We start from the raw sequence: 57,671 nt of genomic DNA, 5'->3' as shown, positions 1-57,671 counted from the left end.
CTTCGTCGGCCGGATAGATCCGCGTCAGGGCCAGCGCCAGCGCGACGGTGGCAAAGATCTTCCACCGCCCCGCATTGAACGCCAGTGCCAGAAGCGCGGCGAGTACGCCAACCGCGCAGGCGACCCAGACGCGGTGATCCTCGAACCAGGTCGAGATATCTCCCGTCATGTAAGACGGCGCAACGAGCGCTACCGCGACCACGGCCAGCGCCAGCCAGTACCATCTCACAATGCCCGCAAGACGCTCGTTCGCCGTCGGCCGGCACAGCGCCGCGAGCGCGACCAGGATCGGATATTCGGCGATCCAGGAGAAGGTGAAGGGCGCGACAAGGCCGGCAAAGAGACCGCCGACCATGCCGCCGAACGACAGCGCGACATAGAAGCCGGTGAGATATTTGGCCGCGGGGCGGGTCCGCGCCAATTCGCCGTGACAGGCCATGGCGATGATGAAGAAGCACAATTGGTGGCCACCGAGCGTCAGCAGCAAATTCTGCTCGCCGCCGAAGGCGAGCAGGAAGATGACGCCCGCGATCGCGACCGGCTGCAGCATCAGCATCCATTTGTGCGGCAGCAAGGGACGCTTCTGGAACACGACCACCCAGGTCAGCAAGTACAGCGACAGCGGCAACACCCAGAGCAGCGGCGCTGCCGCGACATCGGTCGAGATATGCGCGGTGACTGCGATCAGGAGTCCCGACGGCACCGCTGCAAGGAAGATCCAGCGCAGCCGCGTCACGACATCAGGCGCAGGCGCATTGGCCCCTTCCGTCCGCACGTCGGCCACCGCAATCTTCGGCGAGCGCAACAGCAATACGCCGCAAGCGGCGATCAGCAGGATCAGCAGGCCATAGCCGCCGGTCCAGAGCCGGTTCTGCGTATGCAGCGTGAATATCGGCTCCAGCAGGAAGGGATAGGACAGCAGCGCGAGGAAGCTGCCGATGTTGGACGACGCGTAGAGGAAGTACGGATCGTGGCCATCAGGGTGGCCGGTGCGGACGAACCAGGCCTGCAGCAGCGGATTGTTGGCCGCGAGCGCGAAGAACGGCAGCCCAATCGACATCACGAACAGGCCGAGCAGCCAGAACGCGTAACCCGACGCCGGCGGCTCGCCATAGGCGCTGGCAATGCCGAGCGGCAACGTGATGAAGGCCGCGATCAGCAGCACCAGATGCACCACGACCGGCACGACGCGGCTTTTGACCTGCATCAGCAGATGCGCATAGGCGTAGCCGGCCAGCAGCAGCGACTGGAAAAACACCATCGCCACCGACCACACCGCCGGCGAGCCGCCGAGCCGCGGCAGCACCATTTTCGTGAACAGCGGCTGCACCGAGAACAGCAGGAGCGCGCTGACGAAGATCGCGGCGGTGTAGACCGCCAGCAGCAGCCGGTTGCGCGAGGCGGACGGCTGCTCCGTGACGGCGGGTTGCACGATCGAATCCATGGGAGCTCCGGCCAAAGCGTTTTCCAGCGAAGTGGACACCGGTTCGCGCGAGAAAACGCGTCGAACAAAGGCCCGGCGGGCACCGGGCGCGCGCAATGGAGCACACCGCGCCTGAACGGGCAATAAATGGTGTCGTGATGTTGCTTCGGGAAATGCTTGATATTGACGGTCGTTCCGGGGCGATGCAAAGCATCGAACCCGGAACCTCTAGTCCGGGTTCGCGCTTCGCGCGCCCCTGAATGACGGCAGACTGAGCCTTGAACCCCTCATGACCGAAACTGACGTCGTCATCATCGGCGCTGGCCATAACGGCCTCACCTGCGCGGCCTATCTCGCCAAGGCGGGCCTGCGTGTGCATGTCGTCGAGCGCCGCACGGTGGTCGGCGGGGCCGCGGTCACGGAGGAGTTTCATCCGGGCTTCCGCAACTCGGTCGCGGCCTACACCGTGAGCCTGCTCAATCCGCAGGTGATCCGCGACCTCGGACTTGCAGAACAAGGCCTGCGCGTGGTCGAACGGCGTGCGCAGAATTTTCTCCCCGCGCCCGACGGCAGCTATCTCCTCACCGGCGAGGGGCGGACCAAGGCGTCGGTGGCACGGCTCAGTGCGCGCGATGCCGATGCACTCGACGGATTTTCGCGTGAGCTCGAGGACATCGCCGACGTGCTCAGGCAGTTCGTGCTGCGCGCGCCGCCGAACCTGCTCGCCAGTTTTGGCATTGGCGCGATCCGCGAGGCCGCGAACGCGCTGACCACGGCCAACATCCTGCGCGGCCTGACACTGGAGCAGAGCCGCAGCCTGCTCGATCTCTTCACCCGCTCCGCCGGCGAGATGCTGGACGAACGCTTCGAGCACGATCTGGTCAAGGCGCTGTTCGGCTTCGATGCCATCGTCGGCAATTATGCGAGCCCTTACGCCGCCGGCTCGGCCTATGTGATGCTGCATCACGCCTTCGGCGAGGTGAACGGCAAGAAGGGGGTCTGGGGCCATGCCATCGGCGGCATGGGCGCGATCACGCAGGCGATGGCGCGGGCCGCACGCGCGCGTGGCGTCACGATCGAGCTTGATGCCGGCGTGCGCGAGGTGATCGTCGAGCGCGACCGCGCTGTCGGCGTGGTGCTTGAGAACGGCACGGCGATCCGTGCGAAATACGTCGCGGCCAACGTCAATCCCAAACTGCTCTACACGCGGCTCGTCGCGGCCGACGCCCTGCCCCAGGATTTCCTCGCCCGCATCCGCCACTGGAAGAACGGCTCCGGCACCTTCCGCATGAACGTGGCGCTGGATCGCCTGCCCTCCTTCACCGCGTTGCCTGGCGAGGGCGACCACCTCACCTCCGGCATCATCCTGGCGCCAAGCCTCGACTACATGGACCGCGCCTGGCTCGATGCGCGGGCGCAGGGCTGGAGCAAACAGCCTGTTGTCGAGATGCTGATCCCCTCGACGCTCGACGACACGCTCGCACCTTCCGGACAACACGTCGCGAGCCTGTTCTGCCAGCACGTCGCGCCGGAGCTGCCCGATGGACAATCCTGGGACGATCATCGCGAGGAGGTTGCCGATCTCATGATCGCGACGGTGGACAGCTACGCGCCGGGCTTTGCCGCAAGCGTGCTCGGCCGCCAGATCCTCTCGCCGCTCGATCTCGAGCGGCAGTTCGGGCTGTTAGGTGGCGACATCTTCCACGGCGCGCTGAGCCTGAACCAGCTGTTCTCGGCGCGGCCGATGCTGGGCCATGCCGATTATCGCGGACCGCTGAAGGGCCTCTATCATTGCGGCTCCGGCGCTCATCCCGGCGGCGGCGTCACCGGCGCCCCCGGCCACAACGCGGCACAGGCGATCTTGCGAGATCACCGCGGCTTGTTCGCAAGCCGTGGATAGGTCTGTGGACCGGCTGTGGACAGGTCTGTTGGCAAGTCTGTTGCTAAGTCTGTCGGCAAGGCTGTGGTGAAGCGGTGGGGTTGTCCCGTGACCACCGGGGACAACCCGGGGATCAAGCTGTGCGGAAGGGACCGGATTGATCGCGGACAAGCCTGTGGAAGGCTGCACAATCGCGGGTGGGAAACCTGTGGGCACGGGCGGTGTCAACCTCGCCTGCACCCCAACACGACAACGCCCACCGGGGGGCAACTCCCCAGCGGGCGGTCGTCGAAAAAGCCGTCTATGAAGAAAGTAGCCCCCGCTGGGAAATGGGAGGCAGAAATTACTTCAAGGAGCTGCTAATCGAACCGAACTTGTCGTTCAACGTGGTGCCCAGGCTGTTCACCACGGTGATGATCGCCAGCGCGATACCAGCCGCGATCAGGCCGTATTCGATCGCAGTCGCGCCAGACTCATCAGACCAGAACTTCGCAATCATGTGCTTCAAGACTCGCCTCCAATTCATTCCAGGGTGGCCGGTTGTTTCCAACATCAGGAAATCTACGGAGCACAACCTACGGTCCAGTTAACCCGGGAACCGCAAGTTATGCGGAAAATTGGGAACAAAAGTTCCACTAATTGAAAGCAACGGAACCTTCGCATGCAGCCCTTGCCCACCCATCGCGCCAGCTTTTCCATCGGCAACGAGGCTGCTGCCAAGCGTGTCGTCGACGTGCTCACGGAGGTCTTTTTCGAGGGCGATGCCGCGGTCGCCGCCTTCGAACGGCCGGATGGAGAATGGGACGTCACGCTGCATTTTGCCGAGCCGCCGGATCAGGAATTGCTCCGCGAAATCGTTGCAACTTCAGCAGGAAATGACATCGCCGCCACGCTTGCCTTCGACACAATCGAGGCCAAGGACTGGGTCAAGGCGAGTCTGGAGGACCTCGTGCCGGTCCCGGCCGGACGCTTCGTCGTCCATGGCAGTCACGACCGCGACCGTGTGGCGCCCAACAAGCTCGCCATCGAGATCGAGGCAGCGCTCGCCTTCGGCACCGGACACCATGGTACCACGCGTGGCTGTTTACTTCTGCTTGACCATGTCCTGAAACATGCGCGGCCCAAGCGGGTGCTGGACCTCGGCACCGGGACCGGCGTGCTGGGGATCGCGGCCGCCAAAGCGCTGCACCGGAGGGTGCTGGCCTCCGACATCGACCCGCCGTCAGTGCATGTCGCAGCCGAGAACGCGGCCCTGAATGAAACCGGTCAATATGTGCGGGTGATCCGCGCCACAGGCTTTGCCGCGCCGGACTTTGCCAAAAGGGGCCCGTTCGACCTGGTGCTGGCCAACATCCTTGCCAATCCGCTGCGGCAATTGGCGGGGCCGATGGCCCGGCATCTGGCTCCCGGCGCCCGCGTCATCCTCTCGGGCCTGTTGACCCACCAGGCGCCCGCCGTGATCGCCGCCTACCGCGCGCGCGGCCTGGTGCCGCTGCGGCATCTGCGAATCGAGGGCTGGAGCAGTCTGTTGCTGCGGAAAGTGGTTTGAATAAACCGCATCGCGATGGCGGCGCGCTCCCTCGCCCCGTTCTTACGGGGAGTGGTAAAGAGAGCCCTACTCCGCCGGCTTGTCGTCCGGAGGCACCGCGCGATCGCCCTTCAAGGCCCGCTTGGCACGGCGCTCAGAGACGCGATCGATCATCTGGCTGATGAGGCCGCGCGGCTTCTTCGGTGTCGTTGCTGCAGGCGCGCGGCGCACCGGCGGCGAAATCTTCTCAAAGGTGAACGCTGGCATCGTGTGTCCCCTCGCCGTTGAGATGAACCACTTGCTCGAACTTCCCTGTTATCCGGACGAAGCGCAACTGCCGCATCCACTACTCCACTCAATTCGAATGGAACATTTTCAAGCACAGTCCATGCCAGATGAGAGGGCAATTGCGTCTACATTGCGGACTGATCCCCATGATCCTAAACTGAGCCATGTTCGAAGCACACTTCCAGACATTCGAGGAGCCCGAGGCCGGCGTCGCACTGACGGCGCGTCTGGCTGCGCTCCGTGAAGAACTCGCCCGCCGCAAGCTGACCGGCTTCGTCGTTCCGCGCGCCGATCAGCAGCAAAATGAGTATGTGGCGCCCTCGGAAGAGCGGCTCGCCTGGTTGACCGGCTTCACCGGCTCGGCGGGGCTTGCCGTGGTGCTGGCCCAGGAAGCCGCCTTGTTCGTCGACGGCCGCTACACGATCCAGGCCGCCAAGCAGGTCGACGCCAAGGCATGGGTGGTGGAATCGCTGATCGATCCGCCGCCGGAAAGCTGGGTCTCGGCGCATCTCAAACCCGGTGATCGCCTAGGATTTGACCCGTGGCTGCACACTTTTGCAGCAGCCGAGCGCCTCGGCGCCGCCTGCACCAAGGCCGGCGCCGAGCTTGTGGCGGTCGACAGCAATCCCATCGACGCGGTCTGGCAGGACCGGCCGCAGCCGCCGATCGCACCGGTCGCGATCCATGGCCTGCAACATGCCGGCATTGCCGAGGCCGAGAAGGTGGCGCAGATCAAGAGCGAGATCGACAGACTGGGCGCCGACGCGCTGGTGCTGTCCGATAGCCACGCAGTCGCCTGGACCTTCAATATCCGTGGCGCCGACGTCGCCCATACGCCGCTGCCGCTGTCCTACGCGCTGGTGCCCAAGGTCGGCCGTCCCACGGTGTTCATCGACCACCGCAAGCTCTCCAATTTGACGCGCGACCATCTCGAGCAGTCCGCCGACGTGCGCGAGCCCGATGCGCTGACGCCGACGCTGATGGCACTCGCGAAAAGCGGCGCTGCGATCGCGCTCGACGGCGCCACGGCGGCCGACGCCCTGAGTCGGTTGATCGCGGGCGGCGGCGGCAAGCCGCTGCGCGGCAGCGATCCGATCGCGCTGCTCAAGGCGGTGAAGAACGCGACCGAGATCAAGGGGACGCAGACGGCACACCGGCGTGACGCCATCGCGCTGGCGCGCTTCCTCGCCTTCATCGACCGCGAGGCACCAAGCGGCAAGCTCACCGAGATCGACGCCGTCGAGGCGCTGGAGACGTTCCGCCGCGACACCGGCGCCTTGAGGGACGTGTCGTTCCCGACCATCTCGGGCACGGGGCCGAACGGCGCCATCGTGCACTACCGCGTCACCCGCAAGAGCAACCGGCGGATCGCACTAGGTGATCTCCTGCTGATCGATTCCGGCGCGCAATATGAAGACGGCACCACCGACGTCACCCGCACCATGGCTGTGGGCGAGCCGACCGACGAGATGCGCGACCGCTTCACGCGCGTGCTGCGCGGCCATATGGCGATCGCCCGCGCGGTGTTTCCCGACGGCACCACCGGCGCGCAGCTCGACACGCTGGCGCGGCAATATCTCTGGGCGGCCGGCGTCGATTTCGAGCACGGCACCGGCCACGGCGTCGGCAGCTATCTCAGCGTCCACGAAGGCCCGGCCCGGATCTCGAAGCTCGGCACCACGCCGCTGAAGCGCGGTATGATCCTCTCCAACGAGCCCGGCTATTATAAGACCGACGGCTTTGGCATCCGCATCGAGAACCTCGAGCTGGTGATCGCGGCCGACATCAAGGGCGCCGAGAAATCGATGAACGCGTTCGAGACCCTGACCCTGGCGCCGATCGACCGCCGGCTGATCGACACAGCGATGCTGAACCGCGACGAGCTCGCCTGGCTCAACGCCTACCACGCGCGCGTGCGGGCCGAAGTGGGTCCGGCGCTGGACGAGACGACGAAGACCTGGCTCGATCAGGCCACGGCGGAGCTGAAGGCTTAGACCGTACCCGCATAGCGCTACGCGGTTTGCGCAAGGCTCGGCATCACGCATAGCCGCATACCGAAACGACCATGTTCGCTGCCTTCGCGATGCGGCTAGTGTCGATCCATGCACGGTATGATCAGCCAACCGCCTGATACGGCAACCAACATCGCGACGTCGCGCGTGGTGTTGCTGCTGCTGGTCGTCATGACCGGGATCGCGCCGATCTCGCTCTACATCCTGGTTCCCGCGCTCCCCGTGCTGGCGACGAGTTTCGGCAGCGACATCTCGATCGCGCAGATGACGGTGTCGCTCTACATGGTCGGCATCGCGCTGTCGCAGCTCACCATGGGGCCGCTGTCGGACAAGTTCGGCCGCCGTCCGGTGCTGCTGGGCGGCCTTGCGCTGATGGTCGCGGCGAGCGTCGCCTGCATCTTCGCCGAGACGCTGCCGCAGCTGATCGCGGCGCGCTTCTTCCAGGCACTGGGCGGCGCCTCCGGCATGGTGATCAGCCGCGCCATCATCCGCGACATCTACGCGCGCGACCGCGTCGCCTCCATGATCAGCCTCGTGGTCGCAGCGCTGATGATCGGCCAGATGGTCTCGCCGCTCACCGGCGGTTTAATCGAGACCGCATTCGGCTGGCGGGCGATCTTCTACGCCGTGACGTTCGGCGCAGTGGCCGTTGCCGTCGGCATCGCGCTCGCATTGCCGGAGACACGCCGCGACCGCGCGGCCGGGGGCGGCGGGTTTCGCAGTGACGTCGGCAGCCTGATCAAGAGCCGCGCCTTCATGGGCTATGTGATGTGCCAGGTGCTGGCCTCGCAAATCATCTTCACCTTCGCCGGCGGCGGCCCCTACATCGTCGTGACCCAGATGGGCCGGACCAGCGCCGAATACGGCGCGTGGTTCGCAACGACAGGCTTTGCGTATCTGGTCGGCAATCTGCTCTGCGTGCGCTTTGCGCCGCGACACTCGCTGGAGAAGCTGATCTGGTTCGGCCTGGCCTTGCAACTCTGCGGCAGCCTCTTGAACCTGCTGTGGAGTTTCACCGGCTGGAACGAAGCGCCGAGCTGGCTGTTCGGCACGCAGATGATCGTGATGGTCGGCAACGCCTTCGTGATGGCCAATTCCGCGGCCGGCGCCATCAGCATCCGCCCCGAGGCCGCCGGCACCGCGTCGGGCGCCATGGGCTTCCTCCAGCAGGGCATCGGCGCGCTGATGTCGCAATTCGGCGCCTATCTCGGCGGCCACTCCGCAACGACGCTGCCGCTGACCTCGGCGGTCCTCGCAATCTCGCTGCTCTGCGCCTGCATGATGACCTTCGTCGTGCCGCGCCGCGAGCTGGTGGTGAGCGAGGAATTGATCGAGCAGGCGGAAGAGGAAGAAGGCGGGATCATGTGATCCGTCGCTACGCGACGGCAGTCATCCCACGCTCGGTGTCATCCCCCGCGAAGGCGGGGGATCCAGTACGCCGCGGCCTATCGATTCTATCAGTGCCGTCCCGGGGGTACTGGATCGCCCGGTCAAGCCGGGCGATGACAGCGGAGTAGGTGGAGGGCGCAATGCCTCACTCCCCGATCAGCTTCAGCCACTCGTCCTCGGTCAGCACCTTGACGCCGTGCTTGTTGGCGTCCGCGAGCTTCGAACCGGCGCCGGGGCCGGCGACGACGAGATCGGTCTTCTTCGACACCGAGCCCGAGACCTTGGCGCCCAGCCGTTCCGCGGTCGCCTTGGCCTCATCCCGCGTCATCTTCTCCAGCGAGCCCGTGAACACCACCGTCTTCCCGGCGACCGCCGAATTGCTCTTCGGCTTCTCGGCGTCGACGATCTCGACCTCTTTGGTCAGCCGCTCGACGATGCCGCGGTTGTGGCTCTCGCCGAAATAATCGGCGATGCTCTTGATCACGGTGTCGCCGATCTGGTCGAGCGCGTCCATTTCCGCCATCGCCTCCTCGTCGCCCTTGGCGACCTTGAGGCAGGCGTCGTGGAAGGCATCCCAGGAGCCGTAGCCCCGCGCCAGCGCGAGCGCCGTGGTCTCGCCGACGTGGCGCATGCCGAGCGCAAAGACGAAGCGCTCCAGCGCGATTCTGCGCCGGCTCTCGATGGCGCCGAACAGATTGCGCACCGAGGTCGCGCCATAGCCCTCGATGTCCTCGAGCTTGAGCTTCGAATTACGCTTCTCCAGCGTGAAGATGTCGGCGGGCTCCTTCACCCACCCTTCGTCGAAGAAATACTGGAGCTGCTTCTCGCCCAAACCGTCGATGTCGAAGGCGCGCCGCGACACGAACAATTTCAAGTGCTCGATCTTCTGATAGGGGCAGGCGAACTCGCCGGTGCAGCGCGCGCGCGACCCCTCTTCGCCCGTCGCGGTCTCCTCGCGCGTCACATCGGTATGCAGCGGGCACGGGCACTTCTTCGGGAACTGGAATTCCTTGGCACCGCGTGGCCGCTTGTCTATGACGACATCGACGATCTGCGGGATCACGTCGCCGGCGCGCTGGATCACGACGGTGTCGCCGATCCTGATGTCACGCCCCTCGCGCAACACTTCGCCCTTGTTGCCGATGCCCTTGATGTAGTCCTCATTGTGAAGCGTGACGTTCTGCACGATCACGCCGCCGACACCGACGGGCTCGAGCTTGCCGACCGGCGTGAACGAGCCGGTGCGACCGACCTGGATTTCGATGTCCCGCAGCACCGTCATGGCGCGCTCGGCCGGAAATTTATGCGCAATGCCCCAGCGCGGCGTGCGCGACACGAAGCCGAGCCGTTCCTGCCAGTCCAGCCGGTCGACCTTGTAGACGACGCCGTCGATGTCGTAGTCGAGCCCGGCGCGCTCCTCCTCGATCTTCTGGTGGAACGCGACCAGCTCCTCGACGGAGTGACACAGCTTGGTCAACGGATTGGTCTTGAAGCCGCAGCGCTCGAACCAGTGGATCATGCCGCTCTGCGTCTCCTCCGGCATCGCGCTCATCTCGCCCCAGGCATAGGCGAAGAAGCCGAGCGGACGCGAGGCGGTGATACCAGGGTCCTTCTGCCGCAACGAGCCTGCGGCCGAATTGCGCGGGTTGGCAAAGATGGTGTCGCCCGCCGCCTTCTGCCGCTCGTTGAGCGCGAGGAAGGCCTTCTTGGTCATGTAGACCTCGCCGCGCACCTCGCAGATATCAGGGACGTTGCGACCCCTCAGCTTCTGCGGCACGTCCTCGAGCGTGCGGATGTTGGCGGTGACGTCCTCGCCCTCTGCGCCGTCGCCGCGCGTCGCGGCCGTGACGAGTTCGCCGCCCTCATAGCGCAGCGACATCGACAGGCCGTCGATCTTCGGTTCGGCGGAAAAGTCGATCTTGTCGTCGTCGAGCTTGAGGAAGCGCACGATGCGGCCGACGAAGTCGCGCACGTCCTCGTCGGCGAAAGCGTTGTCGAGCGACAGCATCGGAACCGAATGCCGCACCTTCTTGAAACGTCCCGATGGCGCAGCGCCGATCTTCTGGGACGGCGAGTCCGCGCTGACGAATTCCGGAAAGCGTTTTTCGATCGCGTTGAGGCGCTGGCGGAGCGCATCGTACTCCGCGTCGGTCACGGTCGGCGCGTCGTCCTGATAATAGCGCTTGTCGTGCTCTTCCAGTTCAAGCGTCAGCCGCATGTGCTCGACCTTGGCCTGCGCCTTGGTGAGATCGGCGACGTCACGAAGTGGTTTTGATTTTGCTGCTCTGGCCATGGTGCTTGGATACGACGGAGCGGGCGGGAGGGTAAAGGCGGGTTAGTATCTTGTTCCCCGGATACAGCGCAACGCGCCGCGTCCGGGATACGCAACTAAGCCGTCGCCGCCTTGAGCAGCCGGTCCGCGGCGGCCCGCGCCTCGGCCGTGATCTCGGCGCCGGCGAGCATGCGGGCGATTTCCTCGCGCCGGTGGTCGGCGGCGAGTGCGTTGACGCGGGTGGCGACGCGCTTGCCCTTGTCCAGCGCATCCTTGGAAATCAACAGATGCTGGTCGGCTCGGGCCGCGACCTGCGGGGCGTGGGTCACGGCCATCACCTGCACCTTGCCGGCGAGCCGTGCCAGCCGGGCACCGATGGCGTCTGCCACCGCACCGCCGACGCCGGTGTCGATTTCGTCGAACACGAGGGTCGGCGCCGAGCCACGGTCGGACAGCACGACCTTGAGCGCCAGCAGGAAGCGCGAGAGCTCGCCGCCGGAGGCGACCTTCATCATCGGACCCGGCTTGGTGCCCGGATTGGTCTGCACCCAGAACTCGACGCGGTCGAAGCCTTGCGGCCCCGGCGCGGCCTCGTCGGTCGTCACCTGGGTGATGAATTTCGCGCGTTCCAACTTGAGCGGCGCAAGCTCGGCGTTGACGGCTTTGTTGAGCTTCTCGGCCGATTTCTGCCTGCTAGCGGAGAGCTTTTTCGCGGCCGCCGCGTAGCGGCTATCTGCCTCGATCGCGGCCTGCTCCAGCTTCTTCAGGCGCGAGGCGCCGGCGTCGATCAGCACGACATCGGCGGCATATTTGGCCGCGAGCGCCGCGAGGCCATCGACCGGCGTCGAATATTTGCGCGAGGCCGCGCGCAGAGCGAACAATCGCTCCTCGATGCGTTCGAGCTCGGCCGGATCGAAATCGGTCGCGGCGAGCGCCGCCAGAAGATGCTGGTCCGCCTCCTCCAGCGCATTGATCGCGATGTCGATCGCCTTCACCGCGGGCTCGACCAGCGCCGGCGAATTGACGCCGCGACGCTCCAGCCGGCGCACCGCGGCCGACAGTGCTGCAACCGGCGAGTTGTGGCCGCCGACGACCTCCTGCGCCTCGCGCAGATCGGAGGCGATCTTCTCGCCCTGCATCATGGTGGTGCGGCGATGGGCGAGCGAGGTCTCCTCGCCATCCTTGGGCGCGAGCTGCTTCAGCTCGCCCGAGGCATGGCGCAGATAGTCGGCCTCGCGCGCGGCACGCTCCATGCTGGCGCGATGATCTTCCAGCTCGGTGTTGGCGCTGCGGCGCGCGTCCCAGAGGGTTTCGACGCCGGCGACGTCCTTTTCGAGGCCTGAGAAGGCATCGAGCAGGCGGCGATGGGTGGCGGCATCGACCAGCGCGCGCTCGTCGTGCTGGCCATGGATCTCGACCAGCGCGGCGCCGACTGCCTTCAGCGTCTGCACGCTGATCGCCTGGTCGTTGATGAAGGCGCGGGTGCGACCGTCGGCGAACTGGACCCGGCGCAGGATCATCTCGCCTGTGTCCTCGAGGCCGTTCTCGGCGAGGATTTTCGCAGCAGGGTGATTCTTCGGGATATCGAAGACGGCAGTCACCTGTCCCTGCTCCGCGCCATGGCGCACAAGGCCCGCGTCACCGCGGCCGCCGAGGGCCAACGCGAAGGCATCGAGCAGGATGGATTTGCCTGCACCGGTCTCGCCGGTCAAAACCGCGAGGCCAGTGGCGAATTCGATATCGAGCCGTTCGATCAGGACGATGTCACGGATCGACAGACGCGCCAGCATGGAACCAGATTTCCTAGCCGAGGCTTAGAGGCCAATCTTCTTGAAGGTCTGGCTGATCCAGGACCCCTGATTCTCGCTCGGCTCGAGACCGCCGGATTTTACAAGATTATAGGCGTCCTTGTACCAGCGGCTGTCAGGAAAATTGTGGCCGAGCACGGCGGCCGCCGTCTGGGCCTCGCCGACGATACCGATCGACATATAGGCCTCGGTGAGGCGGTAGAGCGCCTCCTCGACGTGACGCGTGGTCTGGTACTGCGTCACCACGGCCTTGTAGCGGTTGATCGCGGCCGTGTAGTCGCGCTTCTGCATGTAGTAGCGGCCGACGGCCATTTCCTTGCCGGCGAGCTGGTCGCGCGCCCCCTCGATCTTGGCCTTGGCGGAGGTCGCATATTCGGAGTTCGGATATTTGCGCACCACCTCTTCCAGCGAGGCGATTGCCTTCTCGGTGCGGCCCTGGTCACGGTTGATGTCCGGGATCTGGTCGTAATGCGAGGCGGCGATCAGATATTGCGCGTAGGCGGCGTCCGGGCTGCCGGGATGCAGGGTGATGTAGCGGGTCGCGGCGCCGATGCAGCTGTCATAGTCGCCGCCCTGGTAGGATGCATAGGCCGACATCAGCAGCGATTTGCGCGCCCAGTCGGAATAAGGATGTTGGCGGTCGACCTCCTCGAACTTCTTGTTCGCCGCCTTCATGTCCTTCTTTTCGTTCATGAGGTACAAGCCCTCATTGTAGATCTTGTCGGCAGGCTCCTCGGTGAAGGTGTCGTCCTTGTTGAGGAACTTGTCCCAGAGCGCGCCGGTGCCGCAACCGGCCAGCGGCAGTGCGAGCAGGAAGAGGGTCGCGGCTTGAAGCAGCCCACGGGCTCGCGGTGAGACCAAGAAAAATCCGCGCGTCATACGCTGTGCCGACATGAATTTAAGACCTGACGCCCTGTGATGCGGTGCCCGCAAGCCCATGATCTCCGCCATGGGCGCGAAATGTGTCCGTGGTGCCTGCCATACGACCACGTCGGTGTAACCGAAAAACGTTTGTTAACCCATCGGATAGGCAGGCATTCCGCCCGGATTAAGGCGAAAACGCCGCAATCCTAGTCGATCATGGTTACCAGGAGTTTCCCGGAGACATTGTCGCTGGCCGCCTGGCGCAACTGCCCTTCAGGACACGTCCGGCCCGTAGGCCGCGGCGATCCGGCCGCCAACGATACCGCTGCCGACCTCGACCACGGGACGGGTGGTGCGGCGGGCCGCCTCGCCCTCGACAACCCGCCAAGCGGCACGGTCGGCGAGCAACGCGGTGAGGACGGCGTGGTTGAGCTTGTGGCCACCACGCACCGAACGGTAGGCGCCGAGCAGCGGAAGGCCGGCCAGCGCAAGATCGCCGATCACGTCCAGCACCTTGTGACGGGCGCATTCGTCGGCGTAGCGCAGGCCCTCGGTGTTGAGCAGCCGCTCCTCGTCGAACACGACGGTATTTTCGAAGGAGGCGCCGAGCGCATAGCCCGCGCTCCAGAGCTTCGCGACATCGCCCATCAGACCGAAGGTCCGGGCGCGGCCGACTTCACGGCGGAAGCGCTCGGGGCTCACGTCGAAGCCGTAGCTCTGCTGGCCGATGACGGGATTGGCGAAGTCGATTTCGACCTCGGCACGGAAGCCGTGGGCGTAGGGCCGGATCTCGCCGAAGGAGTCGCCCATCTTGATCGAAACAGGCTTCAAAACCTGGATGAAGCGGCGCTGTGCCGGCTGGGTCACGATGCCGGCCTGATCAATCGCAGCAATGAAAGCCGCAGCGCTGCCATCCATGATCGGCACTTCGGGACCGTCGACTTCGATGATGGCGTTGTCGACACCCATCCCCCGCAGCGCAGCAAGCACGTGCTCGGCAGTGGAGATCAGCGGACCACTGCGATCACCGAGGACCGTTGCGAGATCGGTCGCCACCACCTGCTCGGCGGTCGCCTGAATCTCGCGGTCACTTCCCTCAAGTCCGGTGCGGACAAAAATAAGACCTGCATCGACAGGTGCAGGTCCGAGCGTGAGCGTGACGGGAAGACCGGAATGAACGCCGACGCCGGCCACGGTGGCTTGCGCACGAAGCGTTGTTTGCCGGCTAAATTTCATCAGGAACCCGCCCCACTACGACCCACTGCGACTTATACTGAACCCGACTGATCGATCGAGATCGACCTTTCGAATCTCCGTATCCCCAAGTCACGGGCAAACCATAGTCACTGCCTCAAACAGCGCCAACTCACGCTTTTTTACCGATTGTTACCCCAAACCCGCCGTATTCGCGCCAAGGCTTAACCAAATTGCACCTCGGTTTGGGGCCGTTGCCGGCAGTTTTACTGAAGCACCCAACAGGTAATTAATGATTTAAAATCAGTTGCTTGAAGGTGCAATCCGGATATGCACGGGAGCAAAGGAAAGGCCCCGGCGAGTATCCCGCCGGGGCCTTTCTGCGTCTGCCTTATTGTAACAATCCTCAGGTCGCCTGCCGCCGCAGGAAGGCCGGGATATCAAGATGGTCGTCTCCCTGTGGCGCCGGCGCAACAGGTGCCGGGCGGCCATGGGCGTCGAGTCCCTGCGGTGCGGGCCGGCGGGCGTACTCCGAGACCGGCTCGTTGGCAGCGATCTGCTGCGCCACCGACCGCTGCGGCTTGCGCTCGGGCAGCGCCGGCATTGCCGGGCCAGCGGTGCGGGCGGCGATCGGGGCCTCGGTCTCCTCGTCGCGGCGGCCGAGGCCGACATTGGCGAGGCGCTGGAGCAGCGACAGGCGGGTCTTCTGGGGTGTCTCTTCTTCCACCTCGCCACGGGCCTGACGAAGCTCGGCCTGGGCCGGCATCGGCAGCTCGTCGAGGCGCGGCATCCGGGGCGCGCGAGCCGGAGCACGCTCGGCCTGCGGCGGGATGAAGGTTTCCGGCGTCATCGGCTCCTGGATGGCAAGCGGTGCCTGCTCAGGTTCCGGAAACAGCGTTGGCTTCTGGGCGATCGGACGCACGGTGACGTCGCCATAGGTCTGCGGCGCGGGCGGGACTTCGGACACGGCCGCCGCGATCGCGGCGAGCGCCGCACGCTCGACATTGGGACGCGGGGCGACGGGCGCGGCCGCAACCGGTGCGGCGGCCGGGATCTGCGCTTCCATCTTCTGGGCACGCTCGGCCATGCGCTGATTGTCGGCGCGAAGGCGCGCGGTGAGATCGGCGAGACGGCTCTCGGCAGCAGCGGCCGGAGCCGCGGGAGCCTGCTGCACCTGCTGCGGCGCGGCGTTTGCGACCGGAGCAGAGGTCGCCTGGCTGTTGCGGGCGATCGCGGCCTGCTCGATGCCGGTGGCAACGACCGAGACGCGGATCAGACCATCGAGCGCTTCGTCGAAGGTCGCGCCGACGATGATGTTGGCGTCCTGATCGACTTCCTCGCGGATGCGGGTCGCGGCTTCGTCGACCTCGAACAGGGTCAGGTCCTTGCCGCCGGTGATCGAGATCAGGAGGCCCTTGGCGCCCTTCATCGAGGAATCGTCGATCAGCGGGTTGGCGATCGCGGCTTCAGCAGCGGTCAGCGCGCGCTTGTCGCCGGAAGCTTCGCCGGTGCCCATCATCGCCTTGCCCATCTCGCGCATGACGGCGCGGACGTCGGCGAAGTCGAGATTGATCAGGCCTTCCTTGACCATCAGGTCGGTGATGCAGGCAACGCCCGAGTAGAGCACCTGGTCGGCCATCGCGAAGGCGTCGGCAAAGGTGGTCTTCTCGTTGGCGACCCGGAACAGGTTCTGGTTCGGGATGATCAGAAGCGTGTCGACGACCTTGTGAAGCTCATTGATGCCGGCCTCGGCGGTGCGCATGCGGCGACCGCCTTCGAAGTGGAACGGCTTGGTCACGACGCCGACGGTGAGGATGCCCATGTCGCGCGCGGTCTTGGCGATAACAGGGGCTGCGCCGGTGCCGGTGCCGCCGCCCATGCCGGCGGTGACGAACACCATGTTGGCGCCCGAGAGATGATCGCGCAGCTCGTCGATGACTTCTTCGGCGGCCGCAGCGCCGACATTCGGCTGCGAACCCGCGCCGAGGCCTTGCGTCACCGCGGTGCCCATCTGCACGATGCGCTGCGCCTTCGACATCGTCAGCGCCTGCGCGTCGGTGTTGGCGACCACGAAGTCGACGCCCTGCAGGCCCGCCGTGATCATGTTGTTGACGGCGTTGCCTCCGGCGCCGCCGACGCCGAACACGGTGATGCGGGGCTTCAACTCGTGAATATCAGGAACATTGATGCTGATGGTCATGTTTGCCTCTCGATCACGCGCGCGTGGGTTCGCCCCGGCCTGCGGCCGCGGGAGTTGGTGAAAATGAGAAATTGCGGAAATCGGTCATCAAAAGCCCTCGCGTAGCCATCGTCCGACCTTTCCGAAATAACCGCCGGTCCCTGTCCTGACCTGCTGCCGCGTATGCCGCGGTTCGACATGTTCGAGGTGAACATATTGCGGGTAGACGAGAAGTCCGGCCGGCACCGCGAACGCGGCGTTCTTCGCCTCGTTGGGCAGCCGGCCAAATCCGAGCGGACGTCCGACCCGCACGGGCCGGCCGAGAATTTGCGTTCCAAGCTCGACGAGGCCGGTGAGCTGCGAGGCGCCGCCCGAAAGCACGACGCGGCCCTTGGGCTCTGCCGCGAAGGACGAATCCTTCAGCTTGTCCCGAACCATTTCGAAGACTTCCTCGGCACGATGCTTGACGATGTTGGCGATGGTGGCGCGCGAAACGATCTGCGGCAGATCCTGGTCGTCACCGGCTGTCGGTACAGACATCAGCTCACGCGAGTCCGATCCACCGGTGATGACGGTGCCGTATAACGTCTTGATTCGCTCGGCATCGGCAATGGTCGCCGAGAGTCCGCGCGCAAGATCCATCGTGATGTGTTGCCCGCCGACCGCAAATCCGGCCGCGTGCACGAAGCGACCGCCGGAATAGACTGCAATCGTGGTGGTGCCTGCGCCCATCTCGATCACGGCGGCGCCGAGATCGGCCTCGTCGTCGGTCAGCACCGACAGGCCGGCCACATAGGGGCTCGCCGCCATGGCTTCGACATTGATGTGGCAGCGTTCCACCGCCAGCATCAGATTCCGCGCCACGGTGGCGTCGCAGGTGACGACATTCATGTCGACGCCGAATTGATGCGCGACCATGCCACGGGGATCGCGAATGCCCTTGACGCCGTCGAGCGTGTAACCGACCGGCAGTGCATGCAGCACTGTGCGGCCCTCGCCGGTGGCATGGCGCATGCCCGTGGAGGTGACGCGGCTGACATCGGCCGGCGTCACCGCGCCGCCGCGGATATCGGCGGCGGCTTCGACGAGCTGGCCGGAGAGCCGGCCGCCGGAGACGGACAGCAGCACGGACTCGACCCGGACCTTGGCCATTTTCTCGGCAAGCCCGACGGCCTGGCGCACCGACTGCTCGCATTCGGAAAGATCGATCACGGCGCCGGCCTTCATGCCGCGCGACTGGATCTGGCTGTAGCCGATCAATTCCACCGCATGGGTCCGGCCCTGCAGGGCTTCGCTCGGCGCCGACGGCTTCAGCCGCGCGATCATGCAGGCGATCTTGCTGGTGCCGATGTCGAGGCACGCAACGAGGCCGCCGCGCTTGTGCGGCATCGGGCGCGTCTTCGGCGTCTGGGTGCGATCAAGACCGGTCATGCGGCGTCCCCGGCCTTCTTTTTCTTCTTGTCCTTGAAGAGATCGTCGCGCGCCTTGGCGGCGTCGTCGGACAGCTGCACCACCAGACGGTCAGGCAGGCGCATGTCGATCGCGACGATGTCCTTCGAGAACAGGCGATCGTCCTGGTCGAGCTTGGAGAGCGCGGCAAGTGCATTGCCGACGTCCTGCTCCGGCAGGCGGATGTCGAGGCCGTCCTTCAGCCTCAGGTTCCAGCGCCGCTCACCGACATAGATCACGGCCTTGGTCACCGAATTCACCTGCGGATACCGTGCCAGCAGCGCCAGGAAGTCGCGGGCCTGGGTATCGGCGCCCTTGCCGACCACGAGCGGCAGCGACAGGAACCTGCGCGAGACGTAGGGCTCGAGCAGCGCACCGTCGTCGGCGATGACGGAGAGCCGGCCGGCCTCCTGCCACAGCGCGAACGCCTTGCGCTCGGTGACGTCGATCATGAGGCGGCCCGGATAGAGCTTCAGCACGGTCGCGTCAGCGATCCAGGGATTGGCCTTGAGCTTGTCGCGGACGTCGTCGGCATCGAGGAACAGCAGCGAGGAACGCCCGCTGACGCCGCCGATCGCGAGGATCTCGTCCTGGCTGAGCTGCTTGCGGCCGTTGATCACGACCGAGGTGATACGGAAGCCGGCCGAATTGGCCATGGCGTTGCGCGCGTCGCTGACCGCGGTGATGAAATCCTGGAGATGGCCGCCCTTGACGATGCCGAGGCCGCAGCTGCCGATCAGCAGCAGCACGGTCATCGTGATCCCGACCCGGCGCGGCAGATAGCGCTCGACCAGCGCAACCAGGCGCGGCGGCGGCTCGCGCTCGACCAGGGCCTTCTTTTTCTTGATCCTGTCTTGAGCAGCGACCCGCGTCTCGTCGCGCTTCTCCTGCACCCACTCGCGCAGAAGCACGACCGCTCCGATAGCGGCCGCCTTCAGGTCAGCTTGGGGCCTCAGCGATCTCATAAACGATCGGGTGAGGCTTCCTGCTCCATCCATTGCACGAGCTCGTCAACAGTTTGCCCGCGACTTGCGCGGGTCCTGGCGAACATGACGTCTCGGACGTGCCGGGCCGGGTGATGGTCTTCGGTAGAAGAAACCGCTCCCCTTCAAGGCGTTTACCGATCGGAACAATCCGAAACGGCTCACGCGCCGGCAGCCAGAACGCCATATGCGCCGCCAGCGTTAACCTTCGGACGTCCTGGTAAACAAAAGGTAAAGTTCGTTAACGGGAGATGCTTTTTGCCCAGCCAAGTGAGGCAGTTGCGCCACGATGTCCGGCATTTTACCGGCTTTGGGCACCAAATCGGGCGTTTTGGCCGGTCCAGCCGTTAACCAATCCTAACTATTTCCGCACCCGCCGCTCGGCGAGCTCGATCAGGCCGCGGAGGAAGTCGACGAAGGCGATGCCCTCGGCTTTCAGCGCCTTGGGGTAGAGCGAGGACTTGGTCAGCCCGGGCAGCGTGTTGGTTTCGAGATAGACCAGCCCCTTCTCCGAGACGATGAAGTCGGAGCGGGAATAGCCGGTGCAGGACATCGCCCGGTGCGCCAGCATCGCCTGGCTCTTGAGGGCGGCGGTGATGTCGGGCGTAAAGCGGCCGGGGCAGATCTCCTGGGTCGTCGACAGCAGATATTTTGCGGCGTAGTCGAAATTGCCCTCACCCGGAATGATCTCGATCGGCGGCAGCGAGATGATCGAGCCGTCGGTGCGCTCGAGCACGCCGCAGGTCGCCTCGACACCGGCGATGTAGGGCTCGATCACATACTCTTCGTGCTTGGCGGCGTTGCGGACCGCGACGAGATCCTGCTTGGCATTGACGAAGATCAGGCCATAGCTCGAGCCGTCGCGCGCCGGTTTTGCGATCAGCCTCCCATATTCGGCGAAGGCCTCGTCGATGTTTTCAAGCGCGATGCCTTCAGGCGGCGTAACGCCACCGAGCCTGGCAAACCGCTTGGCCGCGATCTTGTCGAAGGCGAGATGCGAGGAGGCCGAGCCGGAGCCGGTGAATGGCACACCGCGCGTCTCGCACATCACCTGCAATTCGCCGTTCTCGGCGCTTCCGCCATGCAGGCTGAGCACGAGGACGCGGTCTTCCGCCCTGGCCTTGTCGAGTGCCTGCGCCAACGCAATGCCTGCATTGCCGGGCTTGAACTCGTCCTCGAAGGGCCTGCTATGTTCGAGCAGTTGCCTCGACTGCACGACATGCACCTTGTCCTCGACATCCCAGAACCAAAGCTCGGCCTCGGGCAGCGCCTGATGCAGCGCCTGGGCCGAGGCGACCGAAACCAGACGTTCGCGATTGGAGCCGCCGAAGAGGATGGTGATTCGCATTCGTGTCCTCGTATTAGGTCATTCCGGGGCGCGCCGAGCGCGAACCCTGGTGCGCAATTGCGCACCTGAGAATCTCGAGATTCCGGGTTCGATGCTAACGCATCGCCCCGGAATGACAGTTAACGGATACCGACCCGCTTGATTTCCCAGTGCAGCTCAATTCCGGAATTCGCCTTCACGCGTTCGCGCACGGTCTCGCCCAGCGTCTCGATGTCGTGCGCGGTGGCATCGCCGGCGTTGATCAGGAAGTTGCAGTGCATCTCCGAGACCTGAGCGCCGCCGACCCGCAGGCCGCGGCAGCCGGCAGCATCCACCAGCTTCCAGGCGGAGTGGCCGGGCGGATTCTTGAAGGTCGAGCCGCCGGTCTTTTCGCGGATCGGCTGCGCGGTCTCGCGATGGCTTTGCACGTCCGCCATGCGGGCGCGGATCGCCTCCGCATCCCTGATCTCGCCGCGGAAACGCGCGGAGGTAAAGATGATGGAGGGATCGACACCGCTGTTGCGATAGACGAACTTCATGTCGGCGTTGGAGAAGACGTGCCTGATGCCGTCGCGGCCGACGCCGCGTGCCTCGATCAGCACGTCCTTCGTCTCGCCGCCATTGGCGCCGGCGTTCATGCGCAGCGCACCGCCGATCGTGCCGGGAATACCGAAGTAGAATTCGAGCCCGCCGATATTGGAGCTGGCCGCAACCTCCGCAACGCGCTTGTCGAGTGCGGCCGCACCGGCGGTGATGGTATCGCCGTTCGCGCTAGCCTCGCCGAAAGCGCGCGGCGCGAGGCGGATCACCACCCCCGCAATGCCGCCATCGCGCACGATCAGGTTGGAGCCGACGCCAACGACGTAGACGGGAATGTCGGAAGCGAGATGCGCCAGGAAGTAAGCGAGATCATCCTCGTCTGCCGGCGTAAACAGCACCTGCGCCGGGCCGCCGACGCGAAACCAGGTCAGTTCGGCCAGCGACTGGTTCGCAAGCAGCCGGCCGCGCAGCTCCGGCATCGCGGCTTTGAGCTCAGGCATGATGTCGGGGAAGCTCACGGCCCTACCCCAGCGCCTTCAACTGATCCGGCAATGCATACGCCCATTGCGTGATGTTACCGGCCCCTAAGCACACGACGAGATCGCCTGATTTCGCCAATCCCTTCACGATGCCCGGAAGCTCCGCCGCTGCCGGCAGCGGGATCACATCGCGATGGCCATGGGCGCGCAGGCCGGCGACGAAATGATCGCGGTCGATGCCGTCGATCGGGCTCTCGCCGGCGGCATAGACGTCGGCGACGACCACCGCATCGGCGTCGTTGAAGCAGGTGCAGAATTCCTCGAACAACGATTGCAGGCGGGTGTAGCGGTGCGGCTGCACCACGGCGATGATCTTGCCGTTGGTGGATTCCCGCGCGGCCTTCAGCACCGCTGCGATCTCGACAGGGTGATGGCCGTAATCGTCGATCACGGTGACGCCGTTCCACTCACCGGTCTTGGTGAAGCGGCGCTTGACGCCGCCGAAGCCCGCGATGGCCTTGCGGATAGCATCGTCGGAGACGCCGAGCTCGCGCGCGACCGCGATCGCCGCCGTTGCGTTGGAGGCGTTGTGACGGCCCGGCATCGGCAGCATGAGATCGGCGATCTCGTGCACGGCGCCGGTCTTGCGATCGTGGAACGCGACCTTGAACTTCGAGCCGCCGCCCATCGGCGTCAGGTCGAGCAGTCGCGCGTCAGCTTGTGGGTTCTCACCATAAGTGATGATGCGGCGATCCTCGATCTTGCCGACGAGGGTCTGCACGACGGGATGATCGATGCACATCACGGCAAAGCCGTAGAACGGCAAGTTCTCGACGAAGTGCCGGAACGCATCCTGCACGGCATCGAACGTCTTGAAGTGATCGAGGTGCTCGGGGTCGACATTGGTGACGATCGCCACGTCCGTCGGCAGCTTCAGGAACGTGCCGTCGCTCTCGTCGGCCTCCACCACCATCCAGTCACCGGCCCCTAACCGCGCGTTGGAGCCATAGGCGTTGATGATGCCGCCGTTGATCACGGTGGGATCGAGCCCGCCGGCATCGAGCAGCGTCGCCACCATCGTGGTGGTCGTGGTCTTGCCGTGCGTGCCGGCAATCGCGACGCAGCTCTTCAGCCGCATCAATTCGGCAAGCATCTCGGCGCGGCGCACCACGGGAATGCGCCGCGCGCGCGCCGCCATCAATTCCGGATTGTCGCGCTTGATCGCGGTGGAGACGACGACGACCTCGGCGCCATCGACATTCTCGGCCTTGTGGCCGACCGAGACCTTGGCGCCCTTCTTGCGCAGGCGATCGAGATTGTAATTGTCTGATGCGTCCGAGCCCTGCACGGCATAGCCGAGATTGACCAGCACCTCGGCGATGCCGCTCATGCCGATCCCGCCGATCCCGACGAAGTGGATGGGTCCGATCTCGCGCGGCAGTCTCATGCTCTATCCCGCTGTTCCGTCGTCATGTCCGGGCTTGTCCCGGGCATCCACGAATCTTAGCGTCTTTCTTGCAAGACGTGGATGCGTAGGCACTCGGTATATCGAGTGCCGTCTTTTTAAAAGAACCAAGTCGGATAAATCCGACTTGGTCGACAAGCCCGGCCATGACGGCAAAAGTACGAAATTTGGCCGGTTTCGCGTCAGATTCCCGCGACTTTGACCACCAGATCGGCCAGCCGCTCGGCGGCGTCGAGCCGGCCGGCCCCCTTCGCCGCAGCAGCCATGGCCGCAAGGCGTGCAGGCTCGGCGGCGGAGCCGGAGATCTCGGAGGCGAGCCGATCGGAGGTAAATTCGGTCTGCGGGATGCGGACTGCGCCGTCGACCTTGGCGAGCACGCCGGCATTGGCGAACTGGTCCTGGTCGATCGAGCCCGGCAGCGGCACCAGGATCGAGGGCCGCCCGATCGCGGCGAGTTCGGCGACAGTGCCCGCGCCGGACCGCGACACGATCAGGTGGTTGGAGGCGAGCCGCGCCGGCAGATCGGTGAAGAACGGCGCGAGCTCCACCTTGATCTTGAGCTTGTCGTAGACCGCGCGCACGCGGCTCATGTCCTCGTCGCGCACCTGCTGGGTCAGCACGAGCCGGCTCCACAAAGCGGGCTCGAGCCGCTCGATCGCGCCTGGCACGATATCGGCCATGATGCGCGCGCCCTGGCTGCCGCCGACGACAAGCAGGCGCAGCGGGCCGTTCACTTCGGGTGCGGCATAGGGCACCGCCGCCGCAGCGAGGACCGCCGGCCGCATGGGCGTGCCGACCGTCGTGGTCTTGCCTGCCAGCGCCGGATCGCGGTCGAGCACACCAGGCAAGGACGTCGCGATGGCCCGGACGCGGCTCGACAGGAAACGGTTGGCGCGACCGAGCACGGCATTGGCCTCGTGGATGATGCTGGGCACATCTGCGAATTTCGCCGCGACCAGCGGCGGCAATGTCGGATAGCCGCCGAAGCCGACGACCGCGGCAGGCTTCAAGCGCTTGATCAGCCGATAAGCGGAGAGCGTGCCGGTCGCGAGCGTCAGGCCGGCATAGGCGAGCTGGAGCGGATTGCGGCCGCGCGCGGTCTCGCTCGCGACGACGTCGATCATGTCCTTGCTGAACAACCCGCTGTAGCGCAGTGCGCGGTCATCGGTGACAAGCCGCACGCGAAAGCCGCGCCGGATCAGCTCGACGCCAAGCGCCTCGGCCGGAAACAAATGGCCGCCGGTGCCGCCCGCGGCGAGAAGAATCAAGGGGGAATTGTCCATCACCGCCCTTTTACAAGGCCTTTGCCGTCATTGCGAGCCGACGAACTACGCGTAACTCCGCATCGCGTCGGCACGGCCGCTGGCTTCGACCTCGGTGCGCGGACGCAGCCGCGTCAGGGCCAGCATCATGCCGACGCCATAGGCGAGCGACACGATCGAGGAGCCGCCGTAGGAGATGAAGGGCAGCGTCATGCCCTTGGCGGGGATCAGCTGGAGGTTGACCGACATGTTGATCGCCGCCTGCACGCCGAACAGGATCGCAAGGCCGGACGCTGCAAAGCGCGAGAACATGTCTTCGTTGGCATAGGCGCGCGACAGGGTGCGGATTACGACGAAGGCGAACAGCGCCAGCATGGCGAGGCACAGGATGATGCCGAACTCTTCGGCCGCGACCGCGAACACGAAGTCGGTATGGCTATCCGGCAGGCTGCGCTTGGCGATGCCCTCGCCCGGTCCGAGGCCGAACCAGCCGCCGTTGTAGAAGGCCTCCATCGCGGTATCGACCTGGAAGGTGTCGCCGGAGGCAGGATTCATGAAGCGCTTGATGCGGCCTGCGACGTGCGGGACGAACAGATAAGCGCTGAACAGGCCGGCCGCGCCGAGGCCGGCGAGGCCAAACACCCAGATCATGCGCATGCCCGCAATGAAGAACAGCGAACCCCACACCATCAGGATCAGCATGGTCTGGCCGAAGTCCGGCTCCATCACCAGCAGCGACACCAGCATCAGGAGCAGCACCAGCGCCATCGAGGTCGCCGGCATCTCGGGCCGCTTGGTCGATTCCGCGAACAGCCAGGCCGCAATGACGACGAAGGACGGCTTTGCGATTTCGGAGGCTTGGATGTTGACGCCGATGAGCGTGATCCAGCGCCGCGAGCCCTTCACCTCGGGGCCGATGGCGAGCGTCACCACGATCAGGATGATGCTGATCGTGAAGATGATCAGCGCGCTTCGCCGGATCGAGCGCGGCGACAGGAAGGAGACGCCGACCAGCACCAGGAACGACGGCACCAGGAACATTACGTGGCGGTTGAAGAAATGGAACGGATCGAGCCCGATGCGGGTCGCGACCGGTGGGCTTGCCGCCAGCGACAGGATGACGCCGGTCAGCATCAGCACCAGGATCGCGCCGAGCAGCGGCTTGTCGACGGTCCACCACCACTCGGAAAAGGGGGTGCGTTCTTCACGGGAGAGCATGGGCGGCCGCTTTCGGACAGAGGTCCGCCCATTGGTCGCCGAGGTTGGTTACCGGGGGGTTAAGGAAACGTGGATGATTGGAGATGATCCCGCTGGCACCGCACAACATACCGTCATGCCCCGCGAAGGTGGGGCATCCAGTACGCCGGAGCGGTAGTTCGCGCACACCATTTCGGCCGAAGAGTACTCGATCGCCCGCCTTCGCGGGCGATGACAGCGGAGTTAGGAATGACCCTATTACTCGTAATGGATCGCGACATCCCCCGCGCGCTGGTCGCGCTTGTAGAACTCGCCTGGCTGGGGAATGAAACCGATCCTGACCGCCCGTTCGCTGCTCCAGGCGACGATGGCCTCGAGATGTCCACGCACGCTGACAAAGGTCGGCGTGGTCTCGGGCGAGAACGTCCGGCCGCGGGCAATGACGCTGGCCTGTGTGCTGTCCGTCGCCCCGCACGTCTTCCAGACCACGACAACCAATTGACCGCCGCTTGGGGAGGCAAAGGCCCGCTGACGAACGACGCGGCACGCGCCGAATTGGTGCATGAGGCTGTCGACGAGGACGACACAGAGGAAGCCGACCGGAATAGCAAGAGCAGCGACAATTCCGATCCAGCGTCGCCGCGACATGTTCACACCACCGGCTTCACGCCCGGCAGCGCCTGCACCAGCTCGCGGAACCTGGTGCCGCGGATCTCGAAGTTGCGGTACTGGTCGAACGAGGCGCAAGCCGGCGACAGCAGCACGACGGCATCAGTCAGGCCCGATGCTTCCGCATCGCGAGCGGCGTGCTCGACGGCGACGTCCAGCGTCTGGCTGATCTCGTGCGCGACCGAGCCGAGCGTGTCCGAAAACTCCTGCGCGGCCTCGCCGATCAGATAGGCCTTGCGGATGCGTGGGAAGAAGCCGGTCAGGCTGGTGATGCCCCCCGCCTTCGGCTTGCCGCCGGCGATCCAGAAAATGTCGGCAAAGGACGACAGTGCATGCGCAGTTGCGTCCGCGTTGGTGCCTTTGGAGTCATTGACGAAGAGCACGTTGCCGCGGCGGCCGACCTGCTCCATGCGGTGCGCCAGCCCCGGAAAGCTGCGCAGGCCGTTCTGCAGCACGTCGAGGCTGATGCCCATCGCCAGCGCGGCTGCGGCGGCGCAGGCCGCGTTCTGCGCATTGTGCAGGCCGCGCAACGAGCCGATGCCGCCAAGCTTGGCGATCTCGCTGCGGGCGCCGCCCGAGGTGCGCACGATGGTGCCGTGCTCGACATGGATGCCTGACGCCAGCGGATTCTTGACGGAGATGCGCACCACGTTCTTGCCGGCGCGATCGAGCCGGTCGGCAATGTCGCGGCAATAGCCGTCATCGACGCCGACGATCGACGTGCCGCCTGCCTGCACGTTCGCAACCAGGCGCTCCTTCACGTCAGCGTAATGCTCGATCGTGCCGTGACGGTCGATGTGGTCTTCGCTGACATTGAGCAGGATGCCGACGGAAGGATCGAGCGAGGGCGTGAGATCGATCTGGTAGGACGACATCTCGATGACATGGACGCGACCCGTGCGCGGCGGCTCCAGCGACAGGATCGCGGTGCCGATATTGCCGCCCATCTGGGTGTCGTAGCCGGCGAATTTTGTGAGATGCGCGATCAGGGCCGTCGTGGTCGACTTGCCGTTGGTGCCGGTGATGGCGACAAACGGCGTGTTCGGTGCGTGACGGCGGCGCTCGCGGCAGAACAGCTCGATGTCGCCGATCACCTCGACGCCGGCCTCGCGCGCCTTCAGCACGCTCCAGTGCGGCACCGGATGGGTCAGCGGCACGCCTGGCGCAAGCACGAGCGCGGCAAAATTGTCCCAGGCAACGTTGCGAAGATCCGCGGTGATGAAACCGGCCTGCGCCGCCTTGGCGACGTTCTCGGCATTGTCGTCGGCGGCGATCACCTCGGCACCGCCGGCCTTCAGCGCGTGGCAGGAGGCGAGCCCCGAGCCGCCGAGGCCGAACACCGCGACCGTCTTGCCGGCGAAGGATGTGACCGGGATCATGATCTCTCCTTCGTCATTCCGGGGCGCCCAAAGGGCGAACCCGGAATCTCAGAATTCCGGATCGCCGCTTCGCGTCGTCCGGAATGACGATTCGAGGCAAACACGATGATCACCGCAGCTTCAGCGTAGAGAGGCCGGCGAGCGCCAGCATCACCGAGATGATCCAGAAGCGGATCACGATCTGCGGCTCGGTCCAGCCGAGCTGCTCGAAATGGTGATGGATCGGCGCCATACGGAAGATGCGTTTTCCCGTCAGCTTGAACGACACCACCTGCACGATCACCGAGACCGCCTCCAGCACGAACAGGCCGCCGATCACCGCAAGGACGATCTCGTGCTTCACCGCGACCGCGATCGACCCCAGCATGCCGCCAAGCGCGAGCGAGCCGGTGTCGCCCATGAAGATCGAGGCCGGCGGTGCGTTGAACCAGAGGAAGCCGAGGCCGGCGCCCAGCAGCGCGCCGCAGAGCACGGCGAGTTCGCCGGTGCCGGCGACATATTTGATCTGGAGATAGTCGGCGAACACGGCATTGCCGGCGAGATAGGCGATCATCGCAAAGCTCGCGGTCGCGATCATCACGGGCACGATGGCGAGGCCGTCGAGACCGTCGGTGAGGTTCACCGCATTGCCGGCGCCGACGATGACGAAGGCGCCGAACACGACGAAGAACCAGCCGAAATGCAGCACCGTGTCCTTCAGGAAGGGGATCGTCAGCGCGGTCGAGGCGGGATCGCGGTTCAGACGCACCAGCGCGTAGCAGGCGACCAGCGCGATGATCCCTTCGATCAAGAGGCGCAGCTTGCCGCCGAACCCGCTCGTGGTCTGCTTGGTCACCTTGAGGTAATCGTCATAGAAGCCGACGAAGCCGAAACCGAGTGTCACCGCAAGCACGATCCAGACATAGGGATTGAGCGGATTGCACCACAGCACGGTGCCGACCGTGAGGCCGGACAGGATCATCAGCCCGCCCATGGTGGGCGTGCCCTTCTTGGCCAGATGCGATTGCGGACCGTCGGCCCGGATCGGCTGGCCCTTGCCCTGGCGGATGCGTAGGTGGTCGATGATCCAGGGTCCGAACAGGAACACGAACAGCGCGCCTGTGACGATGGCACCGCCGGTGCGGAAGGTGATGTAGCGGAAGACATTCAGAACGGTGCGCACTGCACCGAAGCCCGGAAAAGTGTTGGAGAGGTCGATCAGCCAGTAAAACATTCAGTCGGTCCTATGGCGCCTTTCGCGCGCGGCCTTCGCTCAGGCCTCAATCTCTCACGCGCATTCTCTGGTCTTCATCATGGGGTCGGGCGACCTCAACGAAACCGGACGGCGGCGCGCCGCAAAGGGTGGGATTCGGGAACAGCGCCTTCCAAGCAGTTTACGCCTTTGCCTGCAAGGCGGCCACTAGGCCCGGCACAAACTTGTTGACCCAGAACATCTTCTTGCTGCCCTTGACAACCACGACATCGCCTGCCTTCAGCAGGCTGGCGACCTCGCTGGCTTTCAGTGTGGCAGGATCATCGTGCCAGCCGAGCCCCTTGCCGGCGGGAAGCGTGTCAAAGAGGTGACGCATCAGGGGCCCGACGCAATAGATGCCGTCGATGCCATCGAGATGCTTCGCAAGCCCTGTGTGATAGCTGGGTGCGTCATCTCCCAGTTCGAGCATATCGCCAAGCACCGCTATGCGGCGGCCGCCTGTCACGTTGCGCGCCTGCAGACTTTGCAGCGCAGCAGCAATGCTCGCGGGATTGCCGTTAAAACTGTCGTCGATCACGGTGACGCCGCCGACCGCCTGCTCGACGCCGCGGCCGGTCATGATACCGACGCGGTCGAGCTTGATCGCGAGCGTCGCGACATCGAGATGAGCGGCGTGGACAGAAGCAAGCGCGGCCAGCGCATTCTGCACGCGGTGCGGCGCGCCCGGCGTCAGGCTGAAGGCGATCTCCTTCTTGCCAATCGCGGCCACGACCTGCCAGCTCTCGCCATGCGGCGCGTGCTTGACCTCGTGCACCTCGGCATGCTCGCCGAACCGCACCACCTTGCCCTTCCATTCCGACGCCTTGAGCCCGGCGGGAAGCACCAGCACGCCGTGTTCGGGCAGGCCGAGCGCGATCGACACTTTTTCGCGCCTGATCGCCTCCAGCGAGCCGAGCTTCTCCAGATGCACCGGCTGGACGTTGACGACCAGGGCGACGGTCGGCCGCGTCAATTCGCTGAGCCGCGCGATCTCACCTCGCTGGTTCATGCCCATCTCGACGACCCAAAGGCTGGCGTCAGGCCGGGCATTGCACAGCGTCAGCGGTACGCCCCAGAAATTGTTGAAGCTCGAGGGGCTGGCATAGGCATTGGGATAGGCCGCCAGAAACTCTTTCGTGCTCGTCTTGCCGGCGCTGCCGGTGAGACCGATCACCGGGCCTTTGAAGCGCGAGCGGGCGGCGCGGGCGAGACCCCAGAGGCCGTCGATCAGCGTGTCCTTCACGACGATCTGCGGAACACTGATGCCCGCGATCTCGTGCGGCACGATCATCGCGACCGCGCCTGAGGCTTCCGCCTTGTCCGCGAACTCCCAGCCATCGCGCGTGCTGGCGAAGGCCGAGATGAAGCCGCCGCTCGGCGTGCCTGACAGCGCCACGAACAGGCTGCCAGGCCTCACCAGGCGGCTGTCCTGGGTGACGAAGTCGATGGGCGTGCCCGGATACGATCCGGCCGCACCCAGCGCGCGTGCGACTTCGGCAACCGTCCATAATGGCCCGCTCATGCGACCCTCGTTGCTAATGCGGCGGCAACCGCCTCGTGATCACTGAACGGCAAAACTTCGCTGCCGACGATCTGCCCGGTCTCGTGGCCCTTGCCGGCGACGAGCAGCGCATCGCCATCTTCCAGTTCCTCGATCGCGGCGCGGATCGCAGCGGCACGGTCGCCGATCTCGCGAGCGCCCTTGGCGGTGGCGAGGATCGCGGCGCGGATGGCTTCCGGCTTCTCGCTGCGCGGATTGTCGTCAGTGATGATGACGCGGTCGGCGTGCGCCGCCGCAATCTGCCCCATGATCGGGCGCTTGCCGGCGTCACGATCGCCGCCGGCGCCGAACACGACGATCAGTCGTCGTTTGGCGTAAGGCCGCAGCGCCTGCAACGCCTTCGCCAGCGCGTCGGGCTTGTGCGCATAGTCGACGAAAACGGGTGCGCCGTTGCGTTCGCCGACGCGCTCGAGGCGACCTTTCGCGCCTTCGAGATGTTCGAGGCTTGCGAACACGTTGGCCGCATTGCTGCCGGTGCCGATCGCAAGGCCGGCCGACACCAGCGCGTTCTCGATCTGGAATTCGCCGACCAGCGGGAGCCGGACCGCATAATTCTTGCCGCGATGTTCGAGTTCAAGCTTTTGCGAAAAGCCTTCGACCACAGCATCGACGAGCCGGATACCCTCGCCTGCTCCGTCGCCATTGCGTCCCACTGCCATCACGCGCAGACCACGTGCCTTCGCAGCATCGAGCACCTCCGCCGAGCAATCGTGATCGGCGGAGATCACCGCGGCGCCACCTGGTGGAACGAGCTCGCGGAACAGCCTGAGTTTGGCTGCAAGATAATGCGCGACGGTCGGATGGTAATCCATGTGGTCGCGCGTGAGATTGGTGAAGCCAGCGGCGGCGACGCGCACGCCGTCGAGGCGATATTGATCGAGGCCGTGTGACGACGCTTCGAAGGCGAGATGCGTCACGCCCTCGCGCGCGATCTCATCGAGTTGTCGGTGCAGCGCGATCGGATCCGGCGTCGTCAGCGAACCGTACACGGTGCGCTTCGGCGAGACCAGGCCGATGGTGCCGATGCTGGCCGAGGCATGCCCCAGCCGCTCCCAGATCTGGCGCGTGAATGCGGCAACCGAGGTCTTGCCGCTGGTGCCGGTGACCGCCGCGATCGTCGCGGGCTGCGCTGGAAAGAATCTTGCCGCAGCCAGCGCCAGGGCACGGCGCGGATTGGAAACAGCGATGAACGGCACCTTGCAGCCGTCGGGCGCGTGATCCCCGACCACGGCCATCGCGCCGGCCGCAATGGCCGCATCGATGAAGCGCGCGCCGTCGGTCTTGCTGCCCGCGAGTGCAAAGAAGAGATCGCCCGGCTTGACCACGCGGCTGTCGAGCGCGATGCCTGATACCTCGAGCGCCGCAACACTGGGCTCGGTTGCAGCATCATTGCCCAAGACATCCTGGCCTAAGAGGTCACGCAGCTTCATGGTCTTCCAGTTGCCGCGCCGGAAAAGCCGAATCCTGAGGGAAAATCCCCGACTCAGCAGCGGCTACGGCCTACCCAATTGATTACTGGGTTGTCCTGGATGCTGCAAGAATAAGGCGGTCCGCGGGCGGCAGGTCGTAGCGGGGCTCGATGCCGAGCAGCGGCCCGATGCGGGTGATGACGTTGCCGGCGGTCGGAACGGCGTTCCAGCCCGAGGTGATGAAGCCGTAGGTTTCCTTCAAGGCCTGCGGCTCGTCGAGCATGATCAGGAGTTGGTACTTCGGCTTGTCCGCCGGCAGGATCGCGGTGAAGGCGGTGAGCACCCGCTTCTTGGCATAGCGGCCGTTGACGACCTTTTCGGCAGTGCCGGTCTTGCCGCCGATGTAATAACCGGGAACGTTAGCCTTCTTGGCGGTGCCGATCTCGGCATTCAGCCGCATCAGGAACCGCATCTTGTCCGACGTCTCGGGCTTGATCACGCGCTTGGCGATGGCCCGCGCCTCTTCTTCGGTGCGCTTGAGGAAGGTCGGCGGAATCAACAGACCGCCATTGGCCAGCGCGCTGACGCCCATCACGGCCTGCAACGGCGCCACCGCCATGCCGTGGCCGAAGGCGATGGTGATGGTGTTCAGATCGCCCCAGCGTTTCGGCACGATCGGCATCGCGCTCTCCGGCAATTCGGTCCGCAGCCGGTCGAGCTGGCCCATCTTGCGCAGGAAGGCCTTGTGCGCCTCCACGCCCTGCGACAGCGCGATGCGCGCCGCGCCGACGTTGGAGGAGAAGGTGAACACTTCCTTCATGGAGAGGAAACGCCCCTTCGGCTCGTCGTCGTGGATCGCGAACTTGCCGTAGTGCAGCGGCCCGCGCGCATCCCACATCGAATCGAGGCCGTACTTGCCGGTATCGAGCGCCATCGCGAGCGTGAAGGCCTTGAAGGTCGAGCCCATCTCGTACACGCCCGTGGTCAGACGATTGATGCGATCGGGATCGTGGGCTTCCTTCGGATTGTTCGGGTCGAAATCCGGCACCGACACCATGGCGATGATTTCGCCGGTGTTGACATTGGTGACGAGACCGGAGGCCGCCTTGGTGTGGAACTTTTCCTTGGCCTTCAGCAGCTCGTCGCGCAAGGCGTGCTCGACGCGCAGATCGACCGACAGCTCGATCGGCTTTTGCAGGCGGTCGGTGGCAAAACCGGCGCGGTGGAGATCGGCGAGGCCCTGATTGTCGAGCCACTTCTCCATGCCCGCGATGCCCTGGTTGTCGATATTGACCAGACCGATGAGGTGGGCGACCTCGTTGCCGGTCGGATAGACGCGCTTGTTCTCGCGCAGGAAGCCGATGCCGGGAAGGCCGAGCTTGTGGATGTCCAGCTGCTGCTTCGCCGTGATCTCGCGCTTCAGCCACACGAAGCCTTTTCGCGACGACAGGCGCTCGCGCACCTCGGCCTCGTCGAGGTCGGGCACGGTCGCTGTCAACAGCTCGATGGCCTCGTCCTTGTCGATGATGCGGCGCGGCTCGCCGAACATGCTGGCGGCCTTGACGTCGGTTGCGAGGATCTCGCCGTTGCGGTCGACGATGTCGGGCCGCGCGGTCGCGACCACTTCCTGCGCAGCGGCGCGCCGCGCGCCGTGGGCATCCGCGCCGATCGCGAACATCACGAGCCGGCCCCCGATCAGGGTGTAGACCGCGGCAAAGGCAAGCATTGCCAGGCCCACGCGCGCGCGCGCCTTGGCGGCGCGATCGACATTGCGCCCGTAGAGCAGGCTGCGGATCAGGCGCTGCCGCCAAGGCTCATTTGGACTCTCACTTGGACGCTCACTTGGGCGCTCTGTCGGTTTGGCCGGAACAGCACTCATTGCTTGTCCTCAGGCTGAGCCACCGAGCCCGTCACGCTATCAGGATCGCTCGCAGCTTCGATGGTGTTGATCATGGACCCGATCGGATCAGGCTCGCCCGGCCGGAACATCCGCGGCGGGCGATCGGGCAGGTTCTTCAGTGAATCATACTGCGTGCCATTGATGGGCTTGAGCGGCAGATGCCGCTCGGCGAGACCTTGGAGGCGCTGGGGCGCGTCGAGCTTGGCCCATTCGGAGCGTAGCTGCGCGATCGCGTCGCGCTGCTCGCGGATTTCCGCATGCAGCCGCAGCACCTTCTCGGTGCGCGCCGTGGAGTCCATCTTGATCCGGTAGACATAGGCCGCCGCGAAGATCAACGCGCCGATGACGAGAAGGTGGATGAAGCGCATGTGCTAGCCGCCCCTCATCACGTCGGAGAGTTTTGGCCAGGACGATGGCTCGTCGTCGGCATGCGCCGGCGCCGACGTGCGTTCGGCGGCGCGCAGCTTTGCGGAACGCGCCCGCGGATTGCGCGCAACTTCTTCCTCACCGGCGATCACGGGCCGTCGCGTCAAGAGTTGGAAGCTCGGTGCTGTCTGCGCCACCTCAGGCAGATGCCGCGAGCCGCCGCCGGTCTTGGCGCGATCACCAAGGAAATTCTTGACGATACGATCTTCCAGTGAATGGAACGAGACCACGACGAGGCGGCCGCCAGGCTTGAGCACGTGCTCGGCCGCGGCGAGCGCGGTCTGTAGCTCTTCGAGCTCCTCGTTGACGAAGATGCGCAGCGCCTGGAATGTCCGCGTCGCAGGGTGAATGTCGCCGGGCTTCGAGCGCACCACCCTGCCGACGAGATCGGCCAGCGCGCGCGTCGTTGTGAACGGCGTCTCCTGCCGATCGGCCACGATGGCGCGGGCGATGCGGCGCGAATGCCGTTCTTCGCCGAAGAGATAGATGATGTCGGCGAGATCGCTCTCCGAGGCGCGCGCGACGATTTCGGCGGCCGTCGGCCCCGTCTGTCCCATCCGCATGTCGAGCGGACCATCGAGGCGGAACGAGAAGCCGCGACCGGCCTGATCGAGCTGCATCGAGGACACGCCGACATCCATCACGACGCCGTCGACCGTATCGACGCCTTGCGCGGCGCAGACTTCAGCGAGATTGGAGAAACGGTCTTCGACCAGCGTCAGCCGGCCCGACGCGCGCGCGACCAGCTCGGCGCCGCCTTCAATAGCCGTGCGGTCGCGATCGATCGCGATGACCCGGGTCCCTGATATCTCGAGGATGGCGCGGCTGTAGCCGCCGGCCCCAAAGGTGGCATCGACATAGATGCCGCCCTCGCGCGGCGCGAGATGCGCGATCGCCTCGAGGCCGAGCACGGGAATGTGCGGCGCATCACTCATGCGTCGCGCCTGCCGTGCCTGCAGGACAACAGGTCGATCATGTCGGGGGCGAAGCAGCCCATCACGCCTCGAATAATTCCGCGTCGTGGCGGTTCCACGACAAAGCCCCAGTCCAGCGCCGCGCCCGGTCGTCCCAGGCGTCAATCCCGGTGTTCCCAGTGGAATGTGTCGGGCAGCCATGGGATTTCGAGCCAAAAGCGCATTTGGCCGCCTCCGGACGCGGGTCGGCTCTTCACCTCTCAGTAACGGCCCTTAGCGTTAAGAAAGCGTTGATCGGCTCGTTACATCTCGAAAAGGTGCTGGGGTGGTGATGCGTCATCCACACACCAGGCCCAAAATGCACGCGTTAACTGACCTGCGCGATTGCGCGGAGCGGACAGTAAAGAAATAGTAAAGAGAAGGGCTTGGCCCACTCTTCGTCCGATTCTGAGCTGTTTATGTCGTCCGGTCCGTCCACACCGTCTGGTCCTGATTCGAAGCGTCAGCGCGTTCTCCCGGTTCCCAAGGCCGCGGCGAACATGCGGACGTTCGAGCCGGATTCCTCGATCGTCTCCGACATCATCCCCTCGCCCAATCACGGCGAGCGCAACAGGGGACGGCAGGTGGACATGATCCTGCTGCACTACACCGGCATGCCCGACGTCGAGGGCGCGCTGGCGCGGCTATGCACGGCCGGCACCGAAGTGTCGGCCCATTATGTCGTGCTGGAGGACGGCCGCATCGTGCAATGCGTGCCTGAATCGCGCCGCGCCTGGCACGCCGGCGTCTCGTCCTGGGCCGGCGAGGACGACATCAACTCCTGCTCGATCGGAATCGAAATCATCAATCGCGGCCACGATTGGGGTTATCCGGAATACCCGCTGCGCCAGATCGCCGCCGTCATCGCGCTGTGCCGCGGCATCATGCTCCGCCGCAAGGTGGCGCCGCAACGGGTGCTCGGCCATTCCGACGTCGCGCCCGCACGCAAGAAGGATCCCGGCGAAAAATTTCCCTGGCATTCCCTTGCCAATTCCGGCGTCGGCCACTGGGTGACGCCGGCACCAATCGTGCGCGGCGAAACCCTGATGCTCGGCACCATCAGCGACGAGGTGCTGAGCCTGCAGCAGGCGCTCGCACGCTATGGTTATGGCGTGCCGCTGAATGGCAAGTACGATGCATCAACCATGGAAGTCGTCACCGCCTTCCAGCGCCACTTCCGCCCCGCGCGCCTCGACGGCGTTGCCGATCACTCGACGCTGTCGACCTTGCAGGCGCTGCTGGCGAGCCTACCGACGGATGGAATGACGACGGTCGCCTCGAAATAACACGTCGCTCGCGACATCGTTCGCTCGAATGTGATCACACCATCGTCGCCGCACCTGCCTGCGCCGGACTATTGTCCCGCCATCGGACGCGTGCAGGACATACGATGCAGATCGATCGCAAGCCACTGATTGAGCGATTAGCAGCCTTTCCGCGCCTCGGCCTCGCGGATCTCCCCACGCCCCTCGAGCCGATGAAGCGGCTGACGGCTCACCTCGGCGGGCCTCGGCTATGGGTCAAGCGCGACGACGCGACCGGGCTCGGATTCGGCGGCAACAAGCTGCGCAAGCTCGACTACGTCCTGCACGATGCCGTCTCAAAAGGCGCCGACACGATCGTCTCGGGCGGCGTCGTGCAATCGAACAGCCAGCGGCAGGTCGCGGCGGCCGCCGCAAAGCTCGGGCTTGCCTGTCATCTCGCCGTCTATCACGGGCGGCTTGCCCCTCCGACGCCGGAATACGAGACCTCGGGCAACGCCTTCCTCAATCGCCTGTTCGGCGCGCATCTGCATGACGTGCCCTGGACCGGCGACCGCAATGCGGCCATCCGCACGCTGGTCGACGATCTCAAGGCGAAGGGACGCAAGCCCTATTTCGTGCCTTACGGCGTCTCGAATGCGCTCGGTGCGGTCGCCTACGCGACCACGATCTCTGAAATCGAGCAGCAGGCGGCGCATTCGGGCTTCAGGCCGGCCGCGATCGTCCATTGCACCGGCAGCGCGGGCACGCAGGCCGGTCTGGTGGTTGGCGCGGCCGTGGCGATGCCGGGTACAAGAATCGTCGGAATCGACATTGATGCCGAGCCCGCGCGGGTGCGCTCAGATGTGGTCGCCCTTGCACGGCAAGCGGCGGACCTGCTTCAAGCAGATTTCGATGAGTCCACGGTCGAAGTGGTCGCCGGGCATGCCGGACCGGCTTATGGGGTGCCACATGAGGCCACGATCGAAGCGATCCGGCTGGCGGGACAAACCGAGGCGCTCGTGCTCGACCCCGTCTATTCGGGCAAGGGGCTCGCCGGCCTGATCGCGATGATCCGCCAGGGGCGCTGGCGCAAGGACGAGGACGTCATCTTCCTGCACACCGGCGGCGCACCCGCCCTCTTCGCCTACCAGAGCGCGCTCGGCATCTAGTCCATCTCCCTCACCCGCCGCGCATAGAGCCGTCGCAACGGCTCGAGCTGTGTCGCCGCCGTCGCCGCAGCATAGGCTTCTCGCGCTTCCTGCTTCCGCTTGAGCCGGCGCAGCAGATCCGCGCGCACTGCGGGCAGCAGCTCATAGCCGTCGAGGCCGCCGCGCGCGGTGATCGCGTCGACGAGATCGAGCGCGCGGGCCGGGCCGTCGACCATCGACACAGCGGCGGCGTGGTTGAGCTCGATCACCGGTGACGGGCTGATGCGCATCAACACTTCATAGAGCCCGGCGATCTGCGGCCAGTCGGTCTCCTCGAAGCTCGGCGCGCGGGCGTGCAGCGCGGCGACCGCGGCCTGCACCGCATAGGGTTGCGGCCGGCCCGGCACGCGCAGCGCATCGTCGACGAGCCGCAAGCCTTCCTCGATCTGCGCGCGATCCCACAGCGAGCGATCCTGCTCTTCCAGCAGGACGATGTCTCCGGCCGCGGTCTCCCGGCCAGCACGGCGCGCATCGTGCAACAGCATCAAGGCCAGCAGGCCCTTGATCGCGGCGCGATCCGGCACCAGGCGGTCGAGCAAGCGCGCGAGCCTGATCGCCTCAGTCGCGAGATCGGGCCGCATCAAATCCGCGCCCGAGGTTGCGACATAGCCTTCGGTGTAGACGAGATAGATCACGGCGAGCACGCCGTCGAGCCGGGGCGCCAGCGCGTCGCGCTCCGGCACCTCGTAGGGAATGCCGGCGAGCCTGATCTTCTGCTTGGCGCGGACGAGACGTTGCGCCATCGCATCCTCGCCGACGAGGAAGGCGCGCGCGACCTGCGCGGCGGAGAGGCCGCAGACGGTGCGCAGCGTCAGCGCGACCTGGACCTCGGCCGCGAACGCCGGATGGCAGCAGGTGAAGATCAGCCGCAGCATGTCGTCGTCGAGCATCGCGGGCGGCTCGTCCGGCGTATTGGCGTTGAGCTCGAGCTCATGCAGGAGCGCCTGCTGCTTGCCGCGAAAGGCGGCTTGGCGCCTGATACGATCGATCGCCTTGTTGCGACCGACATTGACGAGCCACGCGCGGGCATTGTCAGGGACCTCGCCCGCCGACCAGCATTCCAGCGCGACCGCGAACGCGTCCTGCAGCGCGTCCTCGGCCAAATCGAAATCACCGACGAGGCGGATCAGGGTGGCCAGCGCCCGCCCCGCCTCGTCGCGGAAGATCTTGTCGATGTCGGCAGGCGCGATCAATTGTAGATCATGACCGGCCGGACCTCGATCGAGCCTCGCTTCGCCTCGGGAATGCGCGCGGCGAGCGCAACGGCGTCGTCGAGGTCCTTGGCTTCGACCAGGTAATAGCCGCCGAGCTGCTCGCGGGTTTCCGCGAAGGGACCATCGGTGGTCATGGTCTTGCCGTCGCGCACGCGCACCGTGGTCGCCGTCGAGGTCGGCTGCAGCCCGTCGCCGGCCTTGAAATGACCACTCTGGATGATCGACTGCGTATAGGCACCGTATTCTCCCATCAGCTTCTGGCGGTCGGTAGCGGTCATGTCGGTCATGTAGTTTTCGTTGCGGTAGATCAGCAGCAGATATTGCATCGCTTTACTCCTGTGGTTCGGCTGGATTGCCGGCATCCAGTCGAACGGGGGCCGCGCCAAACGACATCTTCAGGATAAATTATTTCCGCCGCCCCGTGCGCCACGATCTTGGCTTGACGAAACCGTCACAAATGCCCATTGCCTTGTCGGTCAGTCGGCCGGACGGCCGCTCCGGCAGGCGCCGAAAGGCCGCCGGGGAGGAAAGTCCGGGCTCCCTTGACATACGGTGCCGGATAACGTCCGGCGGGGGCGACCCCAGGGAAAGTGCCACAGAGAACGAACCGCTCCCTCCTCGGAGGAAGTAAGGGTGAAAAGGTGCGGTAAGAGCGCACCGCGGGTCCGGCAACGGAACCGGCATGGTAAACCCCACCGGGAGCAAAACCGAATAGGGACGGCGTAGCGGGCTGTTCGCGAAAGCGATAACGCCGCGGGGCGATGTCAGGCCCGCCGTCCGGGTAGGTTGCTCGAGGCCGTGTGCAAACATGGTCCCAGAGGAATGGCCGTCACGTATCGCTTGCGCAAGCAGGCGGTGCCCTACAGAACCCGGCTTACAGGCCGGCTGATATCTTGCAACGAGGGGTTCGATGCCAACGCATCGGACCCCTCACCAATTTTTGGCACCCTCGTCATTCCGGGGCTCGCGAAGCGAGAGCCCGGAATCCATCGGGCCGCAGAGGCGGTGGATGAATGGATTCCGGGTTCGTGCTGCGCACGCCCCGGAATGACGACGAGAGCTAGGCCACGATCTCGTTCAACACGCCCATCAACGCCTCCGGCGCCGTGACGTTCGGCGCGTGGCTGGCGTCGAGCTCGAAATAGCGCCAGCCATCCTCGCTCTTCGCGCGCCTTGCGAATTGTCCGAACACATCGCCCGGCGGAATGCGGGCGCAATAGATGTAGCTCCGCGGCATGGCCGGCTCGCCTTGCTGAAGCTTCAGCTTCGTCTCGAAGCATTTGACCGGCATGTTGATGCGGCGCGCGTTGAGCCAATCAAGATCGGCCTGCGGCGTATCTGATGGTGGCGGATTCGGCGGGATGCGGTAGCCGTCAGCGGCGGCAGCCGCCTTGCGCATCGGCTCGCGGCCGGCTTCGTTGAGATCGAACAGCGACTGGCCGTCACGCGGCACGAAGGCGTCGAGATAGATCAGTTGCGTCACGCGCTCGCGCGCGCGATCCGCAACGCCTGACGCGACCATGCCGCCATAGGAGTGGCCGAGCAGCACGATGTCGTCGAGGTCCTCGAACTTGATGACGCCCAGGATATCCTGGATATGCGTGTCGAGATCGACCGCGGGACTGGCGAGATGCGATCGCTCGCCGAGCCCGGTGTAGGTCGGCGCGATCAGGCGGTGGCCGGCCTGCGCCATCAGCGGATGCATCTTCCGCCACGACCATCCGCCGGACCACGCGCCATGACAGAGCAGGAAGGTTCTTGCGCGTGTGGCCATTGGCGTTTCCATCGTTCTTGTTGATGCGATGGAGTGTAGCGATGGCCTATGCGATGTAAACGCCGCTGGTCGTCCTCAGGCCGCGCGCTGTGCCTTCACCAGTACTGGGGCCAACTGACCGGCTTCGCGCCGCAGCTTGCTCGCTTCAAAACCGTGCATGCCGATCTGCCATTGCAGGCCGACGATGGCCCCCTTGGTCGGTTGCAGCAGTGCGAGCGAGGCAAACAGCGTCACCGGCAGCCACACCGCAAGTTGCAGCCAGACTGGCGGCGCATACGCCGTCTCGACCGCGAGGATCGCCGGCACCACGAGATGGCCGACCACCACCATCACCAGATAAGCCGGGAAGTCGTCGGCGCGCTGGTGGACCAACTCCTCGCCGCAATGATCGCAAGCGTCTGCGACCTTCAGGAAGCGGCCGAACAGATGCCCTTCGCCGCAGTTCGGGCACTTGCCGCGAAAGCCTCGCCACATCGCCTTTGCCAGACCTGACGTCATGACCACACCTCTTCCGTTTTGCTGACCCATACAATAATATCCTGTATCCATACATTCAAAGGATATGGACCAAAATTGCATGGATTGGACCCCTACAATCTCGGAGCTGTCAGGGCCGCGCTACCAGCGCATCGTCGAGGCCATGGAAGCCGACATTGCCGCCGGCCGGCTGGTGCGCGGACAGCAACTGCCGACGCAGCGCGCGCTCGCCAAAGCGCTGGGCATTGACCTCACCACCGTGACGCGCGCCTACACCGAGGCGCGGCGCCGCGGCATCATGGAGGCCCGCGTCGGCCAAGGATCGTTCGTGTCGGAGACCAGCGCGCGCCGCACGGTCGACCTGCCGCACCCTGTCGCGATCGACCTTTCGATGAACGTGCCGCCGCATCCGCTCGAGGCGCAGCTCGACGAGCGCATCATGGCGGGCTTCGAGGCCCTTCGCGCGCAATCGGGCCTGACCGCGTTCCTGAACTACCAGCCGCCGGGCGGCAGCGCGCATGAGCGCGAGGTCGCGGCGCGCTGGATGCGCACGCGCGTGCCGCACGCCCACGCCGACAAGCTTGTGATCTTTCCCGGGGCGCAGACGATCCTGTTCAACCTGCTCGCGCACCTTGCACGACCGGGCGACATTGTCCTGACCGAGGCCCTCACCTTTCCCGGCATCAAGGCCGCGGCAGCGCAGCTCGGCATCAATCTTATTGGCGTTGCCATGGACGACGACGGCATCCTGCCCGATGCGCTGGCGAAGGCCTGCCGCACGCACAGGCCGAAGGCGGTCTATCTCATTCCGACGCTGCACAATCCGACCACGGCAACGCTCTCCGCGGAGCGGCGCAGCACGATCGCAAAAATCATCCGCGATGCCGATACAGTCCTGATCGAGGATGATGCCTACGGGCTGCTCGACCGATCGGCCTCGCCGATCGCCAACCTGATCCCGGAGCGGACATATCTTGCGACGACACTGTCGAAATGCATCGCGCCGGCATTGCGCGTTGCCTATCTGCTGGCCCCCGACAGCGGCGCGCAGCTTCAGATGCGAGGCTATCTGCAGGCGACCGTGCAGATGCCCGCACCGTTGATGGTTGCGCTGGTGACGCACTGGCTCGAAAGCGGCGTCGCCGACCGCATCATCACCGCTATCCGCAGCGAGGCCGTCGGCCGCCAGCAATTGGCGCAGCGCGCGTTGAAAGGGTTTCAATTCCAGGCCAAGCCCGCCGCACATCATCTGTGGCTGCGGTTCCCGGAAGGATTGGGTCGCCGCGATGTCACGGCGCAGCTGTTGCGTGATGGGCTCGCCGTCGTAGCCAGCGATTCCTTTGTGGTCGACGACAACCCGCCGAATGCGGCGCGGTTGTCGCTCGGCGCCGCGCGCAATCGGGCGGAGCTCACGCAAGCACTTCGAATTCTGATCGGCGCGCTGCAGAGACCCGCCGATACCAGACAGATCGTCTAAGGCACGGACGTCGCCAGCGGGCGGCGCCGTCGTTAACGATTGGCGATCATCCGCTTTGCTGGGGCGAGCTAGCCACCTTGTCTCACGCTGTCGATAAATTGCTCGCGTTCGCCGGGCGCGTAACCCTGGGAACCTCCCGGATACATTCCATTTTCACCGTACGGTGCAGAGCGAGGGTAGATCGCCGTCCCTGATGGCACGTAGCCAAAAGCCGAAGCGGGGTCTGAGGCCCCGCGATCGGGACGGACAATGGCATGCTGCCGGTGCGTGTGATGCACCGTAGCCGCGTTCGCAGTGCTCGCGAGGGCAATCAAAAGGCTCGAAGCCAGGATCATACGCATTGTTTTCTCTCCAATCGACGGATGCCCCCGCTCAGATACGAATCAGGTCGAGTTGTTCCAACAAGGAACGGGTTCACGATTGATCACATCGGTGGCACCACGGGCGCGGCGCCCCTATCGTCGCTGTCCATCGTCCAATTTCGGACTGCGGATCAGCAGGGCTGCGCTCATCGAGCCGCGACCCTGAAATACTATGCCGGCTGTCTGAGCGTGTCGTTCGAAAATGCCCGACAATTGCAGGCGACGGTTGCGTGCAAGCAGGCATTGACCGCCGCGCCCGCGGCTGTGCTGCACGAGCCCGCCGATACGAGACAGATTGTTCGGACCTAACGCTGCTGACGGCGATGGCGGCTGCGGCCAACCGGCGCGACGGCCGATGGATAGGCCGCGTTGGTGTCGCTCGAGACCACCGGTTCTCCGCGGGCCGCACGCCCCGCCGGCGTGAGCTGCCCGCCGTTCAACACGTCGCGGTCGGGATTTGCGGCCTGATAGGCTGCTGGCTCGGAAAATTGCGCCTGGGCCAATGTCGGCATCAGGCTCGCCGCTGACAACAGCGCGACCGCAACGGCGAGGCGCGTGCGGGTCATGACGGTGCTCCATCATCTCACTTGGACTGGCCGATCGATGCCCTGAGCGGCTTGCGGCAGTTCCCCCGAATTGCCTATGCGCGTGATGTAGGCGCGTCTTCCGGAAATGCCCGCCCTTCGGAATCACGCTTGCGTGCGGCTTTTGAAATTGGCCGTCCGCGCCGCATCTGTGCTAAGCGCCATCGGGCGATCACCGCTTCGGGCTCGCCGTTTGCGACAGGAATTCATTGGTGGAAACGTTCACTTACGCGCTACTCTTGTTCGGCGCGCTGGCCGGCGGTTTCGTCTCGGGGCTGGCCGGGTTCGGCACCGCGCTGATGGCGCTCGGCATCTGGCTCTACGTGCTGCCGCCCTCGCTCGCGGTGCCCTTGGTGCTGATCTGCTCGGTGATCGCGCAGACCTCGACGCTGCCATCGATGTGGAAGAGCTTCGACCTCTCGCTGGTGTGGCCGTTCCTGATCGGCGGGCTGATCGGTGTGCCGATCGGGACCACGCTGGTCGCCTCCGCCGACCCAAAGGTGTTCAAGCTGAGCGTTGGCGTCCTGTTGCTGATCTTCTCGAGCGCACTGTACCTCAACAAGAAGCAGTTCGCCGTCACATTCGGGGGCCGCATTGCCGACGGCGTGATCGGCTTTGCCGGCGGCATTCTGGGCGGGCTTGCCGGCCTGTCCGGACCGCTCCCAATCCTGTGGGCCAACATCCGCGGCTGGAACAAGCACGAACGGCGGGGCATCTTCCAGCTGTTCAATTTCACGGTGCTTGCGACCGCGCTGGTATTGCAGACGGCCTCGGGCCTAGTCGCGTTCAAGGTGGTCTGGCTCGCGATGGTCGCATTCCCGGGCACGCTGATCGGCGCATGGCTGGGCGCGCGCGTCTATCACGCCCTCAGCGACAAGCATTTTGGCGATGTCGTGCTCGGTCTGCTGTTCCTGTCGGGCGCGACGCTAGTCTGGAACAGCATCGGCGCGTTCTAGGACGCGGGATCGGCGCGAAGGTCGCGGCGATCGCGCAAGGCCGTTTACGGCACGCTCGTTTCCGGGCTACGTTTGCTGACTGCTTGATATTGACGATCCGTCGTCAACCAAATTGCGGGCGATTCAGGCGCCAGCAAAGCCATTCGAACAGATTCGCATTGGGCGAGGTCAAGCCGACCCTCGCCACAGGAAATATTGTCCGATGCCGATTTTGCGTGCCAGATCTGCGGATGCTAGCGCCAGATTTCTGGTGCGCGCGTTGAAGGCACGGCTGCGCGACGAGAGAACCGAGCTGGCCGTCATTCGCAGGCATCTGAGGCCAGGCGACATCGCCTGCGACATCGGCGCGAACAAAGGCAGCTTCATCTACTGGCTGTCGCGCTGGGTCGGCGACGGCCGGGTGGTCGCCTTCGAACCGCAACCGGAACTCGCGCGCAACCTCGCGCGCCTGTGCGATCTGTTCGGCCTCGCGAATGTGACTGTTGAGGCCAAGGCGGCCTATTCCCATTCCGGCGCGCAGGATTTGTACGTGCCGGAAGGGCATGGCCCCGGTGCATCGCTCTGCCACAAGGAGGCGAAGGCTAACAGTTTTGAGGTGCTGTCGGTGCCGGCCATCGCGCTGGACGATTACTTCACGACGACCCAGCGGGTGGCGCTGCTCAAGATCGACGTCGAGGGCGCCGAGCTCGCTGTGCTGAGGGAGCTGAGCGGATTCTGCGCAGGAATGGTCCGCTGCTGGTTTTCGAATGCGAGAACCGCCATCTTCTGCACGGCCATGTTGGGGACGTCTTCGCCTTTCTCGAGAGCCTCGGCTACGAGGGACATTTCGTATGCCGGCACCGGCTGCTGCCGGTCTCCGCATTCGATGCGGCGATACACCAGCGGCAGGACGGCGAATGGTTCTGGAAGCGCAAGGACTATTGCAACAATTTCATTTTCCGAAAGCAGCGCGCGTAGCCCTCATTCCCGCGTATCCGGCCGCCTCGCCGCGAGCGCCATGCCGCCGGCAACGCCGACGCCGAGCACGTAGATCCACCCTGGCGTGAAGTCGAACAGATGGGTGTTGAGCAGCGAGGACAGCATGTTCTGCACCACGACCAGCAGCCCGATCCAGCATGCCAGCCCCTCGCCGCGGAACATCAGCAAATGCGCAAACCATAGCGCATAGAGAACCAGGACTCCCACCACGCCCCACTGCACCGCAACGCTCAGCGTCTGGTTGTGCGGATTGCTGACGATCTCGCCGCGCAGCGGATCGACCTCCGCATCCGCAGCAGCACCGGCGAACAGGCCACGGATCGAGCCGGTGCCATGGCCGAGCAGCGGCGCGTCCGCGATGAAGCCAAGGGATTTCCGCCAGTACTCCAGACGTGAGCCCATGCCGCTGACCGCATGGTTAGCGCTGTCCTCGTAGTCGCTGCCGAACTTTGCGATGGTCGCACGCAGATGCGGCGAGACCGCCCAGAGTGAGACGGCCAGCAACGCCATCGCGCCCGCGGCAAGCAAGACGGTGCGCCACCGCAGATGCAGCAGCGCAAACAACGCTATCAGGATCGGCAGCGTCACGAGCGCCGTGCGCGAAACCACGACGAACATCATGTTGGCGAGAAAGCCGATCGCGATGACCGCAAGCACCATCGCAACGCGCGCGCGTCCCTGGCGAAACAGCGTCACGATCGGGTAGATCAACGCAATCGCGCAGAGCCCGAACTCCTGGCTCTGGTCGATATAGTTGCGCACGGCGACCCCGCTTTCGACCTTGTACGGTCCGCGCGACAGATAGAGCTTCAGCGACAAATCGGGATCGATCGCGACGACGAAGGAGACCAACATGACCAGCGCGCAGGATCCAAGAAAGGCCGCGAACACCCACACGCCGTAGGGCCAACGCTCGAACTGGTAGATCAGAAGCGGGATCGCCAGGAGCTTCAACGGTGGCCCGATAGCATGAATTCTGTCGGGCCACGGGGCATCCGACCAGAGCATGCCGACAAGCGCGAGCACCGCCAGCGCGATCGGCAGCAGGCAGACCGGGCGCAGCAGCGAGCGCGGCAAGTCGCGTAGATCGAGGAACGCGAAGGCAATCAACCAGGGGATCAGCGCGAACGTCGTCCCGGTCGTCGTCCACGGCAGGAGCAGCGCGATCAGCGCGACGAAGCGAGCCGGCGTGCGGTAGCGCGCCGCCCAGATCGCCGAGAGCCACCTCGCCGGCCACCCGTGGTTCGCCACTCCGTCCATTCGCCCCTTCGACAGCTCCATCCCCGCAGCCCGGCAAGTTAGCCGGAGCTGCGGGGATCGAACAAGCCGTCGCTATGCAGGCTCGCGCGCCAGAGGCTGGACGGGCTCCGGACTCGCCGGCTCTGCAGCTTTCTCCTTTGGCGTCACCAGCCGCTTCCTGAACTCGCGGCGCAGCAACCACACGCTCTGGACGGCCTGGAGCGTCGTCGCCGCATTCGATATGTACCAGACATATTCGATCCGGAAGCCCGGCCGTGTCGAGAGCCAGATCGCCGGCAGCGAATAAGTGAGGACGCGCGTCGCCGAACTCCATAACACCGGCTTGGTATTGCCGAGGCCCTGGAACATGCTGGAGCAGACGAAGATGAATCCCTGCGCCACCATGTTCAGCGAGATCATCTTCAGAAACAGCAGCGCAACGCTCATCGTCTCCGGGTCATTCGAGAAGCCGGCGAGCAGCAATCCGGGAGCGAGCTGCACGAAAATCGTGAGCGTGATCATCACGGCCGTCGCGATCAGCGCCGCCCTGACGAAGGTCTCACGCACCCTCTCGTAATTGCCCGCACCGAAATTCTGGCCGGCAATCGGCCCTGCGGCGAGGGAGACGGCCAGAGCCGGCATCTGGATCAAGCCGATGACACGCGTGCCGATGCCAAAGCCCGCCTGGGCCGCCGGACCGAGATCGCGCAGCACGTAGTAAATTGCCGCCATGAAGATGAAGATCATCGCGAACTCGCCGCCGGCGGGCAGGCCGACATTGAGGATCCGTTTCCATTCCCGCAACCGTGGACGCCATTGCGCCGGATGGAAGGCGACATAGCGCTCCAGCCTGTGAAAGTAGGCGAACAGCATCAGCACGCCGATGAACACGGCGATCGAGCTTGCGAGGCCCGCTCCGGCGACACCGAACGCATGCCCAGTGCCCCACCCCGTGATCAGGACCGGCGCCAGCGCGATGTTGAGGAGCACGGCGAGCACCTGCACCAGCATGCTCGGCCGCACGATGCCGGTGGCCCGCAGTGCCGCGCCCATTACCTGCGTGATGAATTGCAGCGCAAGCGCGGGCATGAACCAGAGGAAATAGGTGGTGCCGGCCTCGATCGTGGCCGCATCGACAGCGACCGTGCGCATATAAGAGCGCGCCAGCATAAAGCCGCCGAGCAACGTCAACAGCCCCAGCAGCACCGACAGCACGACCGACTGGTTGAAGACAATATTGGCATCGTCGCGATCCTTGCGGCCCACGGCGTGCGCGATCAGCGCCACGGTGCCGACGCCGAGCATCTGCATCAGCCCGTTGACGAGGAAGCCGGCGTTACCGGCCGCGGCGACGCCCGCAACAGCGGCATCGCCGAGCCCGGACACGAAGTACAGGTCGACGAGTTGGCAGATCATGATCGTGATCATGCCCACCACGATCGGTGGCGCCATGGTCAATATGTGGCTCACGATGGAGCCGCGTGTCAGGTCCTTCATCTCATTTCACCCTTGGCGAGGTGACGGCGGGACCGCCGCCCCGCCGCCCTACGCCTCACTCCGCTGCTGCGATATGCCCGAGCTCCACCACCTGGCGCTCGAACAGGCTGCGATAAATGCCGCCAGGCTTGCCCGCGAGCATGGCATGCGTGCCCTGCTCGACGATCTCGCCGCGGTCGAACACCAGGATCCGATCGAGGCTCCTCACCGTCGACAGACGATGCGCGATCACAATCGAGGTGCGGCCCTTCATCAGCCGCTCCATCGCCTGCTGGATCAGCGCCTCCGATTCCGAATCGAGGCTCGAGGTCGCCTCGTCCAGGATCAGCACCGGCGCATCCGCCAGGAAGGCGCGCGCCAGCGCCACGCGCTGCCGCTCGCCGCCCGACAGTTTGACGCCGCGTTCACCCACCAGCGTGCCGTAGCCCTTCGGCAGGCGCAGGATGAAGTCGTGCGCATTGGCCAGCCGCGCCGCCTGCTCGATCGCCTCAAGGCCGGCGCCGGGCCGGCCATAGGCGATGTTCTCGGCGAGCGTGCGGTGAAACAGGATCGGCTCCTGCTGCACGATCGCGATCTGGCTGCGCAGCGATTGCTGCGTCGCCATCGCGATATCCTGCCCGTCGATCAGCACGCGTCCATCGGTGACGTCGTAGAGCCGCTGCACCAGCTTGACGAAGGTGGTCTTGCCGGAGCCGGAGCGGCCGACGAGGCCGACCCGTTCGCCGGCGCGGATCTTCAGCGACAACCCGTCATACAGCGGCGCGCGATGGCCACCGTAATGGAACGTGACGTCGTCGAACACGATCTCACCGCCCTCGATCGCAATCGGCCGGGCGTCCTCGGCATCCGCGATTCCGATCGGCTCGTCATGGATCGCCACCAGTTCCTCCATGTCGTTGACCGAACGCTGGAGGTTGTTGATGTGCATGCCGACATCCCGCAGGTAAGCGTGGATCACGTAGTAGCTGGTCAGCACATAGGTGACGTCGCCGGGTGAGGCGCGGCCCGACATCCACAGCAGCACCGAGCCGCCGATCACGGACGCACGCAGGCACAGCAGCAGCGAGAGCTGCGACATGGCCGTGTAGTTGTAGCGGAACCAGGTGCGCCGCACGCGCGTGCGCCAGCGCTTGATGACGCGGGCAAGGCGCGCATCCTCGCGCATTTCCGCGCCGAACGACTTCACCACCGCATTACAGGTCAGCGCGTCCGCCAGCGTGCCGCCGACCTTGGTGTCCCAGGCATTGGAGACGCGCGCGGCCGGCGCGATGTAGCGCGTCGAGAACAGCACCGTGATGGTGACATAGACGGCCGCGCCGAGCGCGATCACCGCGCCGAGCGAGGCCCAGTGCACGCCGAGCAGGATCATCGATCCGATCAGCACCGAGAACGACGGCAGCAGCGCCAGCAGGATGGTGTCGTTGAGCAGGTCCAGCGCCCACATGCCGCGCGTGACCTTGCGTACGGTCGAGCCGGCGAAGGAATTGGCATGCCAGTCGGTCGAGAAGCGCTGCACGCGCAGGAAGGCATCCTCCGCCACGTCGGACATGATCTTCAGCGTGAACGGCACGATCACCTGCAGGCCGCCGAGGCGCAACACCATCGACGCCGCGCCGAGCACGACGATACCGCCCAGCGCCACAAGCGCGGCGTGACGTGCCTCGGGATCGGATCGCCCGCGCGTCAGCGCATCGACCAGATGTCCTGAGAACACCGGCATGAACAGGTCGGCGACGGTCGCGCCTAGCAGACCAACGGCGATGGCGAGCGTGCGCCTCGGCTGCTTCAGCCAGTGGCGGAACACGAAGGGCAGAACCACGCGGATCGCCGCGGGCTTTTTCGACAAGGCGGTCATGGCATCATCCGGCCGCTGTTGGCGCGGGCCGGCTCCATCGATGGACACAAGCCGGCCGCGAGGGCCGAAGCAGCGTCACTTGGAATTGACTTACGGTTGGGAAGCGGGGCGATCGGGGTAAAAAGTCCGATCGGAGCTGGCGGAAGTGGCCTCTAGCAGGCCGAAAAATCACCGAGCCAGGACATCGAGCGCGGGCGTACGATCTGCGAATGCGACGAAATCATGCAAATCTCTCCCCGGTTCGATTGAAATAAGGTGCGCTTTATAGATGTGCCATCTGCGATTTGCAACGGGCCCCGCGCGAGATCACGCACGAGTGTTGCATTTTGGTGCTCGGTGCCTTGGCGCGCACCGTTGCCGACACAATCTCCGCTGTCATGCCCCGGCCTCACTGGGGCATCCAGTACGCCGTGACTTATCGGGCCTTCACATCCGTCTCGGAGGACTGGATCGCCCGGTCAAGCCGGGCGATGACACCGACTGAGGCGTGCTTAATGCGCGTCGCCGCCGCTGCCGAACGGCGAGGCCGGCTTGTTCAACAGCGTGACCAGCACGCTGAGGCTCAAATAGAACAGCGTCAGAATGAAGAACGCGTCGCCAAAGCTCATCACCACGGCCTGACGGTGCACGATCTGGCTGAGCTGCTTCATCGCCATCAACGCGGAATCGCCGAGCCCCTGGAATTTCTGCTGGAGCATGGTCAGGGTTTCGGTCGCGGTCGCATTGCTCCAGGTCACGCGCTCCTGCAGGCGCGCGATGTGCAGATCGGTGCGATTGTTGAGCACGGTGTTGATGACGGCAAGGCCGACCGCGCCGCCGAGATTGCGCATCAGGTTGAACAGGCCCGAAGCATTCTTCACCTTGTCGGGGGCGAGCGTGCCTAGCGCGATGTTGTTGGTCGGGACCATCGCGAACATCATGCCGACGCCGCGCAGAATCTGCGGCATGAGCAGCTCGTAGAAATCGTAGTCACGGGTGATCCAGGTCATCTGGTAGGAGCCGATCGCGAACACGATCAGGCCGAACGCGATCATATAGCGCATGTCGACTTTCGCCATGAGGCGACCGACCAGCGGCGCGACCAGGAACATGGTGATGCCCGAGACGAACATGGTTTCGCCGATCATCAGCGCGCTGTAACCGCGCACCTCGGCGAGATAGCGCGGATAGATGTAGGTCAGGCCGTAGAGACCAATTCCGATGCAGAATTGCAGCGTGCTGCCGACGGCAAAGTTGCGGTTCGTGAAAGTGCGCAAATTGACGATCGGCTCGGCCGCGGTGAAGACGCGCACGAAGAAGGCGATCGCCGAGACGAGGCAGATCCAGGCGCAGATCGCCACCGACGTGTCTTGCAGCCATTCATATTGCGGTCCCTCCTCCAGCACATATTCCAGCGTGCCGAGGAAGCCGGCCATGAAGATCAGGCCCCACCAGTCGAAGCGGTCGAGCAACTCGAAATGCGGCTCGTCGAAATCGACCAGCGCCCAGACGCCGAGGGTGATGCCGATGCCGGGCACGACGTTGATGAAGAACAGCCAGTTCCAGGACATCAGGTCGGTGATGTAGCCGCCGACCGTCGGCCCGACGGTGGGGGCCAGCGTCGCAACAAGCCCGATGATGGGGCCGACGATGTGGAATTTCGAACGTGGGAAAACGGTGTAGGCGGAGGCGAACACCGTCGGGATCATGCCGGCGCCGAGAAAGCCCTGCAGCGCACGCCAGAGGATCATCTCCTCGATGGTGGTGGCAAAGCCGCAGAGCAGGCTCGAGATCGTGAAGCCGGCCGCCGAGATCGCGAACAGGAGCCGCGTGCCGAAGGCGCGCGACAAAAACCCTGATAGCGGGATCGCGATCACTTCGGCGATCAGATAGGCGGTCTGGACCCAGGAGACCTCGCTGGAGCTCGCCGACAGGCCGGCCTGGATTTCGCTCAGGGAGGCCGAGACGATCTGGATGTCCAGGATCGACATGAACATCCCGAACACCATGATGATGAAGGCGATCAACCGCTTCGGCGCGATGCGCTCCGAAGCGGGGTCCGCCATCATGGCAGGTGAAGCAGTCGTGGCGTTCGCCATGGTCTGATCTCGCAGCGCGTGGTGCGCGCTTACTGCGGATGGATCATGGTGGGATCGTCGAGGTCGATCTCGCTGTCGGCGTCGGCGGCGCCCTTGTTGGTGTCGACGGTGGCGTAGACCGACATGCCGGCGCGAAGTAGGTTCTCCTTCGCAACCCCCTTCGGCACGCGGATGCGGACCGGGACGCGTTGCACGATCTTGGTGAAGTTGCCGGTGGCGTTGTCAGGCGGCAGCAGCGTGAACACCGAGCCTGCGCCCGCCGCGATGCTGTCGACAATTCCGGAGAACTTGCGCATGCCGTAGGCGTCGACCTTGATCGTCACCGGCTGGCCGGGACGAATACGCTTGAGCTGGGTCTCCTTGAAATTCGCGTCGATATAGACCTCGTCGAGCGGCACGACATTGCCGAGGCGCTGGCCGACGGCAATGAAGTCGCCGGTGTTGACGAGACGATTGGAGAAGATGCCGTCGACCGGCGCTTTTACCGCCGCAAAGCCGAGATCGCGCTCGGCCTTGGCGAGCGTGGTCTTGAGCTCGGCGAGCTGCGCCTGGGCTTCAACCTGCTGGGCCTTGGCGACGTCGACATTGCTCACCGCAACGTCAAAGGCGGCCTGCGCGGCCTTGACCGCGGCGGCGCCCTGGTCGCGGCCGGCTTCCGAGGTCTCGAAGGTGGCGCGCGAGGCAAAGCCCTTGCTGCTCAGCGCCTGCTGACGCTCATAGTCGAGATCGGCGCGCTTGAGCCCGGCCTCGGCAGAGACGAGCTGCGCGTTGGCCTGCGCGACCTGGCTGTCGAGCGCCGCGATCTGGCGGCCGATGCGGTCGATGGTGGCCTGCTGGGTCGCAATCCTTGTCGCCGCGGCGTCGACTGCGATCTTGTAGTCGCCGTCGTCGATACGCATGACGATGTCGCCGGCGTGCACCAGCGTGTTGTCGCCGGCGAGAATCGAGGAGATATGGCCGGCCACGCGCGCGCCCAGCATGGTATTGTTGGCGCGGACATAGGCGTCATCGGTCGAGACATAGAAGCGGCCGATCAGCGTGTAATAGCCGGTATAGCCTGCGGCCGCGAGCGCCAGCAGAAGGCCGACGCCCATCATGACGAATTTGCGCTTGCCGGGTTTTGCTGCGGCAGCGGCAGGTGCGGATGCAGTCGGGGCCGGCTGCTCGGTCACGGGCTTCTCGGGCGCCTCGCTGGTGCGGCGCTTGCTTTCTTCGGCCACATGAGATCGCAGCTGCTCGGCGAGGACTGCGGATGTCCCGGTCGCAGCTTCGCCGTTCGCTGTCGTCTCCACCGCTTCCTGGCGAAGGACGCGCGCAGCCTGGTCTCTCGATGTGGCCATAAAGGCCTCCCCAATCAAAACGCGATCCGGGGCAGCTGTCGCACGGCCGCATTCCCGCTCGCCCATCCCAAATATCATTGACCGAACGGTTCGGTCAATATACTTAATATTCCCGGGCGGACCCTACTGGCCCGAATCCTTTATTTAGGTTTCATGCTTCGGCCCTGATGCGAAAACCTTCCGAGACGCTGAACCAATGGTTGTAGCCGGTCGCGAACATCTTCACGTCCTCCAGGAGGAGGAGAGCTCCAAGCGCCGCCAGATCCTGGCCGGCGCCCATAAGGTGTTCATGGATCTGGGTTTTGACGGCGCCAGCATGGGCGAGATCGCGCGCGCAGCCGGCGTGTCCAAGGGGACGCTCTACGTCTACTTCGCCGACAAGAGCGCGCTGTTCGAAGCCATCCTCGAGGAGGAAGCGCTGTTTCACGGCCAGGTCGTGTTCAATTTCGACCCTGCCCGCGATGCCGAGACCACGCTGAAGGATTTCGGCCAGGCCTATCTGCATCTGCTGTGCCGGCCCGGCGGCGGATCGGCGATTCGCACCGTGATGGCGATTGCCGAGCGCATGCCCGACGTCGGCCGCCGCTATTATCTGCGCGTGCTGGACAAGACCATCAACTGCCTGTCGGAATATCTGAAGGCCCATGTCGCCCCCGGCGATCTCGCCATCGACGATTGCGACCTGGCCGCCTCGCAGTTCATGGAACTGTGCAAGGCCTCGCTATTCCTGCCGTTCGTCTTCCAGGCCGCGCCACCGCCCTCGGAAGAGCGCATGAGCGAAGTGATCGACAGCGCGACGCGGATGTTCCTCGCCGCATACAAGGCGAAGTGAGCGGACGCCGGCCGCGCGTTGCGCCTGCGGTTCGCGCCGCATTATATTGAGCGCCATGCCCCGTGACCTTCGCCCGCCGGTCGATATCCTCCATTATGAAATCGTCCAGGAACAGGCCTCGGCGCTTGGGCGGATGGGCCGCACGCTCGAACAGGCGCTGACGCGCTTGCGCGAATTCGACGCCACCCATGCCTCCGCGGACACGCCGGCCGCAATACAGCCGGCGCGGCGCAAGCTGGTGATGGAGGCCGGCCAGGCGCTCTGGATGTTCGTCGTGCAACGCGAGGCGACCGGCCTGCGCGACACCAGGCACATCATGCGGACCTACAACGTCCCGGCCGAGGTGCAGCGCTGCATGGGGCTCGCGCCGCCATCTTCGAAGCCGGTCTCGAAATAACCTTGTCGGCGGACATGTCGTATCGTCCGCCTCAATCGTCCGAGAACTCGTCTTCCTCGTTGATCTTCGCGTGCTTGCCGCTTTTGCGCGCACCGAGCGAGCCGGTCACGTAGGGATCGCGCGAGTTCGCGTAGGGACTGCGGCCGCCCGCACGTGCGGCGACCTCTTCGCCCGAGACCGCAGCCGGCTGGCAGATCAGGCGGCGGCTGGCGCGGCGCATCAGGTCGACGTGGATGTGATCGTAGTGATAGACGTTCGAGCCCGGCGCCAGCACCGTGGTGAAATGTGCGCAGGCGCCTGACTGGACGTCACGCAGGAACCCCTGCTCTTCCGGCATGCCGTGCCAGCCGTCCTTCACGGTGATGCGGCGGCCGTCGGCGAGCACGAAGGCAGCGACATCGAGCGCGTTGCCGAAGGCATGCTCGGAGATATGGGCGTGCGGATTGCCGTTCATGCCGCGGCAGGAATAGGCGGAGATCTGCTTGATCTCGACCACGCGGGCGCCGAACCAGCGCATCGCCGACGGCTGCACGGTGTCGGCAAACCAGCGGTCGAGCTCAGATACAATTGGACAGGCGAGCGTCGCGGTCGGCTTCACCGCGACGGGACCGACGGCGGTGACGGGATTGCCCTGCGCGGGGCCAAGACGCGGCAATGGCTGCTGCGCCGGCGCCTGCGAGTATGGCGCAGGCCCGGGCGGCCGTGCCGGATAGCTCGGCGCATTCATGTAGCGCGCAGCACCGGCGGCATCGGTGCCCTCGGGCGGCAGGTCGATCTCGTCTTCCTGCGGCGCCACACCGGGCGCGCTGAGAGAAACCGGGCCGGAGGATGTGCCGTAACCTGAGGGCTGGCGCACCGCGCTTTCAGGATAGGTCGAGCGCTGCGGATAGCCGCTAGCCGGATAATTCTGTTGCGGCTGGGTCACCGGCCAGCGTGGCTGGTTGCCGACATTGCCGGGCGGCCGCAGCTCTTCGTCGGCGAAACCATAGCTGCTGGAGGGCTCGCCGATGGCGGCGACCTTCAGCGGGAACTCGGCACCGCACATGCCGGGGCCGGAGATCGGATCGATCCGGACGATGTCCGCGCTCTCTTTCACGGCGCCCGATTTCAGGCACGCCGCTTCGGCCTCGGCTCGCCACGGTTCACGTTCGGCCTGGAAAAAGCCGCGTCCGCAACCCGCGAGCGAAACGAGGACGATGGAGCCGACGAGATACAAACGAACTCCGTGCGTCATGCGCGCACGTTCGGTGAATTTACTTAAAGACTCTTCAACGTGATGATTTCAGCTTTCCTTAACCATACCGTCCACGGTACTGATCGCGAGCAGGCACATCAATAGTTCGAGCAGTCCGATCCGGTGATGTCGCCGATCTTGAAGCTGCGGCACATCATGCCGGGATCATCAGGGTCCGGATAGCGATCGTCCTTCTCGCGCACGGTGTGGCTGAAGCGCCAGCCGCGCGCGCGCATGCAGCGCTTGTACTCAGCCGATGACGGTGTCGGCGTGCGCCGAGATCGCGCTGCCGATCAATAGCGTTGCGATGAGGACGAGACGTTTCATTTGCATTCTCCTGTTGCAGCGTCGTTGGTCATCGGTCGCGTGCAAGGGGAATGCGGGTTCGGTGCGAGGGAATTACAAATTGGACAGGGAAGACCTTTTTCCTTCTCCCCTTGTGGGAGAAGGTGGCGCGCCGGATGAGGGGTTGCTTCAGCGAACTCACCTGCGAGAAACCATTGTGAGGTCCGTCACAGAAGGCCGAAGCTCTTAGGCCTAGGGTCGAACCACATCGAGTCCAGGGCCGACTTCAATCCATCTCGGGACCCACGCCATTTCGGAGGTTGTCATGAACAAGCTCACCATCGCCACCGCGGCACTCTTCCTCGCCTCGACCGCCGTCGCGCACGCCGGCAATTCGATCTCGTTCAAGATCGAGGGCCAGAACATCCGCATCGAGACGCCGCGCAATTGCGCCTCGCTCGATTGCGTCACCATCGTGGCGCCCGGCCTGTCGAACAAGCCGATCAAGCTGAACAACATCAACCTCAACGGCCTTGGCTCCAAGGACGATGACAACACCGCGCCGCCGGCGACGACCGCGCAGCCGGCGCCGGCTCCGGTGCAGCAACAGCCCGTCGCGCCGGCGCCGGTGCAGGCCACCGCGCCTGCGGTTGCGCCAGCCGCCCCTGCCCCGGTCGCTGCCGCCGCACCGTCCGTCGACACGACAACGCAGCCGGCGCCCGTTGCGGCTCCTGCTCCGATTGCCCCGCCCGCACCGGTCGCCGCTGCGCCCGCCTATACGCCGGCTCCGGCAGCAGCCCCTGCTCCCGTTGCGCCCGTGCAGGCCGCGAACACGCCGATCGGCGTGTGGGCGACCGAACAGAACAAGGGCAATGTCCGCGTCGAGCAATGCGGCACCAATCTGTGCGGCTATGCCGAGAAGTCCTACGAGCGGATCCTGATCAACATGAAGCCCGACGGCGCCAAGTGGAGCGGCCGCATCCACGATCCCGACTCCGGCCGCAACTACGACTCGACCATCGCCATGAAGGGCCCGAACGCGATGCGCGTGCAGGGTTGCGCCTTCGGCGGCATGTTCTGCGGCGGCCAGACCTGGAAGCGCGTGAGCTGAGGCGCGAAGCGTGTCATCCCGGGGCGCGCGCCAGCGCGAACCCGGGATCTCGCGCCCGAGACCCGCACGACCACTCCGAGATTCCGGGTTCGCGACTTCGTCGCGCCCCGGAATGACGAACAAGAGGCGGCGCCACGTCTCTAACCCTGGGACGTGGCGTTTGAACGTTCGCCCGGCCCGTGCGACGGACGTTCATCCGCCATTCAGCCAGGTCAGGCTGATATCGACCGATCTCGCCTCGTGTTCTCACCGGGACCTCATTTGTGGCTTTGATGGTGGCTTGGCGCCGCGTCGTGTTTGCTTTGCCGCTGCTGGCGCTGCCGCTGGCCGGGACGAACATCGCGTGCGCGTCCGACGCGGTCGAGCTCGCACAGGCGCAGACGCAGGCACAACCGACGCCCGCCCCCTCCCCGACGCCGGCAGCTTCGCCGGCGCCCGCCGCGGATGCGCAGTCCACCAGTGT

The 57,671-nt window shown here is 65.1% G+C and carries 47 protein-coding genes, 1 other RNA gene and 1 pseudogene (1 of these 49 running past the window's edge); 14 read left to right on the top strand and 35 right to left on the bottom strand.

Going from position 1 to position 57,671, the window contains the following annotated elements:
* Window positions 1-1,444, bottom strand: partial view of a fused MFS/spermidine synthase gene (locus Q0687_RS25535; RefSeq protein ID WP_298883104.1) — the 5' portion only. Its footprint begins 839 nt before the window's first position; only the first 1,444 of its 2,283 coding nucleotides appear in the window; it begins with the start codon at window positions 1,442-1,444; its stop codon lies off the left edge, out of view.
* Between the two features lie 268 nt (window positions 1,445-1,712).
* Here Q0687_RS25535 and Q0687_RS25530 point away from each other — a divergent pair, with 268 nt between their 5' ends.
* The gene (locus Q0687_RS25530; protein ID WP_298883100.1) at window positions 1,713-3,323 is read left to right on the top strand and encodes an NAD(P)/FAD-dependent oxidoreductase; all 1,611 of its coding nucleotides are present in this window, start codon (window positions 1,713-1,715) and stop codon (window positions 3,321-3,323) included.
* 322 nt (window positions 3,324-3,645) lie between these two features.
* Here Q0687_RS25530 and Q0687_RS25525 read toward each other — a convergent pair whose 3' ends face one another.
* Entirely contained in the window at window positions 3,646-3,810 is a 165-nt protein-coding gene (locus tag Q0687_RS25525) for a Flp family type IVb pilin (RefSeq protein ID WP_298883098.1), read from the bottom strand.
* 153 nt (window positions 3,811-3,963) lie between these two features.
* Between Q0687_RS25525 and Q0687_RS25520 the strand changes: the two genes are divergently transcribed.
* Entirely contained in the window at window positions 3,964-4,851 is an 888-nt protein-coding gene (locus tag Q0687_RS25520) for a 50S ribosomal protein L11 methyltransferase (protein WP_298883096.1), read from the top strand.
* 66 nt (window positions 4,852-4,917) lie between these two features.
* Here the strand turns inward: Q0687_RS25520 and Q0687_RS25515 are convergent, their stop codons facing one another.
* Window positions 4,918-5,097: a hypothetical protein gene (locus Q0687_RS25515; protein ID WP_298883093.1), complete on the bottom strand. Its 180-nt coding sequence runs from the start codon at window positions 5,095-5,097 to the stop codon at window positions 4,918-4,920.
* A gap of 185 nt (window positions 5,098-5,282) precedes the next feature.
* On the opposite strand from Q0687_RS25515, the gene Q0687_RS25510 reads away from it, so the two are divergent.
* Together Q0687_RS25510 and Q0687_RS25505 are read left to right on the top strand one after the other, a co-directional pair.
* On the top strand, window positions 5,283-7,112 hold the full coding sequence (locus Q0687_RS25510) for an aminopeptidase P family protein (protein ID WP_298883091.1): 1,830 nt from the start codon (window positions 5,283-5,285) through the stop codon (window positions 7,110-7,112).
* Window positions 7,113-7,220: 108 nt separating this feature from the next.
* Window positions 7,221-8,498, top strand: a complete 1,278-nt coding sequence (locus Q0687_RS25505) for a multidrug effflux MFS transporter (protein ID WP_298883090.1) — start codon at window positions 7,221-7,223, stop codon at window positions 8,496-8,498.
* Between the two features lie 166 nt (window positions 8,499-8,664).
* Here Q0687_RS25505 and ligA read toward each other — a convergent pair whose 3' ends face one another.
* The 20 genes from ligA to rsmH all read right to left on the bottom strand — a co-directional run bounded on the left by ligA (window position 8,665) and on the right by rsmH (window position 35,048).
* Entirely contained in the window at window positions 8,665-10,812 is a 2,148-nt protein-coding gene (ligA, locus tag Q0687_RS25500; RefSeq protein ID WP_298883088.1) for an NAD-dependent DNA ligase LigA, read from the bottom strand.
* 95 nt (window positions 10,813-10,907) lie between these two features.
* Entirely contained in the window at window positions 10,908-12,581 is a 1,674-nt protein-coding gene (recN, locus tag Q0687_RS25495) for a DNA repair protein RecN (protein WP_298883085.1), read from the bottom strand.
* Between the two features lie 24 nt (window positions 12,582-12,605).
* Window positions 12,606-13,493: an outer membrane protein assembly factor BamD gene (locus Q0687_RS25490; RefSeq protein ID WP_298883083.1), complete on the bottom strand. Its 888-nt coding sequence runs from the start codon at window positions 13,491-13,493 to the stop codon at window positions 12,606-12,608.
* 243 nt (window positions 13,494-13,736) lie between these two features.
* Window positions 13,737-14,699, bottom strand: a complete 963-nt coding sequence (lpxC, locus tag Q0687_RS25485; protein WP_298883080.1) for a UDP-3-O-acyl-N-acetylglucosamine deacetylase — start codon at window positions 14,697-14,699, stop codon at window positions 13,737-13,739.
* A gap of 364 nt (window positions 14,700-15,063) precedes the next feature.
* On the bottom strand, window positions 15,064-16,857 hold the full coding sequence (gene ftsZ, locus Q0687_RS25480; RefSeq protein ID WP_298883078.1) for a cell division protein FtsZ: 1,794 nt from the start codon (window positions 16,855-16,857) through the stop codon (window positions 15,064-15,066).
* Between the two features lie 87 nt (window positions 16,858-16,944).
* Entirely contained in the window at window positions 16,945-18,267 is a 1,323-nt protein-coding gene (gene ftsA / locus Q0687_RS25475; protein WP_298883077.1) for a cell division protein FtsA, read from the bottom strand.
* Window positions 18,264-19,283: an FtsQ-type POTRA domain-containing protein gene (locus tag Q0687_RS25470; protein ID WP_298883076.1), complete on the bottom strand. Its 1,020-nt coding sequence runs from the start codon at window positions 19,281-19,283 to the stop codon at window positions 18,264-18,266. The genes ftsA and Q0687_RS25470 overlap by 4 nt, the downstream gene beginning before the upstream one ends.
* Before the next feature lie 346 nt (window positions 19,284-19,629).
* On the bottom strand, window positions 19,630-20,616 hold the full coding sequence (locus Q0687_RS25465) for a D-alanine--D-alanine ligase (protein ID WP_298883073.1): 987 nt from the start codon (window positions 20,614-20,616) through the stop codon (window positions 19,630-19,632).
* 119 nt (window positions 20,617-20,735) lie between these two features.
* Window positions 20,736-21,653, bottom strand: coding sequence for a UDP-N-acetylmuramate dehydrogenase (murB, locus tag Q0687_RS25460; RefSeq protein ID WP_298883067.1), 918 nt, complete (start codon window positions 21,651-21,653; stop codon window positions 20,736-20,738).
* 4 nt (window positions 21,654-21,657) lie between these two features.
* Entirely contained in the window at window positions 21,658-23,061 is a 1,404-nt protein-coding gene (gene murC, locus Q0687_RS25455) for a UDP-N-acetylmuramate--L-alanine ligase (protein WP_298883065.1), read from the bottom strand.
* A 200-nt stretch (window positions 23,062-23,261) separates the two neighbouring features.
* Entirely contained in the window at window positions 23,262-24,365 is a 1,104-nt protein-coding gene (murG, locus tag Q0687_RS25450) for an undecaprenyldiphospho-muramoylpentapeptide beta-N-acetylglucosaminyltransferase (RefSeq protein ID WP_298883062.1), read from the bottom strand.
* Window positions 24,366-24,407: 42 nt separating this feature from the next.
* The gene (gene ftsW / locus Q0687_RS25445; protein WP_298883059.1) at window positions 24,408-25,559 is read right to left on the bottom strand and encodes a putative lipid II flippase FtsW; all 1,152 of its coding nucleotides are present in this window, start codon (window positions 25,557-25,559) and stop codon (window positions 24,408-24,410) included.
* A gap of 237 nt (window positions 25,560-25,796) precedes the next feature.
* Window positions 25,797-26,192: a hypothetical protein gene (locus tag Q0687_RS25440; protein ID WP_298883057.1), complete on the bottom strand. Its 396-nt coding sequence runs from the start codon at window positions 26,190-26,192 to the stop codon at window positions 25,797-25,799.
* A complete protein-coding gene (murD, locus tag Q0687_RS25435) occupies window positions 26,189-27,586 on the bottom strand; it encodes a UDP-N-acetylmuramoyl-L-alanine--D-glutamate ligase (protein WP_298883054.1) in 1,398 nt (465 codons plus the stop codon). The genes Q0687_RS25440 and murD overlap by 4 nt, the downstream gene beginning before the upstream one ends.
* A 109-nt stretch (window positions 27,587-27,695) precedes the next feature.
* Window positions 27,696-28,799 carry a phospho-N-acetylmuramoyl-pentapeptide-transferase gene (gene mraY / locus Q0687_RS25430; protein WP_298883052.1) on the bottom strand — a complete coding sequence of 368 codons (1,104 nt, stop codon included), beginning with the start codon at window positions 28,797-28,799 and terminating at the stop codon, window positions 27,696-27,698.
* Window positions 28,800-28,959: 160 nt separating this feature from the next.
* Complete coding sequence (gene murF, locus Q0687_RS25425) at window positions 28,960-30,339, bottom strand: UDP-N-acetylmuramoyl-tripeptide--D-alanyl-D-alanine ligase (RefSeq protein ID WP_298883049.1); 1,380 nt, start codon at window positions 30,337-30,339, stop codon at window positions 28,960-28,962.
* The gene (locus Q0687_RS25420) at window positions 30,336-31,808 is read right to left on the bottom strand and encodes a UDP-N-acetylmuramoyl-L-alanyl-D-glutamate--2,6-diaminopimelate ligase (RefSeq protein ID WP_298883046.1); all 1,473 of its coding nucleotides are present in this window, start codon (window positions 31,806-31,808) and stop codon (window positions 30,336-30,338) included. Before Q0687_RS25420 ends, murF begins: the two co-directional genes overlap by 4 nt.
* Window positions 31,809-31,890: 82 nt before the next feature.
* A complete protein-coding gene (locus Q0687_RS25415; protein WP_298883043.1) occupies window positions 31,891-33,666 on the bottom strand; it encodes a penicillin-binding protein 2 in 1,776 nt (591 codons plus the stop codon).
* Window positions 33,663-34,055, bottom strand: coding sequence for a hypothetical protein (locus Q0687_RS25410; RefSeq protein WP_298883041.1), 393 nt, complete (start codon window positions 34,053-34,055; stop codon window positions 33,663-33,665). The genes Q0687_RS25415 and Q0687_RS25410 overlap by 4 nt, the downstream gene beginning before the upstream one ends.
* A 3-nt stretch (window positions 34,056-34,058) precedes the next feature.
* Window positions 34,059-35,048, bottom strand: a complete 990-nt coding sequence (gene rsmH, locus Q0687_RS25405) for a 16S rRNA (cytosine(1402)-N(4))-methyltransferase RsmH (protein WP_298883039.1) — start codon at window positions 35,046-35,048, stop codon at window positions 34,059-34,061.
* A gap of 518 nt (window positions 35,049-35,566) precedes the next feature.
* On the opposite strand from rsmH, the gene Q0687_RS25400 reads away from it, so the two are divergent.
* Together Q0687_RS25400 and Q0687_RS25395 are read left to right on the top strand one after the other, a co-directional pair.
* Window positions 35,567-36,352, top strand: coding sequence for an N-acetylmuramoyl-L-alanine amidase (locus Q0687_RS25400; protein ID WP_298883037.1), 786 nt, complete (start codon window positions 35,567-35,569; stop codon window positions 36,350-36,352).
* A 104-nt stretch (window positions 36,353-36,456) separates the two neighbouring features.
* Window positions 36,457-37,479, top strand: a complete 1,023-nt coding sequence (locus Q0687_RS25395) for a D-cysteine desulfhydrase family protein (RefSeq protein WP_298883034.1) — start codon at window positions 36,457-36,459, stop codon at window positions 37,477-37,479.
* On the opposite strand, the gene Q0687_RS25390 is transcribed toward Q0687_RS25395, so the two are convergent.
* Window positions 37,476-38,708 (bottom strand): DUF6596 domain-containing protein, encoded by a 1,233-nt coding sequence (locus Q0687_RS25390; protein ID WP_298883122.1) that lies wholly within the window; start codon window positions 38,706-38,708, stop codon window positions 37,476-37,478. The two genes, Q0687_RS25395 and Q0687_RS25390, sit on opposite strands and share 4 nt — an antisense overlap.
* Window positions 38,708-39,058, bottom strand: coding sequence for a YciI family protein (locus Q0687_RS25385; protein WP_298883032.1), 351 nt, complete (start codon window positions 39,056-39,058; stop codon window positions 38,708-38,710). The genes Q0687_RS25390 and Q0687_RS25385 overlap by 1 nt, the downstream gene beginning before the upstream one ends.
* 150 nt (window positions 39,059-39,208) lie before the next feature.
* Between Q0687_RS25385 and rnpB the strand changes: the two genes are divergently transcribed.
* An RNA gene (gene rnpB, locus Q0687_RS25380) (RNase P RNA component class A) lies at window positions 39,209-39,625 on the top strand.
* A 167-nt stretch (window positions 39,626-39,792) separates the two neighbouring features.
* On the opposite strand, the gene Q0687_RS25375 is transcribed toward rnpB, so the two are convergent.
* Both Q0687_RS25375 and Q0687_RS25370 read right to left on the bottom strand, forming a co-directional pair.
* The gene (locus tag Q0687_RS25375) at window positions 39,793-40,506 is read right to left on the bottom strand and encodes an alpha/beta hydrolase (RefSeq protein WP_298883031.1); all 714 of its coding nucleotides are present in this window, start codon (window positions 40,504-40,506) and stop codon (window positions 39,793-39,795) included.
* A gap of 75 nt (window positions 40,507-40,581) precedes the next feature.
* On the bottom strand, window positions 40,582-41,004 hold the full coding sequence (locus Q0687_RS25370) for a DUF983 domain-containing protein (protein ID WP_298883029.1): 423 nt from the start codon (window positions 41,002-41,004) through the stop codon (window positions 40,582-40,584).
* Between the two features lie 79 nt (window positions 41,005-41,083).
* Between Q0687_RS25370 and Q0687_RS25365 the strand changes: the two genes are divergently transcribed.
* Window positions 41,084-42,460: a PLP-dependent aminotransferase family protein gene (locus tag Q0687_RS25365; RefSeq protein WP_298883027.1), complete on the top strand. Its 1,377-nt coding sequence runs from the start codon at window positions 41,084-41,086 to the stop codon at window positions 42,458-42,460.
* Between the two features lie 667 nt (window positions 42,461-43,127).
* Here Q0687_RS25365 and Q0687_RS25360 read toward each other — a convergent pair.
* Window positions 43,128-43,388: a hypothetical protein gene (locus Q0687_RS25360; protein WP_298883024.1), complete on the bottom strand. Its 261-nt coding sequence runs from the start codon at window positions 43,386-43,388 to the stop codon at window positions 43,128-43,130.
* Between the two features lie 230 nt (window positions 43,389-43,618).
* On the opposite strand from Q0687_RS25360, the gene Q0687_RS25355 reads away from it, so the two are divergent.
* Window positions 43,619-44,362: a sulfite exporter TauE/SafE family protein gene (locus Q0687_RS25355; protein ID WP_298883022.1), complete on the top strand. Its 744-nt coding sequence runs from the start codon at window positions 43,619-43,621 to the stop codon at window positions 44,360-44,362.
* Between the two features lie 202 nt (window positions 44,363-44,564).
* A complete protein-coding gene (locus tag Q0687_RS25350; protein ID WP_363323988.1) occupies window positions 44,565-45,392 on the top strand; it encodes an FkbM family methyltransferase in 828 nt (275 codons plus the stop codon).
* Here the strand turns inward: Q0687_RS25350 and Q0687_RS25345 are convergent.
* From Q0687_RS25345 to Q0687_RS25325, 5 genes are all read right to left on the bottom strand, one after another.
* The gene (locus tag Q0687_RS25345; protein WP_298883018.1) at window positions 45,323-46,600 is read right to left on the bottom strand and encodes an O-antigen ligase family protein; all 1,278 of its coding nucleotides are present in this window, start codon (window positions 46,598-46,600) and stop codon (window positions 45,323-45,325) included. The two genes, Q0687_RS25350 and Q0687_RS25345, sit on opposite strands and share 70 nt — an antisense overlap.
* A 72-nt stretch (window positions 46,601-46,672) precedes the next feature.
* Complete coding sequence (locus tag Q0687_RS25340; protein ID WP_298883014.1) at window positions 46,673-48,076, bottom strand: MATE family efflux transporter; 1,404 nt, start codon at window positions 48,074-48,076, stop codon at window positions 46,673-46,675.
* 55 nt (window positions 48,077-48,131) lie between these two features.
* Window positions 48,132-49,931 (bottom strand): ABC transporter ATP-binding protein, encoded by a 1,800-nt coding sequence (locus Q0687_RS25335; protein ID WP_298883013.1) that lies wholly within the window; start codon window positions 49,929-49,931, stop codon window positions 48,132-48,134.
* 491 nt (window positions 49,932-50,422) lie between these two features.
* Window positions 50,423-52,009, bottom strand: a complete 1,587-nt coding sequence (locus Q0687_RS25330; RefSeq protein ID WP_298883010.1) for a DHA2 family efflux MFS transporter permease subunit — start codon at window positions 52,007-52,009, stop codon at window positions 50,423-50,425.
* A 29-nt stretch (window positions 52,010-52,038) separates the two neighbouring features.
* A complete protein-coding gene (locus tag Q0687_RS25325; protein WP_298883008.1) occupies window positions 52,039-53,349 on the bottom strand; it encodes an HlyD family secretion protein in 1,311 nt (436 codons plus the stop codon).
* A gap of 196 nt (window positions 53,350-53,545) precedes the next feature.
* Here Q0687_RS25325 and Q0687_RS25320 point away from each other — a divergent pair, with 196 nt between their 5' ends.
* Both Q0687_RS25320 and Q0687_RS25315 read left to right on the top strand, forming a co-directional pair.
* A complete protein-coding gene (locus Q0687_RS25320; RefSeq protein ID WP_298883007.1) occupies window positions 53,546-54,181 on the top strand; it encodes a TetR/AcrR family transcriptional regulator in 636 nt (211 codons plus the stop codon).
* A 55-nt stretch (window positions 54,182-54,236) separates the two neighbouring features.
* Window positions 54,237-54,578 (top strand): DUF6665 family protein, encoded by a 342-nt coding sequence (locus Q0687_RS25315; protein WP_298883005.1) that lies wholly within the window; start codon window positions 54,237-54,239, stop codon window positions 54,576-54,578.
* Window positions 54,579-54,609: 31 nt separating this feature from the next.
* Here the strand turns inward: Q0687_RS25315 and Q0687_RS25310 are convergent, their stop codons facing one another.
* Together Q0687_RS25310 and Q0687_RS25305 are read right to left on the bottom strand one after the other, a co-directional pair.
* Window positions 54,610-55,812, bottom strand: a complete 1,203-nt coding sequence (locus tag Q0687_RS25310; protein WP_298883002.1) for an extensin family protein — start codon at window positions 55,810-55,812, stop codon at window positions 54,610-54,612.
* A gap of 98 nt (window positions 55,813-55,910) precedes the next feature.
* On the bottom strand, window positions 55,911-56,048 hold the full coding sequence (locus tag Q0687_RS25305; protein WP_298882999.1) for a hypothetical protein: 138 nt from the start codon (window positions 56,046-56,048) through the stop codon (window positions 55,911-55,913).
* A 374-nt stretch (window positions 56,049-56,422) separates the two neighbouring features.
* On the opposite strand from Q0687_RS25305, the gene Q0687_RS25300 reads away from it, so the two are divergent.
* Together Q0687_RS25300 and Q0687_RS25295 are read left to right on the top strand one after the other, a co-directional pair.
* A complete protein-coding gene (locus Q0687_RS25300) occupies window positions 56,423-57,208 on the top strand; it encodes a DUF2147 domain-containing protein (protein ID WP_298882996.1) in 786 nt (261 codons plus the stop codon).
* A 272-nt stretch (window positions 57,209-57,480) separates the two neighbouring features.
* Window positions 57,481-57,671, top strand: a pseudogene (locus Q0687_RS25295) (iron dicitrate transport regulator FecR); the annotation flags it as partial.

The sequence above is a fragment of the uncultured Bradyrhizobium sp. genome, assembly GCF_936928535.1.
Classification (GTDB): Bacteria; Pseudomonadota; Alphaproteobacteria; order Rhizobiales; family Xanthobacteraceae; genus Bradyrhizobium.
Note: the sequence above shows the minus strand (reverse complement) of the source record. Positions and strands in the feature narration are given on the sequence as shown.

Coding starts and splice junctions, on each gene's coding strand:
- Q0687_RS25520 (WP_298883096.1), top strand. CDS start 3,964: ATGCAGCCCTTGCCCACCCATCGCGCCAGCTTTTCCATCGGCAACGAG.
- Q0687_RS25310 (WP_298883002.1), bottom strand. CDS start 55,812: ATGACGCACGGAGTTCGTTTGTATCTCGTCGGCTCCATCGTCCTCGTT.
- recN (WP_298883085.1), bottom strand. CDS start 12,581: ATGCTGGCGCGTCTGTCGATCCGTGACATCGTCCTGATCGAACGGCTC.
- Q0687_RS25320 (WP_298883007.1), top strand. CDS start 53,546: ATGGTTGTAGCCGGTCGCGAACATCTTCACGTCCTCCAGGAGGAGGAG.
- Q0687_RS25315 (WP_298883005.1), top strand. CDS start 54,237: ATGCCCCGTGACCTTCGCCCGCCGGTCGATATCCTCCATTATGAAATC.
- Q0687_RS25420 (WP_298883046.1), bottom strand. CDS start 31,808: ATGAAGCTGCGTGACCTCTTAGGCCAGGATGTCTTGGGCAATGATGCT.
- ftsA (WP_298883077.1), bottom strand. CDS start 18,267: ATGACCGGTCTTGATCGCACCCAGACGCCGAAGACGCGCCCGATGCCG.
- Q0687_RS25335 (WP_298883013.1), bottom strand. CDS start 49,931: ATGACCGCCTTGTCGAAAAAGCCCGCGGCGATCCGCGTGGTTCTGCCC.
- mraY (WP_298883052.1), bottom strand. CDS start 28,799: ATGTTTTACTGGCTGATCGACCTCTCCAACACTTTTCCGGGCTTCGGT.
- Q0687_RS25340 (WP_298883014.1), bottom strand. CDS start 48,076: ATGAAGGACCTGACACGCGGCTCCATCGTGAGCCACATATTGACCATG.
- Q0687_RS25300 (WP_298882996.1), top strand. CDS start 56,423: ATGAACAAGCTCACCATCGCCACCGCGGCACTCTTCCTCGCCTCGACC.
- lpxC (WP_298883080.1), bottom strand. CDS start 14,699: ATGAAATTTAGCCGGCAAACAACGCTTCGTGCGCAAGCCACCGTGGCC.
- ftsZ (WP_298883078.1), bottom strand. CDS start 16,857: ATGACCATCAGCATCAATGTTCCTGATATTCACGAGTTGAAGCCCCGC.
- Q0687_RS25415 (WP_298883043.1), bottom strand. CDS start 33,666: ATGAGTGCTGTTCCGGCCAAACCGACAGAGCGCCCAAGTGAGCGTCCA.
- murD (WP_298883054.1), bottom strand. CDS start 27,586: ATGATCCCGGTCACATCCTTCGCCGGCAAGACGGTCGCGGTGTTCGGC.
- ligA (WP_298883088.1), bottom strand. CDS start 10,812: ATGGCCAGAGCAGCAAAATCAAAACCACTTCGTGACGTCGCCGATCTC.
- murC (WP_298883065.1), bottom strand. CDS start 23,061: ATGAGACTGCCGCGCGAGATCGGACCCATCCACTTCGTCGGGATCGGC.
- Q0687_RS25515 (WP_298883093.1), bottom strand. CDS start 5,097: ATGCCAGCGTTCACCTTTGAGAAGATTTCGCCGCCGGTGCGCCGCGCG.
- Q0687_RS25365 (WP_298883027.1), top strand. CDS start 41,084: ATGGATTGGACCCCTACAATCTCGGAGCTGTCAGGGCCGCGCTACCAG.
- Q0687_RS25395 (WP_298883034.1), top strand. CDS start 36,457: ATGCAGATCGATCGCAAGCCACTGATTGAGCGATTAGCAGCCTTTCCG.
- Q0687_RS25330 (WP_298883010.1), bottom strand. CDS start 52,009: ATGGCGAACGCCACGACTGCTTCACCTGCCATGATGGCGGACCCCGCT.
- Q0687_RS25510 (WP_298883091.1), top strand. CDS start 5,283: ATGTTCGAAGCACACTTCCAGACATTCGAGGAGCCCGAGGCCGGCGTC.
- Q0687_RS25370 (WP_298883029.1), bottom strand. CDS start 41,004: ATGACGTCAGGTCTGGCAAAGGCGATGTGGCGAGGCTTTCGCGGCAAG.
- rsmH (WP_298883039.1), bottom strand. CDS start 35,048: ATGAGTGATGCGCCGCACATTCCCGTGCTCGGCCTCGAGGCGATCGCG.
- ftsW (WP_298883059.1), bottom strand. CDS start 25,559: ATGCTCTCCCGTGAAGAACGCACCCCCTTTTCCGAGTGGTGGTGGACC.
- Q0687_RS25375 (WP_298883031.1), bottom strand. CDS start 40,506: ATGGCCACACGCGCAAGAACCTTCCTGCTCTGTCATGGCGCGTGGTCC.
- Q0687_RS25470 (WP_298883076.1), bottom strand. CDS start 19,283: ATGGATGGAGCAGGAAGCCTCACCCGATCGTTTATGAGATCGCTGAGG.
- Q0687_RS25410 (WP_298883041.1), bottom strand. CDS start 34,055: ATGCGCTTCATCCACCTTCTCGTCATCGGCGCGTTGATCTTCGCGGCG.
- Q0687_RS25530 (WP_298883100.1), top strand. CDS start 1,713: ATGACCGAAACTGACGTCGTCATCATCGGCGCTGGCCATAACGGCCTC.
- Q0687_RS25465 (WP_298883073.1), bottom strand. CDS start 20,616: ATGCGAATCACCATCCTCTTCGGCGGCTCCAATCGCGAACGTCTGGTT.
- Q0687_RS25490 (WP_298883083.1), bottom strand. CDS start 13,493: ATGTCGGCACAGCGTATGACGCGCGGATTTTTCTTGGTCTCACCGCGA.
- Q0687_RS25505 (WP_298883090.1), top strand. CDS start 7,221: ATGCACGGTATGATCAGCCAACCGCCTGATACGGCAACCAACATCGCG.
- Q0687_RS25350 (WP_363323988.1), top strand. CDS start 44,565: ATGCCGATTTTGCGTGCCAGATCTGCGGATGCTAGCGCCAGATTTCTG.
- Q0687_RS25305 (WP_298882999.1), bottom strand. CDS start 56,048: ATGCGCGCGCGCGGCTGGCGCTTCAGCCACACCGTGCGCGAGAAGGAC.
- Q0687_RS25345 (WP_298883018.1), bottom strand. CDS start 46,600: ATGGACGGAGTGGCGAACCACGGGTGGCCGGCGAGGTGGCTCTCGGCG.
- Q0687_RS25325 (WP_298883008.1), bottom strand. CDS start 53,349: ATGGCCACATCGAGAGACCAGGCTGCGCGCGTCCTTCGCCAGGAAGCG.
- murF (WP_298883049.1), bottom strand. CDS start 30,339: ATGAGCGGGCCATTATGGACGGTTGCCGAAGTCGCACGCGCGCTGGGT.
- Q0687_RS25360 (WP_298883024.1), bottom strand. CDS start 43,388: ATGACCCGCACGCGCCTCGCCGTTGCGGTCGCGCTGTTGTCAGCGGCG.
- Q0687_RS25385 (WP_298883032.1), bottom strand. CDS start 39,058: ATGCAATATCTGCTGCTGATCTACCGCAACGAAAACTACATGACCGAC.
- Q0687_RS25400 (WP_298883037.1), top strand. CDS start 35,567: ATGCGGACGTTCGAGCCGGATTCCTCGATCGTCTCCGACATCATCCCC.